Annotated in this window: 48 protein-coding genes; 22 read left to right on the top strand and 26 right to left on the bottom strand. The window is 68.7% G+C overall.

Features of this window, described 5'->3' with window-relative positions:
• Positions 1–123 precede the first annotated feature (123 nt).
• From M8A51_RS20395 to M8A51_RS20385, 3 genes are all read right to left on the bottom strand, one after another.
• Positions 124–543 carry a hypothetical protein gene (locus tag M8A51_RS20395; RefSeq protein ID WP_251780375.1) on the bottom strand — a complete coding sequence of 140 codons (420 nt, stop codon included), beginning with the start codon at positions 541–543 and terminating at the stop codon, positions 124–126.
• Positions 544–866: 323 nt separating this feature from the next.
• Positions 867–1982, bottom strand: a complete 1116-nt coding sequence (locus tag M8A51_RS20390) for an ATP-grasp domain-containing protein (protein ID WP_251780374.1) — start codon at positions 1980–1982, stop codon at positions 867–869.
• 355 nt (positions 1983–2337) lie between these two features.
• Positions 2338–3522, bottom strand: a complete 1185-nt coding sequence (locus M8A51_RS20385) for an HMG-box domain-containing protein (protein WP_251780373.1) — start codon at positions 3520–3522, stop codon at positions 2338–2340.
• A 210-nt stretch (positions 3523–3732) separates the two neighbouring features.
• On the opposite strand from M8A51_RS20385, the gene M8A51_RS20380 reads away from it, so the two are divergent.
• The 8 genes from M8A51_RS20380 (at position 3733) to M8A51_RS20345 (ending at position 11229) form a co-directional block, all read left to right on the top strand.
• On the top strand, positions 3733–4590 hold the full coding sequence (locus M8A51_RS20380; RefSeq protein ID WP_251780372.1) for a MurR/RpiR family transcriptional regulator: 858 nt from the start codon (positions 3733–3735) through the stop codon (positions 4588–4590).
• Positions 4587–5621 (top strand): amino acid ABC transporter substrate-binding protein, encoded by a 1035-nt coding sequence (locus M8A51_RS20375; RefSeq protein WP_407062254.1) that lies wholly within the window; start codon positions 4587–4589, stop codon positions 5619–5621. Before M8A51_RS20380 ends, M8A51_RS20375 begins: the two co-directional genes overlap by 4 nt.
• A 6-nt stretch (positions 5622–5627) precedes the next feature.
• Entirely contained in the window at positions 5628–6785 is a 1158-nt protein-coding gene (locus tag M8A51_RS20370) for an amino acid ABC transporter permease (RefSeq protein WP_251780371.1), read from the top strand.
• A gap of 1 nt (position 6786) precedes the next feature.
• Positions 6787–7851, top strand: coding sequence for an amino acid ABC transporter permease (locus M8A51_RS20365; RefSeq protein ID WP_251780370.1), 1065 nt, complete (start codon positions 6787–6789; stop codon positions 7849–7851).
• 214 nt (positions 7852–8065) lie between these two features.
• The gene (locus M8A51_RS20360; RefSeq protein ID WP_280926117.1) at positions 8066–8806 is read left to right on the top strand and encodes an amino acid ABC transporter ATP-binding protein; all 741 of its coding nucleotides are present in this window, start codon (positions 8066–8068) and stop codon (positions 8804–8806) included.
• Positions 8807–9745 carry an isoaspartyl peptidase/L-asparaginase family protein gene (locus M8A51_RS20355; RefSeq protein ID WP_251780369.1) on the top strand — a complete coding sequence of 313 codons (939 nt, stop codon included), beginning with the start codon at positions 8807–8809 and terminating at the stop codon, positions 9743–9745.
• A 28-nt stretch (positions 9746–9773) separates the two neighbouring features.
• Positions 9774–10784 (top strand): LysR family transcriptional regulator, encoded by a 1011-nt coding sequence (locus tag M8A51_RS20350; RefSeq protein ID WP_251780368.1) that lies wholly within the window; start codon positions 9774–9776, stop codon positions 10782–10784.
• Positions 10785–10872: 88 nt separating this feature from the next.
• Positions 10873–11229: a hypothetical protein gene (locus M8A51_RS20345; RefSeq protein ID WP_251780367.1), complete on the top strand. Its 357-nt coding sequence runs from the start codon at positions 10873–10875 to the stop codon at positions 11227–11229.
• Between the two features lie 88 nt (positions 11230–11317).
• On the opposite strand, the gene M8A51_RS20340 is transcribed toward M8A51_RS20345, so the two are convergent.
• The 9 genes from M8A51_RS20340 to M8A51_RS20300 all read right to left on the bottom strand — a co-directional run bounded on the left by M8A51_RS20340 (position 11318) and on the right by M8A51_RS20300 (position 22230).
• Complete coding sequence (locus tag M8A51_RS20340) at positions 11318–12139, bottom strand: CHAP domain-containing protein (RefSeq protein ID WP_251780366.1); 822 nt, start codon at positions 12137–12139, stop codon at positions 11318–11320.
• Between the two features lie 210 nt (positions 12140–12349).
• Positions 12350–13336, bottom strand: a complete 987-nt coding sequence (locus M8A51_RS20335; RefSeq protein WP_251780365.1) for a type IV secretion system protein — start codon at positions 13334–13336, stop codon at positions 12350–12352.
• Positions 13333–14793 carry a type IV secretion system protein gene (locus M8A51_RS20330; RefSeq protein ID WP_251780364.1) on the bottom strand — a complete coding sequence of 487 codons (1461 nt, stop codon included), beginning with the start codon at positions 14791–14793 and terminating at the stop codon, positions 13333–13335. Before M8A51_RS20330 ends, M8A51_RS20335 begins: the two co-directional genes overlap by 4 nt.
• A gap of 14 nt (positions 14794–14807) precedes the next feature.
• Positions 14808–15812 carry a type IV secretion system protein gene (locus M8A51_RS20325; protein ID WP_251780363.1) on the bottom strand — a complete coding sequence of 335 codons (1005 nt, stop codon included), beginning with the start codon at positions 15810–15812 and terminating at the stop codon, positions 14808–14810.
• A gap of 126 nt (positions 15813–15938) precedes the next feature.
• The gene (locus M8A51_RS20320; RefSeq protein ID WP_251780362.1) at positions 15939–17087 is read right to left on the bottom strand and encodes a hypothetical protein; all 1149 of its coding nucleotides are present in this window, start codon (positions 17085–17087) and stop codon (positions 15939–15941) included.
• Positions 17084–19621 carry a VirB4 family type IV secretion system protein gene (locus tag M8A51_RS20315; protein WP_251780361.1) on the bottom strand — a complete coding sequence of 846 codons (2538 nt, stop codon included), beginning with the start codon at positions 19619–19621 and terminating at the stop codon, positions 17084–17086. Before M8A51_RS20315 ends, M8A51_RS20320 begins: the two co-directional genes overlap by 4 nt.
• A gap of 27 nt (positions 19622–19648) precedes the next feature.
• Positions 19649–20011, bottom strand: a complete 363-nt coding sequence (locus M8A51_RS20310; RefSeq protein ID WP_251780360.1) for a TrbC/VirB2 family protein — start codon at positions 20009–20011, stop codon at positions 19649–19651.
• A gap of 20 nt (positions 20012–20031) precedes the next feature.
• Positions 20032–20334, bottom strand: a complete 303-nt coding sequence (locus M8A51_RS20305) for a hypothetical protein (RefSeq protein WP_251780359.1) — start codon at positions 20332–20334, stop codon at positions 20032–20034.
• 378 nt (positions 20335–20712) lie between these two features.
• Entirely contained in the window at positions 20713–22230 is a 1518-nt protein-coding gene (locus M8A51_RS20300; RefSeq protein WP_251780358.1) for a CoA-acylating methylmalonate-semialdehyde dehydrogenase, read from the bottom strand.
• A gap of 128 nt (positions 22231–22358) precedes the next feature.
• On the opposite strand from M8A51_RS20300, the gene M8A51_RS20295 reads away from it, so the two are divergent.
• On the top strand, positions 22359–23300 hold the full coding sequence (locus M8A51_RS20295; protein ID WP_251780357.1) for a LysR family transcriptional regulator: 942 nt from the start codon (positions 22359–22361) through the stop codon (positions 23298–23300).
• Between the two features lie 9 nt (positions 23301–23309).
• On the opposite strand, the gene M8A51_RS20290 is transcribed toward M8A51_RS20295, so the two are convergent.
• From M8A51_RS20290 to M8A51_RS20280, 3 genes are read right to left on the bottom strand one after another with little or no spacing between them, the layout of a single operon-like run.
• The gene (locus tag M8A51_RS20290; RefSeq protein WP_251780356.1) at positions 23310–24521 is read right to left on the bottom strand and encodes a tryptophan 2,3-dioxygenase; all 1212 of its coding nucleotides are present in this window, start codon (positions 24519–24521) and stop codon (positions 23310–23312) included.
• A complete protein-coding gene (locus tag M8A51_RS20285; protein WP_251780355.1) occupies positions 24469–25710 on the bottom strand; it encodes an aminotransferase class V-fold PLP-dependent enzyme in 1242 nt (413 codons plus the stop codon). The genes M8A51_RS20290 and M8A51_RS20285 overlap by 53 nt, the downstream gene beginning before the upstream one ends.
• 2 nt (positions 25711–25712) lie before the next feature.
• On the bottom strand, positions 25713–26462 hold the full coding sequence (locus M8A51_RS20280; protein ID WP_251780354.1) for a tryptophan 2,3-dioxygenase family protein: 750 nt from the start codon (positions 26460–26462) through the stop codon (positions 25713–25715).
• 777 nt (positions 26463–27239) lie between these two features.
• Here M8A51_RS20280 and M8A51_RS20275 point away from each other — a divergent pair.
• A complete protein-coding gene (locus M8A51_RS20275) occupies positions 27240–27662 on the top strand; it encodes a universal stress protein (RefSeq protein ID WP_251780353.1) in 423 nt (140 codons plus the stop codon).
• Positions 27663–27712: 50 nt separating this feature from the next.
• Here M8A51_RS20275 and M8A51_RS20270 read toward each other — a convergent pair whose 3' ends face one another.
• From M8A51_RS20270 to M8A51_RS20250, 5 genes are all read right to left on the bottom strand, one after another.
• A complete protein-coding gene (locus tag M8A51_RS20270; RefSeq protein WP_251780352.1) occupies positions 27713–28324 on the bottom strand; it encodes a TetR/AcrR family transcriptional regulator in 612 nt (203 codons plus the stop codon).
• 226 nt (positions 28325–28550) lie between these two features.
• Positions 28551–28751, bottom strand: a complete 201-nt coding sequence (locus M8A51_RS20265) for a hypothetical protein (RefSeq protein ID WP_251780351.1) — start codon at positions 28749–28751, stop codon at positions 28551–28553.
• A 163-nt stretch (positions 28752–28914) separates the two neighbouring features.
• Positions 28915–30495: an alkaline phosphatase D family protein gene (locus tag M8A51_RS20260; RefSeq protein ID WP_251780350.1), complete on the bottom strand. Its 1581-nt coding sequence runs from the start codon at positions 30493–30495 to the stop codon at positions 28915–28917.
• Between the two features lie 156 nt (positions 30496–30651).
• On the bottom strand, positions 30652–31566 hold the full coding sequence (locus M8A51_RS20255) for a DMT family transporter (protein ID WP_251780349.1): 915 nt from the start codon (positions 31564–31566) through the stop codon (positions 30652–30654).
• Positions 31567–31636: 70 nt separating this feature from the next.
• The gene (locus M8A51_RS20250) at positions 31637–32563 is read right to left on the bottom strand and encodes a LysR family transcriptional regulator ArgP (RefSeq protein ID WP_251780348.1); all 927 of its coding nucleotides are present in this window, start codon (positions 32561–32563) and stop codon (positions 31637–31639) included.
• A 72-nt stretch (positions 32564–32635) separates the two neighbouring features.
• Between M8A51_RS20250 and M8A51_RS20245 the strand changes: the two genes are divergently transcribed.
• A complete protein-coding gene (locus M8A51_RS20245; protein ID WP_251780347.1) occupies positions 32636–33289 on the top strand; it encodes a LysE/ArgO family amino acid transporter in 654 nt (217 codons plus the stop codon).
• Positions 33290–33319: 30 nt separating this feature from the next.
• Here the strand turns inward: M8A51_RS20245 and M8A51_RS20240 are convergent, their stop codons facing one another.
• Complete coding sequence (locus M8A51_RS20240; RefSeq protein WP_251780346.1) at positions 33320–34276, bottom strand: LysR family transcriptional regulator; 957 nt, start codon at positions 34274–34276, stop codon at positions 33320–33322.
• Positions 34277–34385: 109 nt separating this feature from the next.
• Between M8A51_RS20240 and M8A51_RS20235 the strand changes: the two genes are divergently transcribed.
• Positions 34386–34640, top strand: coding sequence for a hypothetical protein (locus tag M8A51_RS20235; RefSeq protein ID WP_251780345.1), 255 nt, complete (start codon positions 34386–34388; stop codon positions 34638–34640).
• Positions 34641–34664: 24 nt separating this feature from the next.
• A complete protein-coding gene (locus M8A51_RS20230) occupies positions 34665–34931 on the top strand; it encodes a hypothetical protein (RefSeq protein ID WP_251780344.1) in 267 nt (88 codons plus the stop codon).
• A gap of 49 nt (positions 34932–34980) precedes the next feature.
• Here the strand turns inward: M8A51_RS20230 and M8A51_RS20225 are convergent, their stop codons facing one another.
• The 3 genes from M8A51_RS20225 to M8A51_RS20215 form a co-directional block, all read right to left on the bottom strand.
• Positions 34981–36789, bottom strand: a complete 1809-nt coding sequence (locus M8A51_RS20225; protein ID WP_251780343.1) for a S8 family peptidase — start codon at positions 36787–36789, stop codon at positions 34981–34983.
• Positions 36790–36973: 184 nt separating this feature from the next.
• Positions 36974–38833 carry a phosphoenolpyruvate carboxykinase (GTP) gene (locus M8A51_RS20220; RefSeq protein WP_251780342.1) on the bottom strand — a complete coding sequence of 620 codons (1860 nt, stop codon included), beginning with the start codon at positions 38831–38833 and terminating at the stop codon, positions 36974–36976.
• Positions 38834–39169: 336 nt separating this feature from the next.
• Positions 39170–39643, bottom strand: a complete 474-nt coding sequence (locus M8A51_RS20215) for an anthrone oxygenase family protein (RefSeq protein ID WP_251780341.1) — start codon at positions 39641–39643, stop codon at positions 39170–39172.
• Positions 39644–39765: 122 nt separating this feature from the next.
• Here M8A51_RS20215 and M8A51_RS20210 point away from each other — a divergent pair, with 122 nt between their 5' ends.
• A complete protein-coding gene (locus tag M8A51_RS20210) occupies positions 39766–40590 on the top strand; it encodes a substrate-binding domain-containing protein (protein WP_251780340.1) in 825 nt (274 codons plus the stop codon).
• Positions 40587–41186, top strand: a complete 600-nt coding sequence (locus M8A51_RS20205; protein ID WP_251780339.1) for an MOSC domain-containing protein — start codon at positions 40587–40589, stop codon at positions 41184–41186. The genes M8A51_RS20210 and M8A51_RS20205 overlap by 4 nt, the downstream gene beginning before the upstream one ends.
• Positions 41187–41191: 5 nt before the next feature.
• Here M8A51_RS20205 and M8A51_RS20200 read toward each other — a convergent pair whose 3' ends face one another.
• Complete coding sequence (locus tag M8A51_RS20200) at positions 41192–42262, bottom strand: AbrB family transcriptional regulator (RefSeq protein WP_251780338.1); 1071 nt, start codon at positions 42260–42262, stop codon at positions 41192–41194.
• Positions 42263–42614: 352 nt separating this feature from the next.
• Between M8A51_RS20200 and M8A51_RS20195 the strand changes: the two genes are divergently transcribed.
• The 7 genes from M8A51_RS20195 (at position 42615) to M8A51_RS20165 (ending at position 50236) form a co-directional block, all read left to right on the top strand.
• Positions 42615–43076, top strand: coding sequence for a glycine-rich domain-containing protein (locus M8A51_RS20195; RefSeq protein WP_251780337.1), 462 nt, complete (start codon positions 42615–42617; stop codon positions 43074–43076).
• Between the two features lie 147 nt (positions 43077–43223).
• Positions 43224–45470, top strand: a complete 2247-nt coding sequence (locus tag M8A51_RS20190) for a hybrid sensor histidine kinase/response regulator (protein WP_251780336.1) — start codon at positions 43224–43226, stop codon at positions 45468–45470.
• Positions 45471–45689: 219 nt separating this feature from the next.
• Positions 45690–46463, top strand: coding sequence for a ferredoxin--NADP reductase (locus M8A51_RS20185; RefSeq protein ID WP_251780335.1), 774 nt, complete (start codon positions 45690–45692; stop codon positions 46461–46463).
• A gap of 362 nt (positions 46464–46825) precedes the next feature.
• On the top strand, positions 46826–48004 hold the full coding sequence (locus tag M8A51_RS20180) for a thiolase family protein (protein WP_251780334.1): 1179 nt from the start codon (positions 46826–46828) through the stop codon (positions 48002–48004).
• An 89-nt stretch (positions 48005–48093) separates the two neighbouring features.
• Positions 48094–48933 carry a hypothetical protein gene (locus M8A51_RS20175; RefSeq protein ID WP_251780333.1) on the top strand — a complete coding sequence of 280 codons (840 nt, stop codon included), beginning with the start codon at positions 48094–48096 and terminating at the stop codon, positions 48931–48933.
• Between the two features lie 49 nt (positions 48934–48982).
• Positions 48983–49573: a peroxidase-related enzyme gene (locus M8A51_RS20170; protein WP_251780332.1), complete on the top strand. Its 591-nt coding sequence runs from the start codon at positions 48983–48985 to the stop codon at positions 49571–49573.
• 33 nt (positions 49574–49606) lie between these two features.
• Positions 49607–50236 (top strand): LysE family translocator, encoded by a 630-nt coding sequence (locus M8A51_RS20165; protein ID WP_251780331.1) that lies wholly within the window; start codon positions 49607–49609, stop codon positions 50234–50236.
• Between the two features lie 10 nt (positions 50237–50246).
• Here the strand turns inward: M8A51_RS20165 and M8A51_RS20160 are convergent, their stop codons facing one another.
• Complete coding sequence (locus tag M8A51_RS20160; RefSeq protein WP_251780330.1) at positions 50247–50897, bottom strand: dihydrofolate reductase family protein; 651 nt, start codon at positions 50895–50897, stop codon at positions 50247–50249.
• Between the last annotated feature and the right edge of the window lie 60 nt (positions 50898–50957).

Raw genomic sequence — 50957 nt, 5'->3', positions numbered from 1 at the left:
GGCTTCCCTCGCGCGCACCCGGCGTGCCGTTTTTCATCTGCACAAGAAGGAAGCCGCGGAGATGACATGCATCTCCGCGGCTTCTTGCGCTGGCCGAAAGCTCGAACAACGCCGGCACGCACCCTAGCCCGGTTCGGGAAGGTCCTCGTACCAGCGCTGGATCCGAGCGACATGGCAGCCGGCTGCCCTGGACAGGCAGGCGCCTTGGCACCGTTGCTCGCAGTAGGCCTGGGCCTCGTGACGAGCGTCCATCCAGGGGCCGAGCGCGCCCATGAGCGTGGCCCTGAGCGCTTCCTTGTCGTCTCCTTCCTTGCTGCTGGCCAACGCCGCCAGCGCAGCGCGTGCGGCGGGACCCGTTGCCAGCAAGGCCTGCAGTTCCGGAACGTCCGGGACATCGAACGTTTCGGGCTGCCGCTTCATCTGAGCCAGCAGCTCCCACAGGGCCTGTTGCGAGGCAGGGGGCGCCGCAGCGCTCTGCGTCTGCCGGCGCGGGCGGATGCTGTCGCGCAGGGCGAGCCACCACGCGGCCAGTGTCCTGAACATGAACCTCTCCGATCTGTGAGCAGGGAACGTCGACCTCATGGACGTCGATAAGACATCCGAGGGGTCCGAGGCGGTATAGGTCGCCGCAGGCGCGGCGCAAGAGATGACGGGCCCAAAGAGAAGAACCCGGGAGGAGGCGTGTGTGAACACGCCTACCCCCCGGGGCCGGGCTCGAACGAACGAACTTGCGTATCGAACTGTGAACTTCACCCGAGAGTGGAACGACACGAACCCTACGGCAAGGAGTCGAGACTCCTGCCGCAGGGTGTCGTGCCGTTCACACCCTGTCAGTCAGCCGTGTCGTCGAAGACGACGCAGCGTGACTAGACGCCGAGGGTCAGCCGGTCCCTCAGCTCCTCCAGACGCGAGGCGGCGTTGTCGTCGAACATGACGACACCGAGCCTGTGCTGCGTCTGCCAGAAGCCGAAGTGGTAGGCCACCCCGTCGGCGTCCTCGACGAACTCGAGCGCGCGCTCCAGCGAGAGGTCCTCGTGGACCTGGATCTCTCGCACGCAGCACATGTTGCTCTTGCCGAGGAGCAGCATGATGAGCAGCGGGAAGGTGCTGCCGTTCACACGGAGGTTGAACTCCGTGATCCAGCCGTTCTCACCGTCCTCGCTGACCCGGAAGTCGATACCGAAGGCACCGCGCAGTCCCTGGTTGACCAGGGTGCGGGCGACCTTCAGCAGCGCTCGCCGGATGCGCCGGTTGATCTTCACCGGCGCCTCGTTGCCGAAGTGGTGGTTGCGGGCGTCGACGAGCTGCCGGGTGATACCCAGCAGCCTGAGCACGCCGCCGTCCTTGCCATCGCTGGCGAAGAACTGCGCCGAGCCGTCCCAGCCGTTGCCGGTCTCCGGCACCGCCGCCTGGACCTGCACCGGTTCGTTGCGAGCGTGGAGCTGGGCGACCGCGTCCACCACCGCCTGCCCCGAGATGGGGCCGACGACGTTCGGGAACTCGGTCACGCCGCTGCTTTCCGTGCAGCGCTTGACGAACACGCGCTGGTTGCCCCACCGAGCGAGGTCGAACTGCTGACCCGGCTGGAGCACGACGGTCCGCGGCATCTCGTGCCGCTGACCGATCAAGCTCATCCAGCCGGGCGTGCGGTCCTTGTCGCCGGCGGCGTCCCGCACGTCGACAGCGTTCGGATTGTTGTTCCGATCGTTGTGCGTGTGCGGCACCAGCACCCGGTTGCCGATCTCCTGCACGCTCGGGTTCAGCGACCAGACCACGTCGGTGGTCGGGTTCAGCCCCCGGTTGCGCAGGTGGTTCAGGGCCGTCCCGAAGATCGGGCGGAACGACTCGGGCAGGCAGATCCGGTCGATACCCTCGCGGGTCGCACCGAACGCCTGCGCCAAGGCACCGTTCAGCCGCTCCTGGCTGGCCTCGAACGCTCCGGCGGGGTTCACGCAGTAGATGGTCGGCTCGAGAGCCTCCATCCAGTTCTGCTCAGTCACTACCGATCACTGTCCTTTCGTCCGTGGAGGTTCATCGTCCCCAATGGGGTCGAGCCCTCCAACCGTCGTGGGTCGTTCCCGCCAGTTGGCGGGCCCACGTCGGTGGTCTAGGGCGGGTCACAAATCTGTCAAGGGAGGGGGATGGGTGGGTGGGTACGCGATGTGCCAAGCGGCGCCACAAATGAAGAAGCGCTGGCCGGACGCGGAGAGATATCCGCGTCCGAACCAGCGCCTGCCCGACGTTCACTCAGGCACTTCAGGAATGGGTCCCGGCATGCATGGAGCTACGCATCCGGGCACGCGGACGTGTCGACGACACGTCCGCGCCCCGGCCCACTCAGCTCTTCTTGTCGTCTTCGCCCTTCTGCTTGCGTCGCCCGGCGAACCAGAACGACACACTCATCGTGACGAAGATGACGGCACTCACCAGCCAGTCTCCACCGGTGAACCGGACGGAGAAGAAGACCGCGTCGCTGAACCCGCCCAGGATCACCTGCGAGCCCCTCAGCAGGGCCAGCCGGGACTTGGGCATGGTGTCATCGGGCGCGACCCGCAGCGAGCCGTACAGCGCGACCTGCTGCGCCAGCGAGAACGCAGGCACCGCCAGCAGAATCAGGAAGCTCTTCCACCCGATGGACGCAGGGCCCACCAGCTCCGCCTGCTCCAGCCCGGCGACGGGCATGAAGAGCAGGGGCAGCAGCAGCACGGCCGGGAGGCCGTTCTGCCACAGCGCCGTGGTGAGGTTGCTCTCCTTCTTCTCGCGGTTCGGCAGCGCCTTGAAGAGCTGCTCGATCTCGTTGTCGGAAGCGTTCGGGTGCTGGACGCGCAGGTTCTCACGAACCTTCTTGCCCAGCGCCCTCACGGACACCTGCGTGAACTGCTGGAGCCAGGCGGTGAAGAACCCGCTGGCGACCATCAGCCCGATGCCGAGTCCGATGCTGCCGTTCCCGAGGCTGCCCCCGCCGATCGTGAAGGCACCGATCACCGCGTACGCCGCCGACCCCAGCAGGGCCTTCAGCGACGGGCGCTCGATCACCTTCGCGTCGCGACCTTCCTTGCGAGCACGCGTGCGCTCGGTGCGCACGCGCACCTTCCAGACGATGACCTCGACGATCACGGTCCAGATCGGCAGGATGATCAGGGACAGGTTGCTCTGGAACTGGCCGGTCAGCATGCCGGCAGCCAACACGATGCACATCGTCTGTCCACCCTGCGTCACGGCCTGGCCGATGCTGGCCGGGATGTGCGCGGGACGGAACTTGACGTAGTGCTGCGGCCGCTTCGTCAACCGGGCCATGACGGCCCGGCAGATATTGATCGCGAACATGGTGCCGACCACCGCGGCGGTGAACCAGATGAACCGGTACACCCAGACGGTGGACTGGGACACGGTGCCCTCGAGTTCGAGGGCACGGCTCGCGGTCTGCATGCCGACCACGCCGGCGTTGTAGACGATGTAGAGGAACACCGTCATGAACGCGACGCTTCCGAAGGCGCGCCCCATCGGGTCGCGCCAACTCATTCGTGGCGACAAGGCCACTCACCCCTTTCCTGGTCCCGAGGAGCTTGGTCGCTCGTCGGGTCGAAGGATCCCCCTTGCGGGGATGCGGCTGTCTGCCGCAGGTTGGACATAGGGCGGGCCCGCCCTATGTCAAGTGGACGCGGATCGGCCGGCCGAGGTCGATTGAATGAAATGATTTACAACGCCAATAATGAATGGCATCATTCACTCATGCCCTCCATCCAGCAACGCATCACGACCGCGGTTTCCGACGCTTCGCCCTCTCTGGCGCGCGTCGGTCACTGGATGTCCGCTCACCCGATCCAGACGTTGTCGTGCAGTGCCGACGAAGTCGCTTCGCTCACCGGCACGTCGGTCGCCGCGGTCAACCGCTTCTCGCGTGCGGCGGGGTTCGACGGCTTCGCACACCTGAAGGCGTCCCTCGGCAAGGAACTGGAGTCGGTGGTCGATCCGGTGCGCAAGGTCGGTGGGGCCAGGGGCAAGGCGCGCGGCGACGTCGACATCGATGCCGATGCGTTGCAGGCCGCTGCCGCGGGGCCGCAGGTCCAGCGGGCCGCCGGCCGCCTGCTGAAGGCGCGCAACGTGTTCGTGCTCGGCCTCGGCGCCAGCAGCTTCGTGGCCGGCTACGCCGCGCACGTGCTGATGCCCTACCTGCCGCAGGTCTATCCACTGGCCGGCCCGGGCGGCACCGAGGTGGCGGCGCGCCGCCTGTCGCATTGCGCCGGCACCGACGTGCTGCTGGCGCTGTCGCTGCCGCGCTACTCCACCGCCACCGTGCGCATGGCCCGTTTCGCGCGTGAGCGCGGCACCCATGTCATCGCCATCACCGACGCCGCCGGCAACCCGCTCGCGCAGCAGGCCGACAGCCTGCTGCTGGCGCCGGCGCAGCACAGCGTCATGCCCAGTTCCGCGCTGGGCGCATTGGTTGTCGTCGAGGCACTGGCCTCGGCCGTCATGCGCCTGAATCCGGATGCGGTGCGTATCGCCCGCGAGTTGTCCGAAGCAGTGCTCGCGCATCTGACCACGGACGGATACATCCCCGACTCCAACGACAAGGACGAGACATGAAGACTGTATTCGCAGCAAGCATCATCGGCGCCGCCATGGCTGCCGGCCTGGCGCTTCCCGGCGTGGCCCACGCGGGCAAGGTACTCGATGGCGTGAAGCAGAAAGGCGTGGTGACCTGCGGTGTGCACACCGGCCGTGCCGGCTTCGCGCTGACCAGCGCCGACGGCAAGTGGACCGGCCTGGATGCCGACTACTGTCGTGCGCTGGCTGCGGCCGTGCTGGGCGACGCCGAGAAGGTGAAATTCGTGCCGACCAGCGCGCAGACGCGCATCACGGCCCTGCAAAGCGGCGAGATCGACGTGCTGTCGCGCAACACCACCTGGACCTACACGCGCGACACGTCGCTCGGGCTGGCCTGGGTGGGCATCAACTTCTACGACGGGCAGGCCTTCATCGTGAAGAAGCGCCCCGGCCTGAAGAGCGTCAAGCAGCTCAACGGCGCCACCATCTGCGTCGACTCGGGCACCACCACCGAGAAGAACCTGGCCGAGTACTTCCGCGCCCACAACCTGAAGTACAAGGCCGTGGTGTTCGACCAGCACGAGGCCACGCTGCACGCCTTCACCAGCGGCCGCTGCCAGGTGTTCAGTGGCGACAGCAGCGCACTGGCGGTGCTCAAGGCCACGCAGCTAAAGAACCCCGACGACTACGAGATCCTGCCCGAGCTGATCTCCAAGGAGCCGCTCGGACCGGCCGTGCGTCGCGGCGACGACGAATGGTTCGCGATCGCCCGCTGGACGCTGTACGCGATGGTCGAGGCCGAAGAGCTGGGCATCAGCTCGAAGAACATCGACAAGCTCAAGGCCGACGGCGACAACCCCGCCATCGCGCGCTTCGTCGGCGCCGGTGACGACATGGGCAAGTTCCTCGGCCTCGACAAGGAGTGGACCTACCGCATCGTCAAGCAGGTGGGCAACTACGGCGAGTCGTTCGATCGCAATCTGGGCGCGCAGTCGCTCGTGAAGCTGCCGCGTGGCTACATGAAGCTGTGGACCGATGGCGGTCTGATGATGTCGCCCCCGCTGCGCTGAAAGACCATGTCCACGACTTCTGCATCCTTGCCGGCGCCCGCCGAGATGAATGCCGCACCCAAGCCGCCCGCGGCACCGCTGAAGTGGCGCTCGCTGCTGCTGCAGGTGGTTGCGCTGGCGCTGGTGCTGGCGGCCGGAGGCTGGCTGGCGCACAACGCGGCGCAAAATCTTGAGGCGCGCAACATCGCCTCCGGGTTCGGCTTCCTCGATGACAGTGCCGGCTTCGCGCTCTCGGAAGGGCTGGTCGAGTACCAGGCCGGCGACAGCTACGCCAAGGCGTTTGCCGCCGGCCTGTCCAACACCGTGCGCGCCGCGGTGCCCGCCGTGCTGCTGGCCAGCCTGCTCGGCTTTGCCGCCGGGCTGGCGCAGGTGAGCCGCCATGCGCTGGTGCGGCTGCTGGCCAGCGTCTACGTCGACGTGGTGCGCAACGTGCCGCTGCTGGTGCAGGTGCTCATGTGGTACTTCGCGCTCACGCTGTCCCTGCCCAGCCCGGACCAGCCCATGCAATGGGGCGAACACGTCTACCTGAGCAAGGGTGGGCTGGCGGTCGCGATCCCGGAGCTGGGAACCGGTCGCATCGTCTCGGGGCTGGTGGTCACGCTGGCGCTGCTGGCCGCGGCCTGGCGCTTTGCGGCGCGCCGCGGCCTCGCCGTGGCGGGTGCGCTGGCGGTTTCGGCGGCCCTGTGGTTCGCGCTGCCACAAGGCTGGCAGCAGCCGACGGTGGGCATCTTCGGCGTCAGCGGCGGCGCCACGCTGAGCCCCGAGTGGCTGGCCCTGGTCGGAGCGCTGACGGTGTACGCAGGCGCCTATTGCGCCGAGGTCGTTCGGGCCGGCGTGCAGGCGGTCCCCCGCGCTCAGTGGGAAGCCGCGCATGCGCTCGGTTTCACGCGCACCCAGACACTGGCGCGCGTGATCGTGCCGCAGGCCCTGCGCGTCATCGTGCCGCCGTACACCAGCCTGGTGATGAACACCGTCAAGAACTCGTCGCTGGCGGTGGCCATCGGCTACCCGGACATCGTCTCGGTCGCCACCACGTCGCTGAACCAGAACGGGCAGGCCATCGAATGCCTGAGCATCATCGCGGGCGTGTACCTGATGCTCAACCTGGTCATCGCGGTGGTGATGGGCGCGGTCAACACGCGCGTGCAACTCAAGGAGCGCTGAGATGGCGCAGATGCTTCAACCTCCCGCGCCGGCCTCGCTGCTGCAGCGGCTGCGCGCAACGCTGTTCAGCGACGCACCCTCGGCCCTGGTGTCCAGCGCGCTGCTGCTCGGACTGGCCTACGCGGTCTGGCAGGCGCTGCAGTGGGGCGTGTTCGGCGCGGTGACGGTCGCCGACCCGGTCGCCTGCCGCGCCACCGAGAGCGCCTGCTGGGGCGTGCTGATCGAAAAGCACCAGCTGGTGCTGCTGGGCCGCTTCCCGCCCGGCGAACTGTGGCGGCCCATCGTCGCCAGCATCGTGCTGCTCGGCACGGTCGGCGCGGCGGCCCACCCGCGCTGCTTCGGCCGCACCGGGCTGGCGCTGCTGGTGGCCGGTCTGCTGGCGTTCGGCGTCCTGATGGCCGGTGGCGTGTTCGGCCTCACGCCAGTCGGCTCCGACCTGTGGGGCGGGCTGCCGCTGACGCTGTTCCTGGCCGTGGCCGCGCTGCTGATCGGCGTGCCGCTCGGCATCGCGCTGGCACTCGGCCGGCGCTCGAAGCTGCCGGTGCTGAGCTGGCTGTCGACGGGCTACATCGAAGCCATCCGCGGCGTGCCGTTGATCGCGCTGCTGTTCTTCGGCGCCTTCGTGCTGCCGCTGCTGCTGCCGGCGCAATGGCGGCTCGACCCGATGCTGCGCATCGGCGCGTGCCTGACGCTGTTCCACGCAGCCTACCTGGCCGAGGTGTTCCGCGGCGGGCTGCAGGCGGTGCCGCGCGGGCAGTACGAGGCGGCCCACGCCCTGGGGCTGAACAAGTGGCAGACCCTGAGCCGCATCGTGCTGCCGCAGGCGCTGCGCATCACGATTGCGCCGACGGCCAACAACTTCATCGGCGCCGTGAAGGACACCTCGCTGGTGGCCATCGTCAACATCTACGACCTCACCGGCACGCTGCGACTGGCGATGAGCGACCCGCAGTGGCAGCCCTTCTTCGTCGAGATGTACATCGTGGTCAGCGCGATCTACCTGACGATCGGCCTGTCGATCGCCCAGTACAGCCGCTACCTCAACCGTCGCTATAGCTTGAGATGACCCACCCCCTGCCGGCTTCGCCGGCCTTGCAGGCCGCGCCGGGCCAGGAGGCCCGGCCCTTCGCAGGCGCGAACAGTCCGCAGGGACCGTTCGTGTCCGGGCTCAGCCCCCTCAAGGGGGCGGCGCTGGCAGACCGGCGGCGCCGGAGCTGCGGCGCCACTCGGACAACCGGTTCGTGCGTACCAAGGCGCGACCAAGACGTGAGATCAAACTGATGAGTGCTATGACCTTGCTGTCGATGGACGGCGTACACAAGTGGTTCGGCGGCTTCCATGCGCTGGACGATTGCAGTCTCGAGGTGTCGCAGGGCGAGAAGATCGTCATCTGCGGGCCGTCGGGCTCGGGCAAGTCGACGCTGATCCGCTGCATCAATGCGATCGAGCGGCACGACGGCGGCCGCATCACCTTCAGCGGTGTGTCGCTCGACGACGGGCGCGAGGCGGTGCAGGCGCGCAAGGGCATCGGCATGGTGTTCCAGCAGTTCAACCTGTTCCCGCACCTGACGGTGCTCGACAACGTGATGCTGGCGCCGATGCTGGTCAAGCGCCAGGCGCCGACGCCGAGCCGGCAGCAGGCGCTCGCGCTGCTGGAGCGCGTGCGCATCGTCGAGCAGGCGAACAAATACCCCGGGCAGCTGTCCGGCGGCCAGCAGCAGCGTGTCGCGATCGCACGCGCACTGGCGCTGCAGCCCCAGCTGATGCTGTTCGACGAGCCGACCTCGGCGCTCGACCCGGAGATGGTGGGCGAGGTGCTGGAGGCGATGCAGGAACTCGCGCGCGAGGGCATGACGATGATCGTCGTCACGCACGAGATGGGCTTCGCGCGCCAGGTCGCCGACCGCGTGATCTTCATGGAGGCCGGGCGCATCGTCGAGGTGCAGCCGCCGGACCGCTTCTTCGACAACCCGCAGAGCGAGCGCACGCGCGCGTTCCTCGGCAAGATCCTGACGCACTGAATGGCTGCTTCCTACGCTCTCGCCCTGCACGGCGGTGCCGGCACCATCGCGGCCGGCGGCGACGAAACCCCCTATCACGCCGGGCTGGCCGCCGCGCTCGAGTGCGGCGAGGCGGTGCTCGCCCGAGGCGGCAGTGCGCTCGACGCCGTGGTCGCCACCGTCGCCGCGCTGGAGGACTGCCCGTTGTTCAATGCCGGTCGCGGTGCGGTGTTCTGCGCCGACGCGCGGCACGAGCTCGACGCCGGCGTGATGGACGGGCAGACACTCGCCGCCGGCGCCGTCGCTGGCGTGCGCACGGTGCGCAACCCGGTGCGGGCCGCGTTGCAGGTGATGCGCGACGGCCGCTGCGTGCTGCTGGCCGGCGAGGCGGCCGACCGGATGGCGCGCGCCAACGGCGTCGAGATCGTCGAGCCGTCGTACTTCTCGACGCCTGCACGCCTGGCTCAGCTGCGCGAGGTGCAGGCCCGGCACGGCCAGACGGCGGTGCTCGACCATGACGCCGCCGAGGCGCGCCACGCACCGCACCGCTTCGGCACCGTCGGGGCGGTGGCGCGCGACCGCCACGGACATCTCGCGGCCGCCACGTCGACCGGCGGCATGACCAACAAGATGCCCGGGCGGGTCGGCGACACGCCCATCGTCGGCGCCGGGGTGTATGCCAACGACGCGAGCTGCGCGGTGTCGTGCACCGGCACCGGCGAGCACTTCATCCGCGCCTGCCTGGCGCACGACGTGCATGCCCGCATGGTCTACGCGCGCCAGGAGCTGGCGGTGGCCGCCGACGAAGCGCTCGCGCAGTCGCTGGCGCCGCTGGGAGGGCTCGGGGGCCTGGTGTCGGTTGGACGCGAAGGACGCGTTGCGATGCCGTTCAACTCGCGCGGCATGTACCGCGCCTGGGTGCACGAAGGCGAGGCCGGACGTACCGGCATCTTCCGCTGACCGCGTTTCCCCTGGATCGGAACCCACCATGCGCCTGGACTTCTTCTCCCTGCACCTGTTTGCCGACGTGGTCGATACCCAGAGCATCAACCGCGGGGCCCGGCAGAACCACATCGCGGTGTCGGCGGCGAGCAAGCGCATCACCGACCTGGAGGACCTGTTCCAGACCAAGCTGCTGCATCGGCATGCGCGCGGCGTGAGACCGACCGACGCCGGCGAAATGCTGCACCGGCGCGTGAAGGCGACCATGGGTGATCTGGAACTGCTGATGGTCGAGATGAGCCAGTTCGCCCAGGGCGTGCGCGGGCGGGTGCGGCTGCATTCGAGCAGCGCGGCTGCGGTGCAGCGGCTGCCGGGCGACCTGGCCTCCTTTGTCGAGATGCACCCGCAGGTACAGGTCGACCTCACGTCGCACGCACCGGCCGACACGCTGGACATGCTGGTGCGGGGTGAAGCCGACGTCGGCATCGTTGCGCCGGTGGCACCGTATCCCGAGAGCCTGTGCGTCTGGCACTACGACACCGTGACGCACGTGATCGTCACGCACCCGTCGCACCCGCTGGCGCGACGCGAGTCGGTCAGCTTCGCCGACACGCTGGTGCACGACCACGTGAGCCTGACGGCCAACGGCGAATGGGACATCCTGCTCGGTCGCATGGCGCAGGGGCGGGGCGGCGCACTGAACGTGCGCATGCGGGCCGACAACTACGAGGCGGTGTGCCGCCTGGTGGCCGCCAACCTCGGGCTGGCGGTGGTGCCGGCCGACTCGGCACGGCTGTATGCGCAGCCGCTGCGCCTGCGCGTGCTCGCGCTCGACGAGGCCTGGGCCAGCATGCCGGTGCACGTGTGCTGTCGCGACCTGCAGTCGCTGCCGGCTTCTGCACGGCGGCTGGTGCAGCACCTGACGGCGCGCAAGCCCGAGCCGGCACCGGAGTCGATGCACTGGGGGAGCGCCCGCAACGGCCTCGACGACGGGCCCCTGCTGCCGCGCAGCCGGCTGCAGGGACCGGCCACGCTGGCCAGCGCCGTCAGCTGCTGAGCCAGCCTGCCGAGCGCGCATCGCAGCGTGGCGGAGCATTCCGCAGGCTCGGAACTTGCGTTCTTGCGGCGCGAAGGAGAGACGCCGCATGAAGAACGCTGCCCCCACGCCCCGCAGGAACAATGCGCCGCGCGACGCCGGCAAGGTCTATCGTCTGGACACCGGCAAGCGCCGGCAACAGGATGCACAGGCCAAGTCGGGCGTGCGCTGGATCCCGATCCCCGAGGAGCTGTTCCAGTCCGCGCTCGCGCTGCGCATCGACGTGCAGCGCAAGCTGCGCATGAGGCCGGACACCTCGGTTGTCGTCGCCGCGCTGCTGGCGCAGGCGCTCGCCGTCGACGGCATCGCCGATGCGGTCGGGCACTACGCGCTGTCGCTGCACCGCGGGCCGGGCGCCGACTCCGAGCCGGCGGCGGCCGCTCAGCCGGCCGACGAGACTTCCTGACCCGAGCACGCCGCGGTATGCGGCGCAACGCACGACCGGCCCCGCCGGCGTGCAGGATCCCGCCCGGCGCGAACGCCGGGCGAGCGCTTCAGTCACCGCCCTTGCAGCACAACGGCCACACCTTGTCCGGATCGTCCGACGAGCAGCGGCAGGCGTTCTCGGGCTTGCTCAACAGGTTGCCGCCGCCGGTGTGCACCGGCCCGGCATCGGCCGGGTAGCTGTCGGGGCCCCAGGCGTCGGTCGGCGTGCCGGTGCGCGGCGCGTTCGCCAGCTTGTTGTCCTCGGCGTGCAGGATCGCGCAGGCGCAGGACATGCGGATGTTGACGACGGTGGAGCTTTCGCTGCGCATGTTCTGCTGGATGATCTGCACGCTCTCGTCGTTGTAGACGCGCGTGACGACCGCCACGTGGCCATGCTCCTGGCTGGCGCCGCACTGGCCGCCGCCGAACACGAACAGGTCGCCCGGCACCGGCGTGCCCTGGCCCGGCCGGAAGCGCTTGACCCCTTGCGGCAGCGGCCAGTCGCACATGTTCTTGGCCGACGGCATGATGATCCACTTGTTGAACTTGAAGCCGAAGTAGCGCTGCGCCAGCTCGAAGCACTGGTAGCCGAACCCGCTGTTGGTCATGATGCGGTTGCCGAACGGGTTGGACGTGTAGGTGTCCTTGCCGTTGGTGCTGAAGATCGGGTTGCCGTAGCAGTGATGCTTGTTGAAGACGGGAAAGCCGGTGGGATCGTCGAACTTGTCGAACCCGCTCTTGCCGTCGAAATAGGCGGACGGCGCTGCGCCGCAGGCGAACGCAGCGGCATGCTGCGACACGGCCATCAGCATCGCCGCGCAGGCGAAGGCCAACAACGGCCGCCAGGAGAAGTGAAGCCCGAAGCGGGCGCGTGGCAGAAATGACAACATGGGGCCTCCGGTGAGACTTGATCTTCGTGTTTGGCTCGCGTTGCCCGAAGCGCCCCGAGCCATCGCAGGCCTGCGCGATTTCCGTGCCAGCCCGGCGATGAGCGGCCGACGTTCGCGCGCGGCTTGCCCCGGTGCTTCCATGCCGGCGCAGCCGATGCAGGTGTGCGGGATGCCGCACACCGCTGCGGGGCTTGTCCGGAATCCCGCCGGTCAGCGGCCGCTCGTGGCACGCGCCGCACCGCCCGCCATGTCCTGCAGCACACCGCCCACGCCCTTCACACCCGAGACCAGCGCCAGCGAGAAGCGGCCGGTGGTGGCCAGCACGAACATGCCGACGACGACGAACAGGAACAGCGCCACCAGGCTGTAGGGGCCGGTGACGTCGATGGTCGCGCCCATCGCGCCGGGAATGCGCCCGGTGAGCACCGAGAAGCACACCAGCACCACGGACAGCGTCACCTTCGCGACGATGTCGTACATGATCACGCTGAGAAAAAAGCGCAGCCAGCCGTCGAACAGAAAGGCCAGCTTGCGGAACAGCAGGAAGGGCAGGGTGATCCAGCCCACCGCATAGGCGATCTCGAAACCCCACTGCATCCACACCTCGACCACCGTGGCGATGATGCCCAGCACGATCAGCACGAAGTTGCCGATCCAGGTCACCAGCATCGGCAGCGGGTTCTCCCAGCACCCCCAGAATCCGGGGCACTCGGCCTTGAGGCTGAGCGTCAGCACCTTGACGAAGATGGATTCGGCCAGCGTCATGTCGTCCTCGGTGCCGATCAGCCCGTCGGCCAGCGCGTCGCCCACGTAGCGTCCCGCCGCCGCCATCGCCGGCACCAGCGTGCGATACGCGGTGAGCAGCAGGTAGACGAAGAAGATCGCGAACATCAGCTCGAGGATGTCGTGCAGATTGAAGCCGCGCATGCCGAAGGCGACGAACCTCCAGACGAAGGTCATCAGCGCGAAGAAGGCGAACAGCACATTGACGATGTTCGACACCTGCGCCGTCTGCAATCCGTTGGAGACCGCCTCGGTCAGCTTGTCGCCCATCTCCTCGAGCGCCACGAAGACGTCGTGCACCACGGGGATCTGCTGCGCGTGCGCCGGTTCGGCACACAGCAGCAGGCCGAGCCCGAGACCGAGCCCGAGCTGCAGCGCACCCCGCACGCACGTCCGGGCGGCGAAGGCGCTCACGTGCCCGCTCCGCTGCGCGATGCGTTGTCCTGCATCCAGCGGTCGGCGTCCATCTGCGCCTGCGTGTGGCGGTCACGCGAACCGCCACCGCGGCCACCGCTCGAGCTGTTGCCGCCCTTGACGAAGTTGTAGCCGCGCCGGAACGAGCGGTTGCGGTTCATGCTGCGCAGCCCGGCATCGCGGTAGGCCCGCGCCATGCCGCCTGCCGCGGCGCCGATGAACTGGCCGAAGCTCAGGCTGGGTGCGGGTGCCGGGGGCCGCGCCGGCGCGTTGGCGGGGCGCGGGCGCGGGGAGCCGCCACCACGTGCCGCGCGGCGGGCCGCGCGTTCCTCGCGCTGCTGCGCGGCCAGCGAGGCCTTCTTGTCCTTCACGCCCTGCACGGCGCCCTTCACGCCAGTGGCGGCGACCATCACCGGCGCCGCCACGATGCGCACCACCGACTGGGCGATCTTGGCGAAATTCAACCCGCCCGCCCCGGCACCGGCGACGATGGCACCGGCAAAGCGGCCGGTGGCGAACAGCGTGAAGATGCCCACGCCACAGAACAGCACCATGCCCAGGATGTCGGCCAGGTCCTTGATCGGCGGCTGTGCCGGTGCCGTGAACGAGCCCGTGGAGACCGCCTGCACCGTGGTACCCAGGAAGGTGAGGATGGCCACGGCCACCAGCGCCACGTTGGCCTGTGCCAGGATCAGGTAGACCAGCGCCCCGAAGTAGAAGCGCAGCCAGCCGTCGAACAGGAAGCTCAGGCGACGGTACAACGTGAAGGGCACCAGCAGCTTGCCGAGCGCCAGCGCGATCGCATACAGCCAGAAGCCCCAGATGTCGACCAGCGTCACCGCGATGCACAGCAGGCCGATGATGATGGTCATGATGAACGTCGCGATGACCGAGACGACGCCGTTCTTGATGCAGTCCAGCGCGCTGAAGGGGTTGTACCAGTCGACGTCGCACTCCGGGCCGATCGTGCCGCCGTACTTCACCAGCATGGCCACCAGCGACGTCGGCAGGTCCCGGGCCTCGTTCGAGTTGAACGAGATGCCTCCGAGGCCGGCGAGCAGCGCCTGCCCGACATACAACGCCGCATTGAAGATGGCCGGCACGATGACGGTGAACGAGACCATCATGAAGCCGGTGATCATGATCTGCATCATGGTCTGGAACATGTCGGCCAGGTCGAACCCGCGCAATGCGTAGGCGGTGCACTTCAGCACGAACAGCGCCAGAGCCATCACCAGGAAGAAGGTGTTCGCGATGTCGTTGACCTCGTCGCTCTCGACGACGTCGGTGACGCGTTCGACCATCGCGTCCTCATACTCCCGGATCTGGTTGAACGCGTCGTCGACGCCGGCCTGCGCGGGCACGGCCGCGCCGGTCAGCCAGAGAGCCAGCAACAGCAGCTTGCAGGCGCGAAGCAGCGAGGCGCCGGAGCAGGGAGCGCGCAGAAAGGACAGCATCGAGGACACCTCGGCTACAGGAGTGCGACGGCGGCGCCGGCCGCGGTGGCAGTGGCTTGCGCGGCCTTCTGGACCACGTCGCCGATGCCGCCGCCGGCCGCCGAGTGGACGATGGCCGACGCGAACTTGCCGGTGGAATACAGCGACGCGATGCCGACGACCAGGAAGACGATCATCCCCATGATGTCGAAGAAGCCGTCCACCGTGACCGTTTGCGCAGGGATGTCATTGGTGCCGTGGGCCACGCCGAACATGATCTCCAGCCCGAGCAGCACGACGCCGAGGTTGACGTTGGCCACCATGATGTACACCAGCATGCCGAAGAAGAACTTCAGCCAGCCGTCGAACAGGAACGACAGGCGCTCGAACAGCAGGAAGGGAATCGTGAACCAGCCGATGGCATAGGCGATCTGGAAGCCCCACAGCGTCCACAGTTCCACCAGCGTCGCGATGATGCCGAGGATGATGACGATCGCGTAGGCGACCAGCGCGGCCGGCCACGACAGGATGTCGGCCCCCAGGCAGCTCAGGCCGCTGCAGCCGGCCTCGAAATCGACCGAGCCGATCATGCCGAAGATGGCTTCGGCCATGCTGATCGTCGGGTCGCGGCCGCTGATGCCGCTGCCGAGCACGTTGGCGATGTGGCGGCCGGCGCCGATGATGGGCGGGAAGATGGCCTGGTAGCCGGTCAGCAGGATGTAAACGAAGAAGATCGACAGCATCAACGTCATCAGGTCCAGCATGTTGAAGCCGCGCAGCGCGAAGCCGGCGAACTTCCACACGAACAGGAACAGCGCGAACGACGCGAACAGCACGTTGACGATGGTGCTGATCTGCGACGTGCCCAGCGCATTGCTGATGGAGTCCGTGATCTGCTGCGAGACCTGGTCGAACGACTCGAAGATCTCGTGCAGCGCCGGAACCGAAACCGCGTGAGCGGGTACCGCCCACCCCCACAACAGCAGACCAAGGGCCAGACAAGCGAACAGGCTTCTCAGCCTGGAGGGGATGGGCAGCACGGGGGGCACTCGCTTGCTCTGTTCCTTGATCTCGAGTCAGCCGCGGGGCGTGAACGACACGCCCCGCGGCTGCCACGCGAAGGGCGCGCCACGCACGGGCGCTCCCTCCGCGATTCCTGTTGCCTGCTATCTCGTCAGCAGGCGTTCTACGGCGCTCGACAGGCGCTTGGTTTCTTCACTGACCTGCTGCAGCTGCTGCTGGGCACGGCCACCCTGGTGCAGCGCCGCCGCCTTCACCGACTCTTCGCGCGCCAGGGCGTCCAGCGCCGCCAGGTACAGCTCCTGTTGGCCGATCTGCAGCGAACGCAGCGCCTCTGCCATGTCCTGCTGCGCGCGCAACGCCTCGATGCGCCGCGTCACCGACTGCACCAGCTCGCCGTGACCGGCCGGCACCCCGGCGGCTCCATCGCGCGGGTTGTTGCGCGAGGCCCAGAGCATCCCCTGCACCTCGTGGGCACCGACGCGTCCCATGTCCTGGTCCTGCGCGCTGCGCACGCCGCTCAGCATCGAGCGCAGCTCGGTCAGCTGGGCAGCGGACACCGCGGGAGCCTGCAGATCGAGGCCGCCCGCGCGGCCGACGATCGAGTCGAGCAGCTCGAGCCGCTTGGCCACGCCCATGCCCACGCGCTGCAGCCGATCGAGTTCCTGGCGCTGTTGCGTGGCGCGCGCCTGCAGCCCGTTGAGGGCGTCCCGCATGCCTTTGTTCAGCGTGTCGGCGTTGGGATTGCGCGCATTGGCGGTTTCGACCTGCGTCATCAGCAATCGCAGTTGCTCCGGGCTGGGAAAGCTCACCCCTGCACGCCTTGCGGCGTCATCCACGGCGGCGGTTGCGCCAACGCCGGGCGCGCCACCGCCGTTCATGCCGTCGGACAGCAGCAGCCCGGCCAGGTCTTGCCCGCCGACGCTGCGTGCGGCGGCCACCAGACCGTGGAAGGCGGCCGGAAAGTTGTCGGCCTCCAGCGGCGGCGGCTCGGCGCCGGGAGGTTTGGGCACCGCTGCGGGTGCCGGGGCCGAAGGCGGCGCCGCGCCGGCCTGGCGCCGTGCGGCGTAGTACTGCTCCAGCAGGTCGAACACCTCCTGCCACAGCTGCGGGTCCTGCGCAAAGGTCTCGTGCGGCAACTGCGCGATCTCGGCGACGATGGCGTCGATCTCCTGGTCGGCCGCGCTCTGCGCGCCCGCCCACCCGGTGCCCAGCACCAGCCAGGCACAGGCAGCGCCCCAGGCTCGCAGCCTGCGGGCCGCATGGCGGCCACGGGATGGAGCCGCGCGTTTCACTTGAGGATCCTTTCCTCGCGGAAGCGCTGCAGCGTCAGCTGCATGCCGCGCTCGTAGCCGTGCTCCTCGATCAGCGCGGTGCGGATCGCCGCCTCGCGCGGATGCGACGTGTTCATCACGTACTGCTCCGGCTCCACGCTCAGGTTGACCACCTTGGACACGCCCAGCTCCTGCTGCACGATGAAGGCCTGCCGCTTGGGGATGAGCCCGCGGATCGCCTCGCACTCGCCGTGCTGCAGGAAGGGGAAGGTCTCGAGATAGAGGTCCGGGTCCATCTTGGGATCGGCCATGAAGACGAAGGTGCTGGCGGCACTGCGCACCGCAGCCCAGCTCTCGCTGTGCAGCAGTTCCTCCGGCGACTGCGTCCACAGCTGCACCCCGGCGCCCCACTTGCCCCAGGTGCGCACCTTGGCGACGAGGTAGTCGGCGAAGGCCTTCAGCCGCAGCGCGTGGTGGCATTCGTCGACGTGCAGTTCCTTCGGGATGCCGCGCCGGCGCGGGTCCTCGAAGGCTCGCGTGATGCGATAGAACAGTTCCAGCAGCAAAGGCCGCATGCCGTTTTCGTCGTCGCGCACTGCCTGCAGGTTGTAGACCGCCACACGCTTGTCGAGACCACCGGCCGAGTCCTGCTGGGCTGCGAACAGCGGCGCGTAGCGGCCGGCCATCTGCGGGTCGTTGCCGCGCGTCCAGCGCGTGAACTTCTGCGCCAGCTGCATCGGCATGTGCGCGACCAGCGAGTCGAGCGTGCGCATCTCGGGGGGCAGCAGCAGTGTCTTGCGGATGGCACCGTCGAGGTACTCCTGCTCGTTGTGCGCCAGCGTCTGCAGCAGCGGGTCGTCGTTGGCCCGCATCATCTCGATCAGCAGCTCGGTCATGTGCACGATGAAGCCGATGTCGCCGTCGCCCTGGTAGTTGACGAAGGGGTTCAGGCCGTGCGCGCCGTCGGCCGTGACACGGAAGATGCCGCCATCGTCGCCGAAGGCCTGCGCCAGCGTTTCGGTGCCAGGGTCGATGTCGATGGCGCGGATGACGCCACCGTACTTCAGGAAGTGCGTCGCCAGCGTGTTCTTCAGGAAGGTCTTGCCGCTGCGGATGGGGCCGATGCCGACCAGCATCGCGCGTCCGCCGATGAAATTGCTGTAGAAGAACGGCCGGCCGTCGTTGCTCTCGAGGATGTACTGGGCTTCCTCGTTGCCCAGGTCCTCGACGAAGGGCTGACCCAGCGAACTCTGGTAGACCAGCGAGGCGGCCGCGCTCTGCGTGGCATTCATCACGATGTCGCGCATGCTCTTGTGCTGCCCGCCCGGCTGGATGGTCTGGTAGGCATAGGGCAGGTCCACGCCTTCCCAGACCACCGAAATGCCGGCATTGGAGCAGGCGCGGTCGAGCGACAGCACCATATCGCGCAGCTTGGCCGGGTTCTGATGGAATGCCGCGACGAAGGCATGGCCCTGACCCCAGACCTCGTCGAGCGCCTCGGCCTCGCCGAGCTCCTCGATCTTCTGGGCGATGGCGGGCTTCATCGTCATCTGTTTTTCGTAGAGCGAACGCTCGCGGCCCTGCAGCACGTCCCAGGGGTTCAACGCGCTACGCTCCAGCTCGGTCTGCTTGCTGTGGAACAGCATCGAGCGCTTGAACTCGGTGAACGGCGTGAAGCGGTGCATCAGCAGGTAGTTGCCGCGCAGGTGCACCGGCGCATCGTCGCCGTTGCCCCACAGACCCTCGCGCACCGGGTTGCCCAGCCGGCTGATGGCGCCGATCTTGACGTACTGGTGCTCGGTGTCGTCGACCTTCAGCACGTCCATGTTGGCCACCCGCATGTGGCGCACGTCGCCGCTGGTCATGAAGTGGTCCCAGTTGCTTTCCGGCAGCGTCTCCTGCATGGCGGTGTCGAGACGGCGCGGCTGCAGCGTTGCCAGGAAGCGCATGTGAGCCCACAGCTCCTCGATGCCGAGCTGGCGTGCACCCATGATGCCGGACCACTTGGTCTCGATGACCGACAGGGCGTCTTTCAGTGCCCAGGACTGGCGCTCGAGCTGGTCGGCGATGAACAGCAGGGCCCCCTGTTTGGAGATCACCTGCTTGACCATGCGCCGGCTGGCCGGGCTCACCGGTGACATCGCCAGGTGCTTGATCAGCCCCGGGATGTCGAGCTTGGTGGAGTTTTCCGGCGCCTGGATCTCGAAGTAATGGATCAGCCGCGAGTTGCAGAGCCCGCGGCTGTTCAGGTAGGCCTCGCGCCGCTGTGACATCAGGTTGCTGATGGGATGCTCGCGCGGCCGCAGGCTGACCTTGGCGCCCTCGAAATGCGAGTAGTACTGCGTGATCGAGATGTCCTTGGGCAGCTTGCTGTAGATCACCCGCACGATGCGCATCAGACCCTGGTGGTCGATCGGCGCCATGCCGTTGGGGTCACGCCCCGTCAGCTCGATGGCGCCGATCAGCGACCCGGTCTTGGTCAGCACGAACCCGTTGTACACCCCATAGCAGGTGTGCAAGTCCAGGACCGTGCCGATTTTTTCTCTGGCGCCCATGCGTGTGACCCCGTTACTTTCGATCGATCAGAGCGCGATGCCGCCGCCGCCGCCCAGCTGGCCGACCCAGAGTGCCGCGTTCATGATGGCGATGCCCGCGACCACCACGCGCAGTACGGGCCCGAAGATGCCGTCGCGCGGCGCAAACACCCAGGTGCAGAAGGCCGCGATGATGGAGACCACCACCACCGCCTTGCCGAACGGCCCCGTCATGAAGTCAGCGAACTGCTGCAGGAAGTTGCGCAGTGCCGTGAAGTTGGCCGTCGTTGCCTGCGCATGGGCGGCGGGAGACAGCACGCTGGCGGCCAGTGCCAGAGACCAGACGCCGGCACGGGACCGTGCGGAGCGTGCGGCGTGGACGACATCGGTGAGGATGGACTTTGTGCTCATGGGTTGGGGCTCCTGTGAAGTCACTCTTTGAAGGGAAGCAGGGTCACACGACGGGGCTCGCGCGGACAGACCGACCACCGTACCGGCCGGCCGAACGAACGCTGCCACGCCACCAGCGCCCGCGGGTCGTCGTTGTAGATGGTGAACAGCACGCCGAACAGCAGTCCGGCGATCGGCAACGCGAACAGGATGGGGATCTGCGTGAGCATCGCGACCGAAAACACCGCGGCGCCCACGAACTGCTTGCTGGGGATGCCCCAGATCGTGTTCTCGCGCGAGAAGATCTTGACCTCGCGCAGGCTTTGGTCGTTCCGGTCGTCCACTGCTCAAGCTCCGTGCGGTACTGGGTTGGAGGTGCAGGTCGGCGAGGGACCTGCCCGATGCCCATTTGCGAGAGCCATGCCAGCGCCTGCGCGCCGCGGCCCGCGTCTGCGGTCCGCAGGCAACTGCTTGATTTGTCTGAGGAATTGCCCGGCTTCCCGGAGCAAGGGCGCTGGAGTGCCGGTGGCGTCGGGCCGTCGCCCGTGCGGGTTTCCGCACATTGCTTTGGCGGGCTGGCGGCGTGCCGCACGGGCGCGTACAGGAGGCGCAACCGCAGAAACGGCACCGCGGCCGCCGGGCAAGGCCGGTCGGCCGCGGTACGGGGGCAGCCGGGCCGCGCCGGCTTCAGTCGCGGCGCGCCGCGTGGCAGCCGCGCGGCGTCACTTCGCCGTCGGCATCGCGAACTCGGCGCCCTTGGCCGTGCTTTCAGGCCAGCGCTGCATCACCGACTTCTGCTTGGTGTAGAAGCGCACGCCCTCTTCGCCGTAGGCGTGCATGTCGCCGAACAGGCTGCGTTTCCAGCCGCCGAAGCCGTGCCAGGCCATCGGCACCGGGATGGGCACGTTGATGCCGACCATGCCGACCTGGATACGGCGTGCGAACTCGCGCGCGACATGGCCGTCGCGCGTGTAGCAGGCCACGCCATTGCCGAACTCGTGGTCGTTGACCAGCTCGACGGCCGCCGCAAAGTCCGGCACCCGCACGCAAGCCAGCACCGGTCCGAAGATTTCTTCCCGGTAGATGCGCATGTCCGGTGTCACATGGTCGAACAGCGTGCCGCCGAGCCAGAAGCCGTTCTCGTGGCCTGACACCTTGTGGCCGCGGCCGTCGACCACCAGCTGTGCGCCGCTCTTGACGCCGTCGTCGATGTAGCCGCAGATGCGGTCGAGTGCCTGGCGCGTCACGAGGGGCCCCATCTCGGCGTCGGGTTCCATGCCGTTGCCGATCTTCAGCGCGCGCGCCCGCTCGGCGAGCTTCGGCACGATCCTGTCAGCCACGTCGCCGACCAGTACCGCGACCGAGATCGCCATGCAGCGCTCGCCGGCCGAGCCGTACGCGGCGCCGATCAACGCGTCGATGGTCTGGTCGAGGTCGGCATCGGGCATCACCACCATGTGGTTCTTGGCGCCGCCGAGGGCCTGCACCCGCTTGCCGAAATGGGCGCCGCGCTCGTAGATGTAGTGCGCGATCGGCGTCGAGCCGACGAAGCTGAGCGCTTTCACGTCGGGGTGCTCGAGCAGCGTGTCGACGGCCACCTTGTCGCCTTGCACGACGTTGAACACGCCGTCGGGCAGGCCGGCCTGCTTCAGCAGCTCGGCCATCAACAGCGAGGCCGACGGGTCGCGCTCGCTGGGTTTCAGCACGAAGCTGTTGCCGCACGCCAGCGCCACCGGGAACATCCAGCACGGCACCATGCACGGGAAGTTGAACGGCGTGATGCCGGCCACCACGCCGAGCGGCTGGCGCAGCGTCCAGTTGTCGATGCCGGTCGAGACCTGATCGGTGTAGTCGCCCTTCAGCAGCTGCGGGATGCCGCAGGCGAACTCCACGATCTCGATGCCGCGCGTGACCTCGCCCTGCGCATCGGTGATCACCTTGCCGTGCTCGCTGGTGATGAGGGCGGCCAGCGTGTCACGGTGGGTGTTCAGCAATTCGAGGAACTTGTTGAGGACGCGCGCACGCCGGATCGGCGGCGTATCGGCCCACTTCGGGAACGCCGCCTTGGCGGCCGCCACGGCGGCGTTCACCTCGTCGGCCGACGCCAGCGACACCTGGCGGGCCGCCTCACCGGTGGCCGGGTTGTACACGTCCTGCTGGCGGCCGCTGCGGCCGGCCACCAGCCGCCCGTCGATCCAGTGTTGCACGGTGGTGGCGAGGTGCGGGTCGGCTGCGCCCATGGCGGTCTCCTTCGAGTCGGTCTGCGATGAGGGCAGTCTAGGCGTCGGACCCGCCGCGTCCAAGACCGGAAAGCTGACTTCATTGTTCAGTATGGTGAACAATAGGGTCGCTACTTTGGAGACAGACGATGGATGGCGCCCGGATCCAGGCCTGGTGGTCGCACTTGCACGCGCTCGGCGTGCTGGCCCGTCACGGCAGCTACACGGCGGCGGCGCAGCGGCTGGCCGTCTCGAAGGCAGCGATGAGCCAGCGCATCGCCGAACTCGAGCGCGCGGCCGGCGTGCCGCTGGTGCTGCGCACCACACGCTCGGTGCGGCTCACCGAAGCCGGCCAGCAACTGGTCGACGCCACGCGTGAGGCCTTCGAGCAGATCGAGCGCAGCTTCGCCGGCGTGAAGGACCTGGCCGGCGCGCCGCGCGGCCTGGTGCGCGTGACCGCGCCGGTCGCGTTGGGCCGGCAGCAGATCGTGCCGCGTCTGGGCGACTTCCTGCGCCGCCACCCGGAGGTGCGCATCGAGCTGGACCTCGCTGATCGCATCATGCCGCTGGCCCAGGAGGGTTATGACCTCGCGATCCGCCACACGGCGGCCGCGCCGGACACCCACGTGGCGTGGGTGCTGTGCGAGACCCGCTCGTGGCTGGTCGGCAGCCGCGCCTACCTGCGCCGGCGCGGCCTGCCCGACTCGCCCGAGGCGCTGGCGCAGCACGATTGCCTGCACTACCTGCGCCCGGGCGACACGCCCAGCTGGTCCTTTGTGCCCGAGGGCGGCCAGCGGCCGGAGGCGCAGCGTGTGACGGTGCCGGTGCGCGGCAGCTTCGCGGCCAACAACAGCGAGGTGCTGCGCGAGGCCGTGCTCGACGGCCTGGGCCTCGCAGTGCTGCCCGACTTCAGTGCGCAGGCGAGCCTGCGCGCGAAACGCCTGCAGCCGGTGCTGCCAGGCTGGCGCCCGGTGGGCGCCTTCGGCGAGCGCATCTACGCGATCCGCCCGTACAGCCCGGTGGTGCCGCGCGCAGTACAGGCGCTGGTCGGCTACCTGCGCGAGATGCTGGCGCCGGGCTTCCCGCCCTGACGGCAGGCGCTACGCCATCGGAGCGGCGAACAGGCGCTCGGTCATCACCGCGTGCAGATACGGCGTGCCTTCGGTGTAGCCGGTGCCGCTGGCCGGCCCGAGCATGCGCACCGCGAGCCCGTGGTGCGTCTTGCGCCATGCGAGCACGCGATCCTCGAACGCCGCCATGCGGCGCCGCAGCGCGGCGAGGTCGCCCGCCGACAAGCGGTGCGACCGGTGCGCTGCATCGCAGGCGCCCTGCAGGCTGTGCCACCCATCGCCGATCTGCGCCCGCAATTCGGGCACCGAGCGGTATCCCGGCGAATCGAGCCGCTCCGGGTGCGGGCGCGAGCACAGCGCCTCGAGCCGCTTGTAGGCGCGCGACTGGATCGCGCTGGCGCCCTCGGTGTACTGCCGGAACACCCGGAACGCGTCGACCCGCATCGTCGCCATCATCGAAAACAGCGGGGCCGCCTCCTGCAGCGCTGCATCGCACTGCTCCAGGCAGGCGCACGCGTCATCGGCCATGCCCTCGTGCACGGCGGCGATCGCCGCTTCAAGGCCGGTGCAGATGAAGGAAAAGCAGGTTTCGAACGACTGCAGCACGCGCAGGAAGAGGTATTCGTCGTGCAAGGTGTAAACCGGCAGCATCGTGGTGCGCAGCATCAGGGCTTCCTCGGGCCGCATCGTCTCGCGCACGGCGCTGCAGGTGGCCCACGCGCGGGCGCAGGCGTCGATGTGCTCGCCGACGTCAGGCACGCGGCCCATCCTGCGGAGGGCCGGCGCCAGCGCACGCAGCCCGAGCCGGCAGCGCTTGGCCACCAGCGCCGGATCGGCCCGCATCTGCGGCAGCGGCACCGCTTGCGCATCGAGCGCACGCAGCTCGAAATCCAGCAGGTCGGTGACCAGCAGCGCCAGCAGGCGATCACGCTGGGAGGCCGCCGCCTCGGGCCGGCCGCGGTAAGCGTCGCCATAGGGCACGGCCAGCAGCGGCAGCGCCAGGTAGCTGCGGTAGTCGTAGCTGCCGTCGTGCTTGTCCAGCGCGACGTCGAGAAACTCCAGCAGCCCGCGCTGGCGGGCGCGCACCCCGGCGTCGTTTCTCAGCAGTTCGCGCACGCGCGCCAGCGCCTGCAACACCGAGGGCGCAACGAAGTGCTTGCCGACCCGCCAGTACTCCTGCAGCACCTCGTCATGGGGGAAGGGTCCGCCCCGCCAACTGTCGATCCGGGTGTCGATCGTCACGCAATACTCCTTGTGATGGGACTCCCTGTGCTGCGGCCGCTCGGCCGGCCTCCCGGCGACAGAGGCGCAGCGCCTCCACCAGTGCATCGACGTCGCTTTCGTCGTTGTAGTAATGGAACGAGATGCGCACCGCATTCGCGCGCGGGCTCACATGCACCCCCCGCACTGCCAGCCCGCTCGCGAGCGCGGCCGGGTCCGCGTCGAGCAGCGCCACCATCGGGCCCGGCTGCGGGTGCGGCAACGCCAGCCGCTCGCCGGCTTCGCGCAGGCGCGCGTCGGTGCGGCGCACCAGGTGCAGCACGTGGTCGCGTATCTCGGCGGCCCCGCACGCCTGCAGCAGGCCCATCGAGGCATCGGCCGCATACACCGCCGGCATGGCGGGCGTGCCGGTTTCGAAGCGTCGTGCCTCGTCGGGAAAGTCGAGCCGGCAGGGGTCGAACGACATCGGCGAGACACGACCCATCCACCCCGTGAGGCTGGGCTCGAGGCCGCCGGCGCCATCTGCGGCGTAGAGAAACGCCAAACCGCTCACGCCCAGCAGGTACTTGCAGGTGCCCGTGACGAGGTAGTCGCAACCGAGTTCAGCGACATCCACCGGCAGGACACCGGCCCCCTGGTACGCATCGACGAACACCCGTGCTCCCACCCGGCGTGCGCGGGCCGCGATCGCCCGCACCGGCAGCACGGCTCCAGTGCGGTACGACACCAGCGGCACCGAGACGAGTGCCGTACGTTCGTCGATGGCTGCGCTCCAGTGCGCCAGGGTCTCGTCTTCGTCCCCGAGGTGCTGCGGCACGTGCACCACCTGCGCGCCCCGGCTGCGCTGCGCCAGCCACACGTGAGACACCGAAGGGAACTCGTCTGCCGTGCTGACGATGCGAGGCCTGTCCTCGAACGATTGCGTGGAGGCCACCTGGTAGGCGCCGATGCTCGCGTTCGGCATCAGGCCGATCTGGGCCGCGCGGGCGCCGAGCAATGCGGCCGCCCGCCGGCGCACCGCATCCACCTTGTGTTCGTAGGCGCTCCAGGGCGTGCCGCTGCGGTGCACTTCGTCGAGCATCTCGGCCCAGGCCGCATCCCACCCGGCATGGCGTGCAGCCAGGCTGCAGCTCGCCAGATAGGTGCTGTCGCGCAGCCCGGGAAACCAGGTGCGGAAGCCGGCCGCGTCCAGGCGGCCGCGCACCGGCATGATCACAAACCGGCCTCCGACGCCTGCCGGTGGCCCATCGGGCCCATCGCGGTCAGCTCGCTGCGCACGTCCCACAGCGCCGGGAAGAAGCGCGACGCCACCAGCTTCGCAAGGACGTCGACGGTGCGCCCCTGCGTCGTCACCGCGCCATGCCCGTTCACGCGCAGCGCCAGCTTGTAGTGCCGCGTGCGCCACAGCGCGATGGCCTCGTCCCAGTCGAGCAGCGACTCCGCCAGGCGGAACAAGCCGTCATGGGGGGCTCCCGTGTAGACGTCGCGCAGGGTGGTCTGCTGGTGGGCCATCAGTTCGTCGAAGCTGCGGCCCAGCTTGGGCGTCAGCGTGCGCACCTGGCGCCACCCCGGCGAGTCGAAACCCGAGCCGTGGCCGAGGGCCGTGCGCAACGTCTGGAAGTCCCAGGGCGGCAGGTGACGCAGCATCTCGAGCTGCTGGGTCAACAACTCCACCGCCAGCACCGCGCGTCGCAGCAGGCGCACGGCAGGTTCGACCTGCCGGTCCGCCATGGCTTGGTCCACTGCCAGCAGCTCGAAGCAGGCGTGCTTGAGCCACAGCTCGGTCGACTGGTGGACCGTCTGGAACAGCAGTTCGTCGCGATGCACCATGTCTTCCGGCCGCCGTTGCAGGGAAAGCAGGGCGTCGGTGCGCATGTAGCGCGCGTAATCGTCGTCGCCGGCGCCTTCGAGGATCTGCTCGGTGTAGTCGGGCGACGGGGCGGCATGCGGGCATAGGCTCATCGGGTACTCCGGCAAATGAGTCCTGGCCGAGGCAACCGGTGCTTCGCCCGATCGAGGGTGACGATCGAAGGAAGCGGCCGTTCACATCACGGTGGGTGCCGGATATTCCCCGAGGCTCGCGTCGGCAACAAGCTACGAAGACGCGTAGCGATGCTGCCGGGCGCCGTATCGACGACTGCGTCTTCGTGGGCGGGCTCGTACCGGGCCGGGGCGTGGTGGTGTTGCCGGACAGCCCCGACCCGGGCCGCCCTGGCGCCCGGAACTACGAGTCTTCGGAGGCTGATGGCGCGCCGCTTCGGATGTGGCGAAGCGACAAAAAGAAGCCCACCCGGAAGACCCGGGTGGGCTGTTGGAAGTCCTTGGTAAGAAGGACGTCGTTGGGAGTGGCTGGGCCTTGTTTGCGTCTTCGGCGCTGATACAAGTACCCGAATTCCGTGTGACAGCAGTTGGGAAGAACTGTAATCGCCGCCCTCGGGACTGGCATCCCTCAGATGAGGGAGAACGGCCCCCCGCGGGGCGCTCCGGCAGGCTCCAATGTGCAAGCGATAGTAACCGAGACAAGGGAATCGCGTCAGCGGGTAAGGTGATGGCTGTGATGGTCGTACGCTGCGGCTGTCCACATCGCACGCCGGCCCGGCCGGTGTCTATGATCTTGAGCGCGATCAAGCCACGCTGCGGGCCCGGGTGCGATGCTGCGCTCGTGATCTGGCGTCGCCGAAAGGCGGTGCTCCGGCTGCGGCCCCATGCGCCGGATCCATCCAACAACAAGGAGCCTCCATGAAGATACTCATCGCCGCGGACGGCAGCGCCTATACCAAGCGCATGCTCGGCTACGTGACCGCCCACGACGAATTGTTCGGTCCGGCACAGGAATACACCGTCTTCACCGCGGTGCCTGCCGTGCCGCCGCGTGCCGCCGCCGTGATCGACAAGGAGACGTTGCAGGAGTACTACGCCGAAGAGGCCGAGAAGGTGCTCAAGCCGGTGCGCACCTTCTTCGAGAAGCAGGGCCTGAAGGCGAAGACCAGCTTCAAGGTCGGCCACCCGGCAGAGGCGATCTCGAAGACGGCTGCGTCGGGCAAGTTCGACATGGTCGTGATGGGCTCGCACGGCCACTCGTCGCTCGGCAACCTCGTGCTCGGTTCGGTCGCCACCAACGTGCTCGCTCACTGCAAGGTGCCGGTACTGCTGGTGCGCTGAGCGCGGTCCGGGGCAGACTGCCGGCCGCCGGAGGCCGCAGGGGGTGGTCCTTACCGTCCCCGCAACCCGTCGAAGCAGATCGACAGCAGGTGCTCGATGATCTGCTCGTCGGTGTATTGCCCGCTCGCCTTCAGCACCCCCAGCACCGGGTCGCAGGCCCGCGCGAACAGCGTATAGAGCACCACCTCGGCCGGCACCGACGCGTTGAGAGTGCCGGCTGCCCGGGCCGCGGCGATCCAGGCGCCGAGCTTGTCGCTCAGCGCGAACAGCCGGTCCATGTACTCGCGGTGATCGGCCAGCGCATGCCGCAACGTCGAGTTCTGCGCCGGCAGCGACGGCATCTCGCCCGCCAGCTGCACCTCCATGGTCCAGCGCGCCACAGCGCGCAGCTGATCCAGCGCGTCGGCTTCAGGCGCCTGTGCCTGCAACCCGTCGACGAAATCGATGGCACGCTGCAACACGCGCACCATCGCTGCGGCGGCGAGCGCTTCCTTTGAGTTGAAGTGCTTGTACAGGCTGGCTTTTGCGATGCCGACGTCGGCGGCGACCTCGTCCACCGTCATCAGATCGAAGCTTTTCTCCGCCAGCAGCCGGTTCACCGACACGAGGATCGCGTCTTCCCGGGCGCGAAGCACCTGTTCCCTGAATGAAAGGCGGGCCATGCGCGGGATTCTATGCGGCAAGAACGATGCGGTTCTTGTTGCGACGCGCCGGTCGCTGCCGAGACTTCATCGTCGACGGGTGCGATGACAGGTGCCGACGGGAAGGGCCGCGAGGCGGCAGCGGCCCGGAGAACGCGGCCGGCAGGCCGCGGTTGCCTTGCTGCAAGGCATGCAGGCGCTTCGCCGGCACGGAGTCGCCCTGCGGCGCTCCGCCGGCGTGCTTCGTTCAGTCGTGCGAGAAGTCGCCGAAGTCGGTGGCGCTCTCGGCGACCGGCTTCTTGTGGCGCGGCGCAGGGCTCGACACCTCGGGCATCAGACTGATCTCGAGGCCGAGCACCGTGCCCAGGTCGGCAGGGTCGAGTTCGGCAGCGGGAGCGTCGGGATGCATGAACGACTGCATCCAGGTCGGGAGTGCGAAGCTGCCCATGATGGACCTCTTTTCAGCAAGGGCGGTGGAGTGAGGCGGTGCAAATCAGTGTGCGCCGCTCGCCCTTTTTTCGATATCCCGAGATGGGGGGGCAAGGCCCCCTTATTCACCCCTAGTTCGTGGGGGACTGTGGCGCCAGCGCGTCATGGAGTGTGTCGACGTGTCAGGTGTCGCGCTGTACGCCGGCGCGCCCGCGCTCCACACCGAACACGGCCTGCGCGTGCAGACGCGCATCCTGGGCCGCCGGGGACACCGTGGCGCGGAACTCGCAACGGGCCGCCTGCGGACGCAGCTCGATCAGCGCATAGCCGCGCTCGTCGCTGCGCGCGTGGGCCAGGTCCGGGTTGGAATACCGGATCACGCTCATCACCGTTTCCGGCAGGCCGCGGGTGGTCACCGAGCTGGTCACGAATTCGCTCGCGACGACGGGCGAGCGCGGGTCGTTCGGCCGCAGCCGCAGCTGCGCCGCGACATGCCGGTGCACGTCGCCGCCGAGCGCGAGCACGTCCTTCACACCGGCCTCGGCGATGCCGCTCAGCAACCGGTTGCGAGCGCGCGGATAACCGTCCCAGCTGTCGCTGTAGACACTGCGCCCCAACGGGGTGTCGACGCCCCAGGGACTGATCTGCGTGGACTGGCCCAGCAGCTTCCAGCTCCGCACACTGCCTGCCAGGCCGTCGGCCAGCCAGCGCTCCTGTTCGGCGCCGAACATGCTGCGGGTGTCGTCATCGAGCGCTGCACAGCTGTGCAGCAGGCGCCCGCCGGCCAGTTGGGCGTCGGCGCCGCAGGCCTGCACGCTGCGGTACTGACGCGCGTCCAGCGTCCACAGCTCGGCCAGCTGGCCCCAGACATAGCGGTCATGGATGCGCATCGACGGGCCCTTGGGGGCCATCGACGGCGAGATCGGCATGTGCTCGAAATAAGCCTTGTAGGCGGCCGCGCGCCGGCGCAGGAAGGACTGCGCGTCGTGATCGAACCACGAGTAGGCCTCGGCATAGTCGTTCTCGACCTCGTGGTCGTCCCAGGTCAGTAGCCAGGGATGGGCCGCATGGGCCGCGCGCAGATGCGGATCGAGCTTGTAGGTCGCGTGCCGGCGGCGGAACATCTGCAGCCGGTATGGCGGGCCGCTTTCATGCGGCCGAACGATGTAGTCGGGGTTGCTCGATTCGTAGATGTAGTCGCCGACGAAGAGCACGAAGTCGAGATCCCGTGCGGCGATCTCGCGATGGGCCGCGTAGTGGCCTTGTTCGTAGTGCTGGCACGAGGCCAGCGCCAGCCGCAGCCGCTGCACCGGCGCGTCCTCGGCCGGGGCGGTGCGCGTGCGGCCGATCGGGCTGACGGCGTCGCCGCTGATGAAGCGGTAGAAGTAGCTGCGCCCGCTGGCGAGGCCGCCCACCTCGACGTGCACGCTGTGCGCATGAGCCGGGTGCGCCGCGACCTCGCCGCTTTGCACCAGGCGGCCGAAATGCTCGTCGTCGGCCAGCTCCCAGCGCACCGGCATCGGCAATTCCGGCAGGCCGCCGCCGGGTTCATATGGTTGCGGCGCCAGCCGCGTCCACAGCACCACCGATTGCGGCCGGGGCATGCCGCTGGCGACCCCGAGCGTGAACGGGTAGGTGCCGAAACGCGGTTTCTCGAAAGCCGGCACGCGCGCCTGCGGCCCGCTGGAAGCACTGAACAGGCTGCCGAGCGCAATCGCGGCGGCGCTGCGGCTCAGCAGGGTCAGGGCATGGCGTCGGTACATGAGGCGTCGGGTGTCAGGCGAGCCATTCTGACGCGCCTGGCCGACGCAAAGTTCAAGCCGCCAGCCGGTGTTGTGCGGATTTCGACGATCGAGTCCACGGCGCGATCGAGAATGCCCAACGGCAGGTTCTGGCACGACGACGCGAGGGGGCGCCGTCTAGCTGCGGTGGTGGCGGATCGCCCAGACGATGCCCGACGTGAACAGTGCCCCGGCCACCCATTCCAGCGCCAGCGGCCAGCGTTGCTCGTAGGCATAGCCGTAGGCCAGCGCGAACAGCGTCTCGCTGACGATCAACTGCCCGGCGAGCGAGGTCGGCAGGCGCTGGCTGGCGAGGTTCCACAGCCACGTGGCCACCCACGACGCCCCCAGGCCCATCGCGAGCGACACGCCGAGGAACAGGCTCCATTGCGCCTCGCGTTCGGCCGCGGCCGGCGACGGCGACTCCACCAGCCCCAGCAGCGGCAGCAGCCCGAGCAGCGTCGCCAGCCCCAGCAGGTTGGTCCAGACACCGTTGGGCAGCGAAGGATGGCGTTTCATCCAGCTCGCGTTCAACAGCGCATAGGCCGTCCAGCTGGCCAGCGCGGCCACGGCGCAGCCGATGCCCCACCAGAACCGCGGGCCGGTGCCCGCGTGCGTCGCGCTCCAGTGCATCAGCGCCAGGCCGGCTGCAGTGCACAGCGCCCCGGGCGCCAGACGCGCCAGCTTCAAGCCGGGCGGGCGACCGATCAGCAGCAGCCACAACGGGATCGTGCCGATGATCAAGCCGGTGAGCGCGGTGCCGGCCCAGCGCACGGCAAAGACCACCAGCAGGTAGTACACGCTGTTGCCGAGCCAGCCGAGCAGCAGCGCCGCGCCGAGCACCGTCGGCCGCAGGTGGGGCCGGGTGCGCTGCCAGGCCCAGGCCATTGCCGTGACGGAAACCACCGCATAAGCGGCGTAGCGTCCCAGCGTCACCTCGACGCTGCTGTAGCCGGTGACCAGCCGCGGCAGCACGAAGACCAGCCCCCACAACGCACCCGCGGCCAGGCCGGCAGCAATGCCCGCGGAGAGCCGCCGCGCTTCGGTGCTCATCGCGCACCCCGGGCGCTGAGCGCCTGTTTCTCGGGGAGGGCGTCCGCATCTCCGCGCGGCCGGGTGGTGCTCATGCGGCCGCCTCGGCGCCCAGGGGCTGCAGCACCGCGCGTGCGCCTTCGACAAGCGCGTCACCGATGCGGCCGATCAGATCGCCTGGCCGTTGGTCGTCGCCCAGTTTCCAGCGATGCCAGTACAGCGCGACCGGCAGGCTCACGTCGGCAAGGACGGGGACCAGCTCGCCGCTGTCCAGCCAGGGCTGCACCTGCACGACCGGCACCACGCCGACACCCCAGCCCATGCGGGCGGCGTGCACGTAAGCCTCGGACGACGGCACGAAGCGCTCGCGCAGGCGCGGCGCCCGCAAGTCGAACGCACGCGAGACCCACCGGTTCTGCATGTCGTCCTTGCGGTTGAAGACGAGGAACGGTGTCTGTGCGAAATTGCCGCGGTGCAACCCGCGCGGCAGTTCGTGTTCGATGAAGCGCGGGCTGGCCACCGCGATGTACGGCATCACGCCCAGCGGCGCGACCCGGCAGCCGCGCAGCGCCTGCCCGACGGTCGTGACGCACCCGAGCACCGCGCCTTGGCGCAGCCATTCGTGCGTGAAGTCCTGGTCGTCGACGATGAGTTCGAGCGACACGCCTTCCTGCACCAGCGGGTCGAGCGCCGGCAGCACCCAGGTTGCCAGGCTGTCTGCGTTCACGGCGATCGGCAGCCGCTCATCGGGCCGCGCGGCAGTTTCGAGTTCGCGTTCCGCATCGGCGCGCAGCGCCTGCCACTGGCGCGCGAAGCGCAGCAGCACCTTGCCCGGCTCGGTGAGCCGCAGCGGGCGCGCGCGCACGACCACGGGTTGCCCGACGGAAGCTTCCAGCGCGCGCAGCCGCTGCGACACGGCCGACTGCGTGATGGACAGGCGCGCGGCGGCGCGTTCGAAGCTGCCTTCGTCCACCAGGGCAGCCAGGCATTCAAGCGTAGCGGGGTCGATGCTTTGCATTAGTGACACTAATGTTAGACGAAAAATATTCATGCAGCTTCATCGACTCGGTGCCCGCAGCAGAATCGCCGGATGATTCCCAGCGAAGCGATCTCCAATCCGCAAGTCGTCGGCGCTGCCGGCATGCAAGGCTTGTTGACGATGGCCGGCCTGATCGTCGCGATCGGCGCTCAGAACGCCCTGGTGCTGCGCCAGGGGCTGGCGCGCAGGCACGTGTGGCCGGTGGTGGCGCTGTGCACTGTCTCCGATTGGCTGTTGACGGCGCTCGGCGTGTTCGGGCTCGGCGCGGTGATTGCGCGCTCGCCAGTGTGGCTAGAGGTCTGCCGCTATGCAGGTGCGGCCTTCCTGCTGCTCTACGGCGTGCGTTCGGCGTGGCGCGCCTGGACAGGGCCGGCCGAGGCGTTGGCGGCCGCCGGCTCGGTGCAACAGCTGGGGCCGACGCTGGCCGCGACGCTGGCCATGACCTATCTGAACCCGCATGTCTATCTCGACACGGTCGTGCTGATGGGCACGCTCGGCGCTCAGCATGTCGGCGAGGCGCGCGTGGCCTTCGTCGGCGGAGCGGGACTGGCCTCGGCGCTGTGGTTCTCGGTGCTGGGTTTCGGTGCGGCGGTCGCCTCTCGCTGGCTGCACCAGCCGGCGGTGTGGCGTGCCATCGATGCCGCCATTTCCGGCGTCATGTTGTGGATGGCGGTGCAACTCGCGCTGCGGCCGTTCCAACTCTGAGAAAGCGGCACGGCGCGTGCCGCCGAGACGTCAACTCGCGCTCGCCAGCAAGGTCTGCGGCCGCCGCGCCGCCGCCGCGAAGACGTGCTCCCGCATCCACCGATGTGCGGGATCGCGGTCGTGCCGCTGGTGCCACAACACCTCGACGTGCACGCCCTGCAGCGCCAGCGGCAGCGGCTGAATCGCCAGCTCCCGCGCCATGCCGGTGGCCGGCACGAACTGGCGCGGCAGCACGGTCAGCAGGTCGGAATGGGTGACCACCCGTCCGGCGGTGAAAAACTGGTTGACGGTCAGCACGATGCGGCGCGTGCGGTTCAGGGCCGCGAGCGCCTGGTCGACGAAGCCGTGCGCGCGGCCCGAAAAGCTGACGAGCAGGTGGTGCGCGGTGCAGAACGCGTCGAGCGTCAGCTCGCCCTCGGCCAGCGGATGGCCCTTGCGCATGACGCAGACGTATTCGTCGTCCCACAGCCGCTCGTGATGCAGTGTGGCGTTGACCCCCTGCGACGACAACGCGGCCACCGCGTCGGGAAAGTAGCCGATCGCGAAGTCGACTTCGCCGTGTTCCAGCAGCATGCGCGGGTCGCGTGTGGTGAGCGGCAGCACGCGCACATTGACCAGTGCCCGCTGCTGCTCGATGTCCGCGACCAGCGGCGGCATCAGCGTTGCGGCCGTGGCGTCGGCCATCGCGAGACGGAAACTCGCCTCGCTGGTCTCGGGGTCGAAGACGGTCGGGTCGATCGCCTCGCGCAACCGTGCCAGTGCGGAACGGACGTCGGGCCACAACGCTTCGGCGCGCGGAGTCGGCTTGACGCCGAACGCGGTGCGCACCACCAGATCGTCGCCCAGTGCCTCGCGCAATCGCTTCAGCGCGTTGCTCACGGCGGGCTGCGTCATCGCCAGCCGCTCCGCGGCGCGGGTCAGGTTCTGCTCGGCCATCACCTGGTCGAAGACGCGCAGCAGGTTCAGGTCCAGGGTACGAAAGCTCATGGCGAGACGTTATACGATATGTGAATGTCAATGATTCACACAATTCATTGGCGACATATCTAGGGTTTACCCCATACTTCGTTCCATCGTAGACCCACAAGGACCCACCATGAACGCCACCACCGTTGAAGTGCAAGTCGCCACCCGCGACGTTGCCCCGCGTGGCGCCGCTTTCCTCGGCGCCGTGTTTGCAGGCGCCATCAAATTCGTCTCGGCGCTGTTCTACACCGGCCGTCCGCACGCCACGCGTGTCGCGCATGAGCTGAACAGCCTCGCCAATCGTTATCAGGCCACTCAGCCGCGCGAGGCGGCTGAGCTTCGCCGCGCTGCGCGGGCCTACCTTGCGGCCGCTTTTGCCCGCTGAACCGACCTCGCCTAGGAGATAGACATGACTGCTACCACTGTGGAACTGCACGTCGCCGCTCGCGAGATCGCTCCGCGCGGTGCCCGGCCCCTGGGCCAACTGGCCGCCCAAGCCTACATCGGCGCGCGCAGCCTGGGCGAGCGCATCGCCCGCGTGTTCGACCGGGAGCCGACCCGCTACGAGTCGATCGAAGCCGTGTTGAACATGGCGCGCCAGTACGAACACACGCAGCCGAGCTTCGCCGCCGACCTGCGCGCCGCGGCCTGCCGGTTCGATGCCGACGAGCGCTGAAACCCGCACCAGGTCAGAAAACCCGCCGTGATCCGGCGGGTTTTTTGTTTTAGAACATGAGCTGCAGCGTGTAACGCCCGGCCTGCGCGCCGGTGCCGCCGCTGTAATAACGCACCTCGGCGTAGTAGCTGCCCGGCTTCAGCTGAGGCAGCGTGACGGTGTCGACCTCGCCGGCGGCACGCAGGCTGCGCCCGATCAGGCGCCCGTCGCTGCCGTACACGAACAGATCGTAGTCGGCGTCGGCGGTGGGTGTGAGCGCGACGGCCAGCGTGCGTCCGGCAGCGACCGACACCGCATAGACGTCGCGGTCACGCCGGCGGCTCATGCTGCCGTCGACGGTTGTGCCGGACGCGGCGACCACTTGCGCCTCGATGCGCCGGTCGTTCGGCTCTATCTCGGCGAGTCCGGTGTCGCCGCCACCTGCGGCGGCCGTCACCGCGGCCGCCGCATCGACGATGCCGCGGCCGCAGCCGTCGCAGGCAGCCGGAAAAGCACGCGCCGTACCGGCCAGCAGCTCGCCGACCGCGTCCGGCGCAAGCCCGGGCGCGCGTTCGAGCACCAGTGCCGCGACGCCGGAGACATGCGGCGCGGCCATCGACGTGCCCTGGTAGTAAGCGTAGCCGTCGGCGGCCGGCGCGTCGTGGCCGGTGTTCAGCGTGGACAGCACGCCGTCTGCCTCGATGGCATAGGCCTCCCCACCCGGAGCCGACAGTTCCACCGTGGCGCCGTGGTTGGAGTAGTACGCGCGGCCGCCCTCGCGCGTCGTGGCGGCGACGGTGACAACCCCTCGGCAGCTGGCCGGCGAGAACTGCGCGGCGTCCTGTGCGGAATTGCCCGCGGCGACGACGACGACAGCCCCCCGGCTGCGTGCCTGGTCGATCGCTGCTTGCGTGGTCTGGGCGCAGCCGCCCGGCCCGCCCAGCGAGAGGTTGATGACGCGCGCCGGACGCGGGTTGGCCGGCACCCCGGCCACACTGCCGCCCGCCGCCCAGACGATCGCTTCGGCGATGTCCGAGGTGTAGCCCCCGCAGCGGCCGAGCACGCGCACCGGCAACAGCTTCGCGCCATGAGCCACGCCGACGACACCCCGGCCGTCTGCGGCGGCGGCCACGGTGCCGGCAACGTGGGTGCCATGCCAGCTGCTCGGTTCATCGACCACCGGCTGGCCGCCGCCGCACTCGCCTGCCTGGACTGCGTCGCCAGGGTCGCTCGCATCGGCGTCACGCCCGTCACCGTCGTTGGCGACGAAGCCGGTCGCGATGAAGTCGTACCCGGGCAACAAGTTGGGCAGCAAATCCGCGTGCGGCCGCACGCCGGTGTCGAGCACCGCGACGACCACACCGGCGCCGGTGGCGCGATCCCACGCGGCCGGCGCATTGATGCCCCCGGTCGGCTCGAAGTAATGCCACTGCTCGCCGTAGCGCGGATCGGTCGGCACCGCCTGGCGGGTCAGCAGACGGTCGGGTTCGGCGTAGTCGATGCTGGCGTCGTCGGCGGCCAGGTCGCGGGCCAGCCGTGCCGCTTCGGCGAGCGGGAGCGCACGGCTGAGTTTCAGTACCTGCGCTCGCGTGCCCAGCGGCCGGCGGTCCTGCACCTGCACCGCCAGCCGTGCCAGGGTCGCCGCGGTGCGAGGCAGCGTTGCGGACAGCGCGCGGCTGGGCAGGGCCGCGGTGTCGTCGCGGTATTTGACAATCAGTTGGTCGGTCGGCCGTCCTTCAGCACCGGCGGGTGGCACCGCGGTGCTCCTGCCGGGCGGCAGAGGGGCCGGGTCGCCGCCGGCTTGGGTGGCGCCGCCGGTCACGGCCAGGGTCAGGGCGGCCGCGCGCAACAGCGCGCCGGGGTAAAAGCCTGCAGACATCGGGCGTCCCTCCACGGAGTGTCCCGGAGCGTTGAGTCGGCTCCTGGGTGCAGGGATGCTATCGGGTGGAGTAAATGCTCACAACGGGCGGACACAGCTGCTGACAAGTGAAGTCCTTCCACGGCACGCCTGCCGCGGGCGTGAAAAAGGCACCCGAAGGTGCCTTTTCCGGTGCGGCCGGTGTTCAGCCCACGCGGGCTTCGAACAGGCGCTTGACCTCCTGCAGCGCTTGCGGCACTCGCGTGCCGAGCTGGCGGAACAGGTCGTCGTGCAGACGCAGCTCCTGCTGCCAAGCGGCGGGGTCGACGCTGGTGACGGCCTGGTACTTGTGCTGGCTGAAGTCGAGGCCGCTCCACTCGAGGTCTTCGTAGCGCGGCGAGACGCCGAAGATGTGCTCGCTGCCTGCGCCGCGGCCTTCCACCCGGTCGAGCATCCACTTCAGCACACGCATGTTCTCGCCGTAGCCGGGCCAGACGAACTTGCCGTCGTCGCCCTTGCGGAACCAGTTGACGCAATAGATCTTGGGCAGCTTCGCGCCGCTGGCGTCGAGCTTCTTGCCGAGCTCGAGCCAGTGCTGGAAGTAGTCGGCCATGTGGTAGCCCATGAAGGGCAGCATCGCGAACGGGTCGCGGCGCACCACGCCCTGCTGACCAGCGGCGGCGGCGGTGGTTTCCGAGCCCATCGTGGCGGCCATGTAGACGCCTTCGGTCCAGTTGCGGGCCTCGGTCACGAGCGGTACCGTGGTGGAACGGCGGCCACCGAAGATGAAAGCGTCGATCGCGACGCCCTTGGGATCGTCCCAGGCATCGTCGAGTGCCGGGTTGTTGGCGGCGGCCACCGTGAAGCGGGCGTTCGGGTGGGCGGCCTTGCGGCCGGTTTCCTTCGCGGTCGCGGGCGTCCAGTCCTGGCCCTGCCAGTCGATGCAATGGGCCGGCGCCTCGCTCAGGCCTTCCCACCAGACGTCGCCGTCGTCGGTCAGTGCGACGTTCGTGAAGATGACATCACGGTCCAGCGAGGCCATGCAGTTCGGGTTGGTCAGCGTGTTGGTGCCCGGGGCGACGCCGAAATAGCCCGCTTCGGGGTTGATCGCATACAGGCGACCGTCGCGGCCGGGCTTGATCCAGGCGATGTCGTCGCCGATGGTGGTGACCTTCCAGCCTTCGAAGCCGGCCGGCGGGATCAGCATCGCGAAGTTGGTCTTGCCGCAGGCGCTGGGGAAAGCCGCGGCGACGTGGTACTTCTTGCCCTCGGGCGAGCTGACGCCGAGGATCAGCATGTGCTCGGCCAGCCAGCCCTGGTCGCGGCCCATGGTCGAGGCGATGCGCAGCGCGAAGCACTTCTTGCCCAGCAGCGCGTTGCCGCCGTAGCCGGAGCCGTAGCTCCAGATCTCGCGGGTCGAGGGGTAATGGACGATGTACTTGGTCTTGTTGCAGGGCCAGGCGACATCGTTTTCGCCCGGTTGCAGCGGTGCGCCGACCGTGTGCACGCAGGGCACGAATTCACCCTCGACGCCCAGCACGTCGTACACGGCGCGCCCCATGCGGGTCATGATGCGCATGTTGACGGCGACGTAGGGGCTGTCGGACAACTCGACGCCGACGTGCGCGATCGGCGAACCCAGCGGGCCCATCGAGAACGGCACCACATACATCGTGCGCCCACGCATCGCGCCCTTGAACAGTGCGTTTTCGCCCGTTTGCAGCGTCGCGCGCATCTCGGCGGGCGCCATCCAGTTGTTGGTCGGGCCGGCGTCTTCCTTGTGCTCGGTGCAGATGAAGGTGCGGTCCTCCACGCGGGCGACATCGCTCGGGTCGCTCCAGGCGAGGTAGCTGTTCGGACGCTTGGCTTCGTTGAGCCTGCGGAAGGTGCCGGCTTCGACGAGCTGCTGGCACAGCCGGTCGTATTCTTCCTGGCTGCCGTCGCACCAGTGGATGCGTTCGGGTTGCGTCAAGGCCGCGATCTCGGCGACCCAGGCCAGCAACTTGGCGTTTTTCACGTAGATGGGCGCATTCAGCTGCAGCCCCTGCATGACAGGCTGGTTCATCAGAACTCTCCAAACATTGAAAACACGGAATTCGGAAAGCCGACTGCAGGGGTCGTGGGCGCACCGAGCAGCACGCGGCTTTCCGGATGCCGCGCCAGTGAGCGAGTTACGGCGGGTTACCCCAGCGACTGGGGGTGCCGGGCTGCCATGGACCCGGATAAGCAAGCGTCGTGCGCAGGCGGGGCGGGGCTCCGGAGCCGGATGGGCAGGAGCCGGGCGCCGGAAGGGACAGCCACCGGTCAGTGTAATCGCGAGGTAACCTCCGTGGTCCTGCGGGTTATGCGTATCGGGAATGACTGCATGCGCCGACAGCCGGCCTCCCGGCCGCACGTCGCCTCAGGATTGCGCCAGGGTTTCGCGCAGCACCGACCACCAGAGCAGCAGCAGGCCGGCGAGCTGCAACGCCGCTCGCGCAGCGTGGGACAGCTCCCATTGCATGCGCAGGGCCTCCCAGTCGGGCGGCAGGGTGGGTGGAGTGAGCGGCAGCAAGGCGGTGTTCACCGGCGCCACCAGCAGCCAGAACACCGCGTGGGCGGCCACCAGACACAGCGCCGCCGCGGCGGTCCAGCGCAGTGCGGCTGGCCGGCGGCGCAGCAGCAGGCACAGCAGCAGCGCAGCGGCGACCGACGCGCCTTCCGCCGTGCCGGCCAACGGGCCGAACAGCGGCGGGTACAACTGCTGCAGCAGGGTGAGCCACAGCGCGCCGTCGATCGACAGTTTGGCTGGCAGTTCGTACAAGTGCGCCAACGAGGCGCCGAGGCCCAGGACCGTCAGCAGCATCGCGGCCATGCGGAGCCAGATCAGCAGCATCTTGCGGCCTATTTCTCGGTTGCGCTGCGGTTCGTGCGGCAAGACGCGTACCGGTCCAGCGGTCGGCGGCGTCGTCGGTAAGATGGCGACGCCGTCTTGGCCTGCCTGCCGACCTTCAAGCCGTGCTTCGCCGTTTTTTCCTCGCCTCGCTTCTCGCCGCCGGCACCGCGCCGTCGGCGGCTCAACAACGGCGCCCCCAGAAGGAGCTGCTGCTCGTCGGCGTGGCGACGGCCTTGTTCGACAGCGGCTTTGCGCGCCACATCCAGCGAGCGTTGGCCCGCGACACCGGCTTGGCGATCGAGGTCGTCCCCGGGGCGAGCGGCAAGCTGCTCGATCTGCTGGAGCGGGGCGAGCTGGACGTCGCCCTCACGCACGCGCCCGAGATCGAAGCGGGGCTCGTGCAGCAGGGGTTGCTGCACGACAGGCGGTTGGTCGCGGCCAACGACTTCGTCCTCGCCGGCCCGGTGGTGTCCCAGGGCAAGGACCGGGGCAAGGATGCGCTGGGCCTTGCCGGCTCTGCCGACGCCGCCGCCGCATTGGCGCTCATCGCGTCGGCCGGTGCGCAGGGTCGGGCCCGCTACGTCTCTTCGGTCGACCGTTCCGGCGCACAGCTGAAAGAGGCGGCGCTGTTCAAGGCGGCCGGGGTCGTGCCGCAGGGTGGGTGGTTCCTGAAGTCGGGCGGCGGCATGGGAGAAGCGCTGGCGCAGGCGGCTGCGCAGGGGGCCTACGTGCTGGTCGATCGTGGCACCTGGTCGGCCTCGCGCCAGCGCGGACCGCTGGGCGTGCTGGTGCAAGGCGACCCGCGCCTGGCGGACTCCTATCACGCAATGCGGTCGTTCCGCAGCAACCACCCGGCGGCCAAGCTGTTCCTCAACTGGCTGACCGGCCCGACCGGGCGCCGCGCGGTCAACCGCGCTCCGGGCGGGTTCCGGTCGCGCGCCGCATGAGCGGTACCGGCGTGACACCGCGTGTGGTGGCCGTCAATGCCGGCCGGGTGCGCGAGGTCGAGATCCACGGGCGCCAGGTGGCGACCGGCTACGGCAAGCAGCCGGTCGCCGGGCCGGTTCAGGTGCGCGCGTTGGGGCTGGCGGGCGACGAGCAGGCCGACCTGAGCGTCCACGGCGGGCTCGAGAAGGCGGTCTACGGCTACCCCCACGAGCACTATGCGTTCTGGGCCACCGTGCGGGCCCAGGCCAAGGCCCAGCCCTGGGCGGCCGACCCGGCCGCGTCGCTGCCGCCGGGCAGTTTCGGCGAGAACCTGACGCTGCTGGGCCTGCTGGAGTCGCAGGTGTGGGTCGGCGACGTGCTGCGCTTTGCGCACTGCGCGCTGGCCGTCAGTGCGCCGCGTCAGCCGTGTTTCAAGTTCGATGCCGCCATGGGTTTCAGGCACGCCAGCAAGCTGATGGTCCAGTCGGGCTACTGCGGCTTCTACCTGGCGGTGCGCGAGCCGGGCCGCATCGAGGCGGGCGAAGCCTGCGAGCTGATCCCGGGGCCGCGAGAGGTGTCCATCCGCGAGCTGTTCCAGGCGCGCATACGCCGGTAGTCGGCTCAGGACGTCGCCGCGCCGGCTCGCCGCTGCGACCAGCGAAACAGAGGCCCCGCCAGCAGCACCACCGCCGCCATGCGCGTGACGTGGAAGGCGGTGACGATGGGCACGCCCAGCTGCAGGGCCTTGGCCGTGATGCACATTTCCGCGATGCCGCCGGGCGAGGTGCCGAGCATCAAGGTCGCCGGGTGCACGTCGGTCCACTGGGCGAGCAGCAGCGCGAATGCGCCGCTGGCAGCGATCATCGCCACTGTTCCGGCCGCCACCGTGAACAACCAGCGCGGCGCGGTGTGCAGGAAGGCTGGCGTGAAACGCGAGCCGAGCGCGACGCCGATGAACAGCTGCCCGAGGTTGGTCATCCACTGCGGCAGTGCCGACAGCTCGATGCCGCTGGCCGTCAGCGTCGCAGCCGCCGCGAGCGAGCCCAGCACCCACGGGTTGGGCTTGTCCAGACGCTGCAGCAGCAGCGAAGCTGCCGCCGTCAGCGCGACCAGCACCAGCAGGCCGCCCGTGTCGACGTGGCGGGGACCCGGCACGAAGGGGTCCAGTCCATGAATGCCGGTGAACTGGAAGCCGAATGGAATGATCAACACGACCAGCAGGATGCGCACGCTATGGGCCGACGCGACGAGGTCGATGCGGCCCCCATGCCGCTCCGCCAGCACCGCCATCTCGGAAGCTCCACCGACAGCGCTGGCGAAATAGGTGGTCGCCCGGTCCAGCCCGGGAATGTGCCGGTTGCTGCGCGCGAGGAAGAGGCCGAAGGCGCTGCCGATGGCCAGCGCCCACGCGATGCCGACGGCGATGGCGACCCAGTGGCTGGCGACCGTGCCGACCACCTGCGGCGTGAAGTACAGGCCCAGCGCGGTACCGATGGCCCATTGACCTGCGTTGCGCAGCGGTGCGGCGGCGGCCAGTGGAGCACCGGCCATCATGCCGGCGGCGGTGGCGAGCAGCGGGCCGATCATCCACGGCAGCGGGGTACCCAGGACCTGGAACAACCAGGCGGCGGCCGTGGCGAGGGCCAGCGTCGCGGCGACGCGCGTCAGGCGCAACCGGGAGGAGGAAAACAACACGACGGGCAGGGCAATACGGGGTCGGTACCCCGGGTTTTCAAGAGGCGCGGACCGATGCTAGCAGCGGCGACTGTCAGTCGGCTTTCGCGCCGGATCGCAGGATGCGTGGGATCACTTCCGGTCTGGGCCGCATGCCATGAGCCTGCAGCACCCGTTTCCAGGGGCTGGCGGGCCCGGAGTTTGCTGTGAAAACTGGACGCATGCCGGACATCGGCCCATTTCCCGTGAGGCAGGACACCCTCTGTTACCGACAGCGGCTTGCGACTGGAACAAAGTTTGAGTGCGGGTCCTCTCTCGACTGGTCCCACTCCGGGCCCCGCGATCCCTACCCTCTCAGGAGCCAAACATCATGGAACTGCAACTTCAGAAGAAGTCCTCCCTGAGCCGGGTGTTCGATGCCATCGACACACTCGACCTGGATTCGATCAAGCGCCGCCTCATGCACGAGAAGGGCGACTACCGCTGGTCCGCCGAGCGTGCCGAGCGCGCCGAGCTGGGGTATCGCCGCTACCTGACGCTGCGGGCGAAGTACCCCGGCGTGCAGATGTCGCCGACCGAAGACGTCGACGTCTTCTGGCACGCCCACATCCTCGACACCCGCAAGTACGCCGAGGATTGCCAGGCGGTGTTCGGTGGCTTCATGCACCACAACCCGACGCTCGGCGATGCCGGCTATACCGAAGAGCAGCACGACACCGCGGAATGGGTAATGCGCGAGCTCTACGAGCGCGAGTTCGGTGAGCCGCTCGAAGCGGCGGCCAGCGGCGAGGCGGGCGCGGCACCTGCCGTCAAGACGGGCTACTGCTACTGAGCGTGACAGTCCGGCGAGCCGAGCGTGGCGCGATTCGCAAGCGTCGCTGAGCCCATCTGGCGGCTCGCCGCAACTGCCGGAAACTGCAGCCTTCATTTCCGAGGCCTTGTGCTTCATCATGTGCGATGAGCATTTCTGCACATGCACATGAAACTGCGCACCCGCCTGGTGGTTCTCATCGTGGTGACACTGGCGCCCGCCGTGGGCATCCAGGTCGTCGACCGCATCGAGCGGATCTCCCAGCAGGAGGACGCCGCGCTGCGCGAGGTGCAGAGCCGGGCTTCCCTGGTGGCCGGCCAGCTGGAGCAGCTGACGTCGGGCTACCGCGAGCTGCTGATGGCGGTCAACGCGTCCGGGGCTGTACAGCCCAGCGACGTTGAGCGCTGCAACGCATACATCGACGATCTGGCGCAGCAGTTTGGCGGCGTGCCCACTTTCATGCTGGGGGCAGCCGACCTGAAGGGGAACGTCTACTGCGTCGGGCAGCCCTTCTTGCGTGGCCGACCCATCAACATCGCCGACCGAACCTACTTCAAGCAGGCGCTGGAGACGGGTGATTTCGTCGTCGGCGAGCACGCGTTTGCGCGCGTGCCCGGAGATGCGGTGCTGCACTACGCCTACCCCATGCTCGATCCTGATACGCAGCAGCCCGAGGGCGTGCTGATCGTTTCGCTTCTGCTGCGAAGGGTCGCTGACATCCTCGCCGAGAATCCGCTGCCTGCTGGGGCTCGCCTGACAGTGACCGACCGCAGGGGGACCGCGCTCATCGAATTGCCCGAGCGCGACGGCGTCAGCAAGCCGGTCAATCCGCAGCTGCGCAGCCTGCTGCTCGAACGCCACCAGCCCGGCGCGGCTTCGTGGGTCGACAGCAGTGGAGAAGAGCGCATCGTGGGCTATGTGCCGCTCGACGCCGGCCCCCGCGGGTTGTCGGTCGCGTTGTCCATGCCTCGCGATGCGGTGATGGCGCCGCTGCGTCGGGCCGCGCTGCGCGACGCTGTCACGCTGCTGGCCGCGGTCGGGCTCGGGCTGTTCCTCGCCTGGTTCGTCGCACGCAGCAAGCTGTACCGCCCGCTGTCGATGCTGACCGCCACTGCCGGCCGCTGGAGCGAAGGCGATCTGACCGCCCGGACCGGCCTGGCAAAGGTCGAGGACGTCGAATTCAGCCTGCTTGGCACCACGCTCGACAGCATGGCCGAGAACCTGCACACGCGGCAGCAGGAACTGGCGGCCGCGAACGAAGAGATGCGCCGCTCGCGCGACGAGGCGCTCAAGGCCAGCCTGTCGAAAACCCACTTCCTGGCGGCCGCCAGCCATGACCTGCGCCAGCCGCTGCAGGCGATGAACCTCAACATCGCGCTGCTCGCCGCGCGCCACGGCCAGGGCCCCGACGCCACCACCATCGAGCGCCTGCGGCGCTCGGTCGGCAGCCTGGCCGAGCTGCTGAACGCGCTGCTCGACGTCTCGCAGCTCGATGCCGGGCTGATCAAGCCCAACGTCTCGGACTTCGGGCTCGAATCGCTGTTGCAATCCATTGCCGACGAATTCTCGGCGGCCGCGCGCCAGAAGGGCGTGCACCTGAGCGTGGAGCCCTTCCACGCCGCGGTCCGTAGCGACCCGGTGCTGCTCGGTCGCATGGCGCGCAACCTGGTCAGCAATGCCGTCAAGTACACCGAGGCCGGCGGCTGGGTGAAGGTCAGCTGCCGGGACTGCGTCGATCACATCGACATCGTGGTGGCCGATTCCGGGGCCGGCATTCCCGCCGACAAGCAGGAAGAGGTATTCGAGGAATTCCGCCAGCTCGGCAATCCGCAGCGCAACCCGTCCCTGGGGCTGGGTCTGGGGCTCGCGATCGTCAAGCGCATGAGCATGTTGCTGCAGCACCCGGTGCAGCTCTACTCGGAGCCGGGCGTCGGCACCACCGTCAGCATGTCGGTGCCGCGCGCACACCGGCTCGAGCGCCGCGCTCCCGATCTGGACAGCCTGCACTTCGAAGGCCGCGCACTGCTGGTCGAAGACGACCTGCTGGTGGCCGAGAGCACCGCCGACCTGCTGCGTTCGTGGGGCCTGCACGTCTCGGTGGTCGGTAGCGCAGAAGAAGCCTTCCAGCTGATCGACGACACGCTGCAGACATGGAATGCCGTGCTGGCCGACTACCGCCTGCCCACGCACAGCGGGCTCGACGTGCTGGAGCGCGTTCGGCAGAGCCAACCGCAGGCGCTGACACTGGTGCTGACCGGTGATGCCGCCGACAAGCGTCTGGCCGATGCCCGCGACAAGGGGCTGCAGGTGCTGGAAAAGCCGGTGCGGCTGGAGCGGCTGGCCCAGGCCCTGACCCCGCTGGCGCGCGATCCCTCGCGCGGCACCACGACGCGCAACCTGCGTCTGGCCGGCTGAGCCGGCAACAGAGGGTCGCCGCAGGGCCCGCTGGCGTCGCGCCGGGCGTCTGCCGACGTCAAAGGAGAGGCTCTTTATGCTTTTGGGCTATTTCGATAGGGGTGATTCATTCCCATTGTGTCTGTATCATCGCGGCTGTGCACCGGGTTAACCCCGGTGCATCTGCCGGAGCACGGGGCTCCGGCCTTCGCTGCCACTTCCACCCTGTCGTCATCTGCCATGAGTGCCTTCAACGAAGAACGCGTGCTGAGCGTGCGTCACTGGACCGACCGCCTGTTCAGCTTCACCACCACCCGTGACCAGGCTTTCCGTTTCCAGAACGGGCACTTCACAATGATCGGCCTGAAGGTCGACGGCAAGCCGCTGCTGCGGGCCTACAGCGTCGCCAGTCCCAACTATGAAGAGCACCTCGAGTTCTTCAGCATCAAGGTGCCCGACGGCCCGCTGACTTCGCGGCTGCAGCACCTGAAGGAGGGCGACACCCTCCTGGTCGGCCGCAAGCCCACCGGCACGCTGCTGCTCGACTACCTGTTGCCCGGCAAGCGCCTGTACCTGCTGTCCACCGGCACCGGGCTGGCTCCCTTCCTCAGCATCATCCGCGACCCGGAAACGTATGAGCGCTACGAGAAGGTGGTGCTGGTGCACGGCACGCGCGAAGTCTCCGAGCTGGCGTACCAGGACCTGATCACCAAGGACCTGCCCGAGCACGAGTTCCTCGGTGAGCTGGCCGCCGGCAAGTTGATGTACTACCCGACCGTCACGCGCGAGCCGTACGTCAACCGCGGCCGCATCACGACGCTGATCGAGTCCGGCAAGCTGTGCAGCGACCTGCACCTGCCGCAGCTGGACCGCGAGCACGACCGCGTGATGATCTGCGGCAGCCCGCACATGCTGAAGGACCTGAAGCACCTGCTCGACGCGCGCGGCTTCCATGAGGGCAACACGTCGAAGCCGGGCGATTACGTCATCGAACGCGCTTTCGCAGATCAATAGGTCCACCCCCTACCGGCTGCGCCGGCCCCCTCAAGGGGGCGCTGCCGGTGGACCGGCGGAGCCGGATCCACGGCAGCACTCGACGAATGCAGCGTGGGCTGCCAAGGCCTACCGGTGGACGGCGGAGCTGGATCCACGGGAGCACTCGACGAATGCAGCGTGGGCTGCCAAGGCCTACCGGTGGACGGCGGAGCCGGATCCACGGCAGCACTCGACGAATGCAGCGTGGGCTGCCAAGGCCTACCGGTGGACGGCGGAGCCGGATCCATGGTGGCACTCGACGAATGCAGCGCGGGTGGGGCCGGTGGCGCAGCGTCGTGGCGACGAACTAAGATGATCGGGCTCTGAAGGAGCCCGTTGTCATGTCTGAAGCCGTCATCATCGATGCCATCCGCACGCCGTTCGGCAAGCGCAATGGCGTATTGCGGAACTCCCGTCCCGACTGCCTGCTGGCCTTTGCCGTGCGTGCGCTGGTCGAGCGCACCGGCGTTGCCGAGGAGCAGCTGGACGACTTGATTGCGGGTTGCGTCAGCCAGGCGGGCGAGCAGGGTGCCAATGTCGGGCGGCTGGCGGTGCTGCTGTCGGGGTTGCCGACGCGGGTGGCCGGGGTCTCGCTGAACCGCATGTGCGGCTCCAGCCAGCAGGCAGTGCACTTCGCGGCCCAGGCGGTGGCGGCGGGCGATGCGAAGTACGTCATTGCCGGTGGCGTCGAGAGCATGAGCCGGGTGCCGATGTTCCTCGACGTGACGCTGGGACAGGCCGAATTCCGCGGCTTCGAGGCGCTCAACCCCGACCTGCTGCAGCGCTATCCGCTGGTACATCAGGTTGAGAGCGCCGAGCGCGTCGCCGAGCACTGGAAGCTGTCGCGTGCCGAGTGCGACGCGTTCGCGAAGGAAAGCCACCGGCGCGCGCAGCAGGCGGCCCAGGCGGACATCCACCGCGAGATCGTCGTGACGCCTGGGGTCGACGCCGAGGGCCAGCCGGTCCGGGTGACGCGCGACGAAGGCATCCGTGCGGTCGTCGACGAAGCTCGCATGGCGAGCATGAACCCGGTGTTCCGTGCGCCGGGTGAAGGTGTCGTGACGGCCGCCAATGCCAGTCAGATCTCCGATGGCGCCTCGGCGGTGCTGGTGGCGGATCGCGACGCGGCGGTGGCCGACGGCCTGCGTCCCCAGGCGCGCTTCCGGGCGCGCGTCGCCTGCGGCTCCGACCCGGTGATGCAGCTCACCGGGGTGATCCCGGCGACACACGAGGCGCTCAAGCGTGCCGGCATTTCGGTGCGCGACCTCGACTGGATCGAGGTCAACGAAGCCTTCGCGAGCGTCGCGCTGGCCTGGGCCCGCGAGTTCGCGCCCGACCCGGCCAAGCTCAACCCGTGGGGCGGCGCCATCGCGCATGGCCACCCGCTCGGCGCCACCGGCGGCGCTCTGATGGCGAAGATGCTCAGCGGACTGAAGGCGACCGGCGGCACGCTGGGCCTGCAGGTCATGTGTATCGGCCATGGCATGGCCACCGCGACGGTGATCGAACGGCTGGGATAGCGGGTTATTCCCCCCTTCGAGCCATTGACCCAGCGGCCCGAAAATCGCACAACCGGGCTGTGCCGCTGCTGCGGTTGGGGGAGACGATCATGGCTGAAGCGTTTGCGCTGCCTTTCCACTTTGTCGACCACCTCTGCCACCCGGGGCTGAACGCCGCCGCCGGCCGCATACCGCTCAACGCCTACCTCAGCAAGACCGCCAGCAACGGCGGCAACGACAGCGCCACCAGCCTGTTCGGCAAGCTGCGCTGGATGAAGGACGGCGGCACCGGCCCCACGATGAACTCGCTGGTCGGCGGCAAGGCGGTCGACCTGGCGCTCAAGGGTCAGGGCTCGGGCGACGCCTTCGTCGCGATCTGGAACTTCATGTGCCGCAACAAGGAGCAGCTCAAGAAGCTGGACGTCGAAGTCTGCGGGCGGCGCGACAAGAAGAAACCGGCCGAGAAGGTGGTGCTGAAGACCGGCAACGTCTACGACCTGTACTTCAAGGGCCGCAGCGACAGCGCCGCGATCCAGCAGATGATCGCCGACCGCTTCTTCGGTATCGACTGCGTCGGCTACGTCGCCAACTACCTGCTCTACAACCACGAGTGGGACGAGTACAAGGGCGCCGAGCCCGCGCAGTGGCCGATGTGGCACTGCCAGGGGAAAGTGAACAAGGCCAGCGAGGTGAAGGCGCTCGACTTCCTGGTATGGAACGGCCATATCGCGATGGTCGACTGGATCTGGAGCATGGTGGATGCCAAGACCGTGCAGATCGACGTCTGCCAGAGTTCCAGTGGCGGGCCTCAATGCAACGAGCGCGTGCTGCTGAGAGAAACCTCCGCGACCGTCTCGGGGCGGCGGCAGTTCCTGATCTCGGGCGGGACGCCGAAGCTGCCGGTCGACGGCCTTGTCGTGGTGGCGCGCCGCGCCGGGTTCTTCTGGTAGCGTCCGCTTGCCGCTATGCTGGACGGCAACGCCGTTTGCCCGAGCCGCCATGAACCCGCCGATCAGCCGCTATCCCGTCCCCGCACTCACCGACCTGCCCGACGACATCCGCCGGCGCATCCTCGAGGTGCAGGAGAAAGCCGGCTTCGTGCCCAACGTCTTCCTCGCACTGGCGCACCGGCCCGACGAGGCGCGAGCCTTCTTCGCCTATCACGATGCCCTGCTGCTGAAGGAAGGCGGCCTGAGCAAGGGCGAGCGGGAAATGATCATCGTCGCCACGTCCGGAGCCAACCGCTGCCTGTACTGCGTGGTCGCGCACGGCGCCATCCTGCGCGTCTACGAGAAGCGCCCGCAGTTGGCCGACCAGCTGGCGACCAACCCCCTGAAGGCCGACATCACGCCGCGCCAGAAGGCGATGCTCGACTTCGCGCTCAAGGTCTGCAAGGATTCGGCGCAGGTGAACGACGCTGACCTCGACGTGCTGCGTGCGCACGGCTTCGGCGACGAGGACATCTGGGACATCGGCGCCATCACCGCGTTGTTCGGTCTCAGCAACCGCATGGCCAACCTGATCAACCTGCGACCCAACGACGAGTTCTATCTGATGGGGCGCCTGCCGCGCGAGAAGAAGCCGGCATGACACCTACTGCCACCCCCTACAGGAGATGATGAGATGAACGACCTGCTCGCCCTGCTGGGCATCGCCGGCGCCCTCGCGGTCGGTGTGGTCAGCCCTGGGCCCAGCTTCGTGATGATCGCGCGCACCGCGGTGGCGGCATCCCGCGCGCAGGCTCTGGCCGCCGCCGTCGGCATGGGCGTCGGCGGCTTCCTGTTCGCCATTGCCGCACTGGTCGGGCTGCAGGGCGTGTTGCTCGCCGTGCCGTCGCTGTACGTCGTGTTGAAGGTGGCCGGTGGCCTGTACCTCGCCTACCTGGGCGTGCGCATCTGGCGCGGCGCGGCGCAGCCCCTTGCGGTCGATGCAGCCGGTGCCGGCCGAGCCGCCGCAGGCCGCCTGCGTGCCTTCGCACTCGGCCTTGCCACGCAGGTCAGCAACCCGAAGACGGCGATCGTCTACGCCAGCGTGTTTGCCGCCTTCCTGCCGCCGGCCGTCACGCTGCAGTTCGGCGCTGCCGTGCTGGCGCTGGTGCTGCTGATCGAAACCGGTTGGTATGCCCTGGTCGCGCTCGGCCTGTCGGCCGAAGGCCCGCGGCGCGCCTACCTGCGCTGCAAACGCTGGGCCGACCGCATTGCCGGCGGCGTGATGGTCGGGCTGGGGCTGAAGCTGGTGTCGTCGGTGCGCTGACGAACCGGCGTCACGGCTGCCGCGTGAAGACCACGTGGGTTGCCTTCTCGCCGGCGACGTGCTCGGTGCAGGCGTAGCCCAGCGTGCGCAGGTCCAGCCCGGCGAACAGCGGCTCGCCGGTGCCGAGCAGCACCGGCGCGATCGCCAGGTGGGCCTCGTCGACCAGCCGGGCTGCCAGGTATTGCCGCAGCGTCGCGACGCCGCCGCCGAGGCGCACATCGCGGCTGCCGGCCGCCTGTTTCGCGCGGGCCAGTGCGGCCTCGATGCCGTCGGTCACGAAGTGGAAGACCGTGCCACCCTTCATTTCCAGCGGCGGCCGCGCATGGTGCGTCAGCACGAACACCGGGGTGTGATAGGGCGGCTCGTCGCCCCACCAGCCGCGCCAGTGGTCGTCGGGCCACGGGCCGCGCACGGGCCCGAACATGTTGCGACCGAGGATCCAGGCGCCGACGTTGTCGAAGCCGCGTTCCACGTAACGGTTGTCGACGCCGGTGCTGCCGCCGGTGCCGCTGCCGTGCATCTGCTGGAAGTGGCGGGTCGCGATGGCCCACGGGTGCAGTTCTTCGCCGTTCTCGCCGAGCGGCTGCTCGAGGCTTTGGCGGGGGCCGGCGCCGTAGCCGTCGACGGAAATGGCGAAACAGGCGATGCGCAGTCTGGACATGGGATGCTCCTGCAGGGGGCCTCGGACGAAGCCGCAGGCCGGGATGATGAAGGAAAGACC

The sequence above is a fragment of the Caldimonas mangrovi genome (assembly GCF_023721835.1).
Classification (GTDB): domain Bacteria; phylum Pseudomonadota; class Gammaproteobacteria; order Burkholderiales; family Burkholderiaceae_C; genus Caldimonas; species Caldimonas mangrovi.
Note: the sequence above shows the minus strand (reverse complement) of the source record. Positions and strands in the feature narration are given on the sequence as shown.

Bases quoted from the DNA above. Each gene is read 5' to 3' on its own strand.
- M8A51_RS20355 (WP_251780369.1), top strand. From the start codon at position 8,807: ATGGCTGCTTCCTACGCTCTCGCCCTGCACGGCGGTGCCGGCACCATC.
- M8A51_RS20205 (WP_251780339.1), top strand. From the start codon at position 40,587: ATGAGCGGTACCGGCGTGACACCGCGTGTGGTGGCCGTCAATGCCGGC.
- M8A51_RS20185 (WP_251780335.1), top strand. From the start codon at position 45,690: ATGAGTGCCTTCAACGAAGAACGCGTGCTGAGCGTGCGTCACTGGACC.
- M8A51_RS20340 (WP_251780366.1), bottom strand. From the start codon at position 12,139: ATGTTGTCATTTCTGCCACGCGCCCGCTTCGGGCTTCACTTCTCCTGG.
- M8A51_RS20285 (WP_251780355.1), bottom strand. From the start codon at position 25,710: ATGCCGGTGCGCGGCCGCCTGGACGCGGCCGGCTTCCGCACCTGGTTT.
- M8A51_RS20235 (WP_251780345.1), top strand. From the start codon at position 34,386: ATGAACGCCACCACCGTTGAAGTGCAAGTCGCCACCCGCGACGTTGCC.
- M8A51_RS20350 (WP_251780368.1), top strand. From the start codon at position 9,774: ATGCGCCTGGACTTCTTCTCCCTGCACCTGTTTGCCGACGTGGTCGAT.
- M8A51_RS20300 (WP_251780358.1), bottom strand. From the start codon at position 22,230: ATGGGCGCAGCCGACCCGCACCTCGCCACCACCGTGCAACACTGGATC.
- M8A51_RS20165 (WP_251780331.1), top strand. From the start codon at position 49,607: ATGAACGACCTGCTCGCCCTGCTGGGCATCGCCGGCGCCCTCGCGGTC.
- M8A51_RS20380 (WP_251780372.1), top strand. From the start codon at position 3,733: ATGCCCTCCATCCAGCAACGCATCACGACCGCGGTTTCCGACGCTTCG.
- M8A51_RS20360 (WP_280926117.1), top strand. From the start codon at position 8,066: ATGAGTGCTATGACCTTGCTGTCGATGGACGGCGTACACAAGTGGTTC.
- M8A51_RS20275 (WP_251780353.1), top strand. From the start codon at position 27,240: ATGAAGATACTCATCGCCGCGGACGGCAGCGCCTATACCAAGCGCATG.
- M8A51_RS20260 (WP_251780350.1), bottom strand. From the start codon at position 30,495: ATGTACCGACGCCATGCCCTGACCCTGCTGAGCCGCAGCGCCGCCGCG.
- M8A51_RS20270 (WP_251780352.1), bottom strand. From the start codon at position 28,324: ATGGCCCGCCTTTCATTCAGGGAACAGGTGCTTCGCGCCCGGGAAGAC.
- M8A51_RS20370 (WP_251780371.1), top strand. From the start codon at position 5,628: ATGTCCACGACTTCTGCATCCTTGCCGGCGCCCGCCGAGATGAATGCC.
- M8A51_RS20385 (WP_251780373.1), bottom strand. From the start codon at position 3,522: ATGAGTTGGCGCGACCCGATGGGGCGCGCCTTCGGAAGCGTCGCGTTC.
- M8A51_RS20365 (WP_251780370.1), top strand. From the start codon at position 6,787: ATGGCGCAGATGCTTCAACCTCCCGCGCCGGCCTCGCTGCTGCAGCGG.
- M8A51_RS20250 (WP_251780348.1), bottom strand. From the start codon at position 32,563: ATGCAAAGCATCGACCCCGCTACGCTTGAATGCCTGGCTGCCCTGGTG.
- M8A51_RS20395 (WP_251780375.1), bottom strand. From the start codon at position 543: ATGTTCAGGACACTGGCCGCGTGGTGGCTCGCCCTGCGCGACAGCATC.
- M8A51_RS20190 (WP_251780336.1), top strand. From the start codon at position 43,224: ATGAAACTGCGCACCCGCCTGGTGGTTCTCATCGTGGTGACACTGGCG.
- M8A51_RS20175 (WP_251780333.1), top strand. From the start codon at position 48,094: ATGGCTGAAGCGTTTGCGCTGCCTTTCCACTTTGTCGACCACCTCTGC.
- M8A51_RS20295 (WP_251780357.1), top strand. From the start codon at position 22,359: ATGGATGGCGCCCGGATCCAGGCCTGGTGGTCGCACTTGCACGCGCTC.
- M8A51_RS20225 (WP_251780343.1), bottom strand. From the start codon at position 36,789: ATGTCTGCAGGCTTTTACCCCGGCGCGCTGTTGCGCGCGGCCGCCCTG.
- M8A51_RS20315 (WP_251780361.1), bottom strand. From the start codon at position 19,621: ATGGGCGCCAGAGAAAAAATCGGCACGGTCCTGGACTTGCACACCTGC.
- M8A51_RS20245 (WP_251780347.1), top strand. From the start codon at position 32,636: ATGATTCCCAGCGAAGCGATCTCCAATCCGCAAGTCGTCGGCGCTGCC.
- M8A51_RS20195 (WP_251780337.1), top strand. From the start codon at position 42,615: ATGGAACTGCAACTTCAGAAGAAGTCCTCCCTGAGCCGGGTGTTCGAT.
- M8A51_RS20280 (WP_251780354.1), bottom strand. From the start codon at position 26,462: ATGAGCCTATGCCCGCATGCCGCCCCGTCGCCCGACTACACCGAGCAG.
- M8A51_RS20310 (WP_251780360.1), bottom strand. From the start codon at position 20,011: ATGAGCACAAAGTCCATCCTCACCGATGTCGTCCACGCCGCACGCTCC.
- M8A51_RS20180 (WP_251780334.1), top strand. From the start codon at position 46,826: ATGTCTGAAGCCGTCATCATCGATGCCATCCGCACGCCGTTCGGCAAG.
- M8A51_RS20230 (WP_251780344.1), top strand. From the start codon at position 34,665: ATGACTGCTACCACTGTGGAACTGCACGTCGCCGCTCGCGAGATCGCT.
- M8A51_RS20265 (WP_251780351.1), bottom strand. From the start codon at position 28,751: ATGGGCAGCTTCGCACTCCCGACCTGGATGCAGTCGTTCATGCATCCC.
- M8A51_RS20345 (WP_251780367.1), top strand. From the start codon at position 10,873: ATGAAGAACGCTGCCCCCACGCCCCGCAGGAACAATGCGCCGCGCGAC.
- M8A51_RS20330 (WP_251780364.1), bottom strand. From the start codon at position 14,793: ATGCTGTCCTTTCTGCGCGCTCCCTGCTCCGGCGCCTCGCTGCTTCGC.
- M8A51_RS20160 (WP_251780330.1), bottom strand. From the start codon at position 50,897: ATGTCCAGACTGCGCATCGCCTGTTTCGCCATTTCCGTCGACGGCTAC.
- M8A51_RS20170 (WP_251780332.1), top strand. From the start codon at position 48,983: ATGAACCCGCCGATCAGCCGCTATCCCGTCCCCGCACTCACCGACCTG.
- M8A51_RS20215 (WP_251780341.1), bottom strand. From the start codon at position 39,643: ATGCTGCTGATCTGGCTCCGCATGGCCGCGATGCTGCTGACGGTCCTG.
- M8A51_RS20375 (WP_407062254.1), top strand. From the start codon at position 4,587: ATGAAGACTGTATTCGCAGCAAGCATCATCGGCGCCGCCATGGCTGCC.
- M8A51_RS20240 (WP_251780346.1), bottom strand. From the start codon at position 34,276: ATGAGCTTTCGTACCCTGGACCTGAACCTGCTGCGCGTCTTCGACCAG.
- M8A51_RS20255 (WP_251780349.1), bottom strand. From the start codon at position 31,566: ATGAGCACCGAAGCGCGGCGGCTCTCCGCGGGCATTGCTGCCGGCCTG.
- M8A51_RS20220 (WP_251780342.1), bottom strand. From the start codon at position 38,833: ATGAACCAGCCTGTCATGCAGGGGCTGCAGCTGAATGCGCCCATCTAC.
- M8A51_RS20390 (WP_251780374.1), bottom strand. From the start codon at position 1,982: ATGGAGGCTCTCGAGCCGACCATCTACTGCGTGAACCCCGCCGGAGCG.